The sequence below is a fragment of the Terrabacter aeriphilus genome (genome assembly GCF_039542985.1).
Taxonomy (GTDB): domain Bacteria; phylum Actinomycetota; class Actinomycetes; order Actinomycetales; family Dermatophilaceae; genus Terrabacter; species Terrabacter aeriphilus.
Window position 1 is genome coordinate 56942 of the sequence record NZ_BAABIW010000011.1, and the last position, 57128, is coordinate 114069.

Annotated in this window: 52 protein-coding genes (2 of these 52 running past the window's edge); 34 read left to right on the top strand and 18 right to left on the bottom strand. The window is 72.8% G+C overall.

The window, feature by feature from the left end; genetic code table 11:
• Both gatA and gatB read left to right on the top strand, forming a co-directional pair.
• Positions 1 to 348, top strand: partial view of an Asp-tRNA(Asn)/Glu-tRNA(Gln) amidotransferase subunit GatA gene (gene gatA, locus ABD979_RS08160; protein ID WP_345507138.1) — the final stretch only. Its footprint begins 1182 nt before the window's first position; 348 of the gene's 1530 nt are visible here — the last part of the coding sequence; the start codon falls outside the window, past its left edge; it ends in the stop codon at positions 346 to 348.
• A gap of 1 nt (position 349) precedes the next feature.
• On the top strand, positions 350 to 1897 hold the full coding sequence (gene gatB, locus ABD979_RS08165; protein ID WP_345506968.1) for an Asp-tRNA(Asn)/Glu-tRNA(Gln) amidotransferase subunit GatB: 1548 nt from the start codon (positions 350 to 352) through the stop codon (positions 1895 to 1897).
• A 155-nt stretch (positions 1898 to 2052) separates the two neighbouring features.
• Here the strand turns inward: gatB and ABD979_RS08170 are convergent, their stop codons facing one another.
• Both ABD979_RS08170 and ABD979_RS08175 read right to left on the bottom strand, forming a co-directional pair.
• On the bottom strand, positions 2053 to 3267 hold the full coding sequence (locus ABD979_RS08170) for a PQQ-dependent sugar dehydrogenase (RefSeq protein WP_345506969.1): 1215 nt from the start codon (positions 3265 to 3267) through the stop codon (positions 2053 to 2055).
• A 63-nt stretch (positions 3268 to 3330) separates the two neighbouring features.
• Entirely contained in the window at positions 3331 to 3993 is a 663-nt protein-coding gene (locus ABD979_RS08175) for an MOSC domain-containing protein (protein WP_345506970.1), read from the bottom strand.
• A 91-nt stretch (positions 3994 to 4084) separates the two neighbouring features.
• Here ABD979_RS08175 and ABD979_RS08180 point away from each other — a divergent pair, with 91 nt between their 5' ends.
• Genes ABD979_RS08180 through ABD979_RS08190 form a run of 3 tightly spaced genes read left to right on the top strand, consistent with a single transcriptional unit; the run spans position 4085 to position 6449 of the window.
• Positions 4085 to 5041, top strand: a complete 957-nt coding sequence (locus tag ABD979_RS08180; RefSeq protein ID WP_345506971.1) for a 2-hydroxyacid dehydrogenase — start codon at positions 4085 to 4087, stop codon at positions 5039 to 5041.
• Between the two features lie 14 nt (positions 5042 to 5055).
• A complete protein-coding gene (locus tag ABD979_RS08185) occupies positions 5056 to 6138 on the top strand; it encodes a WD40/YVTN/BNR-like repeat-containing protein (protein ID WP_345506972.1) in 1083 nt (360 codons plus the stop codon).
• A gap of 17 nt (positions 6139 to 6155) precedes the next feature.
• On the top strand, positions 6156 to 6449 hold the full coding sequence (locus tag ABD979_RS08190; protein ID WP_345506973.1) for a MoaD/ThiS family protein: 294 nt from the start codon (positions 6156 to 6158) through the stop codon (positions 6447 to 6449).
• Positions 6450 to 6561: 112 nt separating this feature from the next.
• Here the strand turns inward: ABD979_RS08190 and ABD979_RS08195 are convergent, their stop codons facing one another.
• Positions 6562 to 6930: a VOC family protein gene (locus tag ABD979_RS08195; RefSeq protein WP_345506974.1), complete on the bottom strand. Its 369-nt coding sequence runs from the start codon at positions 6928 to 6930 to the stop codon at positions 6562 to 6564.
• Positions 6931 to 6996: 66 nt separating this feature from the next.
• Here ABD979_RS08195 and ABD979_RS08200 point away from each other — a divergent pair, with 66 nt between their 5' ends.
• Positions 6997 to 7452, top strand: coding sequence for a MarR family winged helix-turn-helix transcriptional regulator (locus ABD979_RS08200; RefSeq protein ID WP_345506975.1), 456 nt, complete (start codon positions 6997 to 6999; stop codon positions 7450 to 7452).
• Positions 7453 to 7504: 52 nt separating this feature from the next.
• On the opposite strand, the gene ABD979_RS08205 is transcribed toward ABD979_RS08200, so the two are convergent.
• Both ABD979_RS08205 and ABD979_RS08210 read right to left on the bottom strand, forming a co-directional pair.
• Positions 7505 to 8839 carry a sensor histidine kinase gene (locus ABD979_RS08205; RefSeq protein ID WP_345506976.1) on the bottom strand — a complete coding sequence of 445 codons (1335 nt, stop codon included), beginning with the start codon at positions 8837 to 8839 and terminating at the stop codon, positions 7505 to 7507.
• Between the two features lie 14 nt (positions 8840 to 8853).
• Complete coding sequence (locus ABD979_RS08210) at positions 8854 to 9507, bottom strand: response regulator transcription factor (RefSeq protein WP_345506977.1); 654 nt, start codon at positions 9505 to 9507, stop codon at positions 8854 to 8856.
• A gap of 179 nt (positions 9508 to 9686) precedes the next feature.
• On the opposite strand from ABD979_RS08210, the gene ABD979_RS08215 reads away from it, so the two are divergent.
• Entirely contained in the window at positions 9687 to 10736 is a 1050-nt protein-coding gene (locus tag ABD979_RS08215) for an AfsR/SARP family transcriptional regulator (protein WP_345506978.1), read from the top strand.
• On the opposite strand, the gene lepB is transcribed toward ABD979_RS08215, so the two are convergent.
• From lepB to ABD979_RS08230, 3 genes are all read right to left on the bottom strand, one after another.
• Positions 10711 to 11223: a signal peptidase I gene (gene lepB, locus ABD979_RS08220; protein ID WP_345506979.1), complete on the bottom strand. Its 513-nt coding sequence runs from the start codon at positions 11221 to 11223 to the stop codon at positions 10711 to 10713. The genes ABD979_RS08215 and lepB overlap by 26 nt on opposite strands.
• Before the next feature lie 86 nt (positions 11224 to 11309).
• Entirely contained in the window at positions 11310 to 11933 is a 624-nt protein-coding gene (locus tag ABD979_RS08225; protein WP_345506980.1) for a hypothetical protein, read from the bottom strand.
• 10 nt (positions 11934 to 11943) lie between these two features.
• Positions 11944 to 13515 carry a multicopper oxidase family protein gene (locus ABD979_RS08230; RefSeq protein ID WP_345506981.1) on the bottom strand — a complete coding sequence of 524 codons (1572 nt, stop codon included), beginning with the start codon at positions 13513 to 13515 and terminating at the stop codon, positions 11944 to 11946.
• A gap of 167 nt (positions 13516 to 13682) precedes the next feature.
• Between ABD979_RS08230 and ABD979_RS08235 the strand changes: the two genes are divergently transcribed.
• Entirely contained in the window at positions 13683 to 15821 is a 2139-nt protein-coding gene (locus ABD979_RS08235) for a PKD domain-containing protein (protein ID WP_345506982.1), read from the top strand.
• Positions 15822 to 15865: 44 nt separating this feature from the next.
• Here ABD979_RS08235 and ABD979_RS08240 read toward each other — a convergent pair whose 3' ends face one another.
• Positions 15866 to 16480 carry a TetR/AcrR family transcriptional regulator gene (locus tag ABD979_RS08240; RefSeq protein ID WP_345506983.1) on the bottom strand — a complete coding sequence of 205 codons (615 nt, stop codon included), beginning with the start codon at positions 16478 to 16480 and terminating at the stop codon, positions 15866 to 15868.
• Positions 16481 to 16538: 58 nt separating this feature from the next.
• Here ABD979_RS08240 and ABD979_RS08245 point away from each other — a divergent pair, with 58 nt between their 5' ends.
• The 4 genes from ABD979_RS08245 to ilvD all read left to right on the top strand — a co-directional run bounded on the left by ABD979_RS08245 (position 16539) and on the right by ilvD (position 21880).
• Positions 16539 to 17447: a hypothetical protein gene (locus ABD979_RS08245; RefSeq protein ID WP_345506984.1), complete on the top strand. Its 909-nt coding sequence runs from the start codon at positions 16539 to 16541 to the stop codon at positions 17445 to 17447.
• Positions 17444 to 19507, top strand: a complete 2064-nt coding sequence (locus ABD979_RS08250; protein WP_345506985.1) for a YhgE/Pip domain-containing protein — start codon at positions 17444 to 17446, stop codon at positions 19505 to 19507. Before ABD979_RS08245 ends, ABD979_RS08250 begins: the two co-directional genes overlap by 4 nt.
• Before the next feature lie 72 nt (positions 19508 to 19579).
• Entirely contained in the window at positions 19580 to 20113 is a 534-nt protein-coding gene (locus tag ABD979_RS08255; RefSeq protein WP_345506986.1) for a SixA phosphatase family protein, read from the top strand.
• A 66-nt stretch (positions 20114 to 20179) separates the two neighbouring features.
• On the top strand, positions 20180 to 21880 hold the full coding sequence (ilvD, locus tag ABD979_RS08260) for a dihydroxy-acid dehydratase (protein WP_345506987.1): 1701 nt from the start codon (positions 20180 to 20182) through the stop codon (positions 21878 to 21880).
• Positions 21881 to 21910: 30 nt separating this feature from the next.
• Here the strand turns inward: ilvD and ABD979_RS08265 are convergent, their stop codons facing one another.
• Entirely contained in the window at positions 21911 to 22732 is an 822-nt protein-coding gene (locus ABD979_RS08265; protein ID WP_345506988.1) for a helix-turn-helix transcriptional regulator, read from the bottom strand.
• Between the two features lie 125 nt (positions 22733 to 22857).
• Here ABD979_RS08265 and ABD979_RS08270 point away from each other — a divergent pair, with 125 nt between their 5' ends.
• On the top strand, positions 22858 to 23700 hold the full coding sequence (locus ABD979_RS08270) for a phytanoyl-CoA dioxygenase family protein (protein WP_345506989.1): 843 nt from the start codon (positions 22858 to 22860) through the stop codon (positions 23698 to 23700).
• Here ABD979_RS08270 and ABD979_RS08275 read toward each other — a convergent pair.
• Both ABD979_RS08275 and ABD979_RS08280 read right to left on the bottom strand, forming a co-directional pair.
• Positions 23666 to 24094 (bottom strand): SRPBCC family protein, encoded by a 429-nt coding sequence (locus tag ABD979_RS08275; RefSeq protein WP_345506990.1) that lies wholly within the window; start codon positions 24092 to 24094, stop codon positions 23666 to 23668. The two genes, ABD979_RS08270 and ABD979_RS08275, sit on opposite strands and share 35 nt — an antisense overlap.
• A gap of 8 nt (positions 24095 to 24102) precedes the next feature.
• A complete protein-coding gene (locus ABD979_RS08280) occupies positions 24103 to 25128 on the bottom strand; it encodes a GNAT family N-acetyltransferase (RefSeq protein WP_345506991.1) in 1026 nt (341 codons plus the stop codon).
• Between the two features lie 287 nt (positions 25129 to 25415).
• Between ABD979_RS08280 and ABD979_RS08285 the strand changes: the two genes are divergently transcribed.
• From ABD979_RS08285 to serA, 4 genes are all read left to right on the top strand, one after another.
• A complete protein-coding gene (locus ABD979_RS08285) occupies positions 25416 to 27284 on the top strand; it encodes an acetolactate synthase large subunit (protein ID WP_345506992.1) in 1869 nt (622 codons plus the stop codon).
• A gap of 2 nt (positions 27285 to 27286) precedes the next feature.
• On the top strand, positions 27287 to 27799 hold the full coding sequence (gene ilvN, locus ABD979_RS08290) for an acetolactate synthase small subunit (RefSeq protein WP_345506993.1): 513 nt from the start codon (positions 27287 to 27289) through the stop codon (positions 27797 to 27799).
• 59 nt (positions 27800 to 27858) lie between these two features.
• Entirely contained in the window at positions 27859 to 28887 is a 1029-nt protein-coding gene (gene ilvC / locus ABD979_RS08295) for a ketol-acid reductoisomerase (RefSeq protein ID WP_345506994.1), read from the top strand.
• A 230-nt stretch (positions 28888 to 29117) separates the two neighbouring features.
• A complete protein-coding gene (gene serA / locus ABD979_RS08300; RefSeq protein ID WP_345506995.1) occupies positions 29118 to 30701 on the top strand; it encodes a phosphoglycerate dehydrogenase in 1584 nt (527 codons plus the stop codon).
• Positions 30702 to 30726: 25 nt separating this feature from the next.
• Here the strand turns inward: serA and ABD979_RS08305 are convergent, their stop codons facing one another.
• Positions 30727 to 32037, bottom strand: a complete 1311-nt coding sequence (locus tag ABD979_RS08305) for an AI-2E family transporter (RefSeq protein WP_345506996.1) — start codon at positions 32035 to 32037, stop codon at positions 30727 to 30729.
• 496 nt (positions 32038 to 32533) lie between these two features.
• Between ABD979_RS08305 and ABD979_RS08310 the strand changes: the two genes are divergently transcribed.
• The 11 genes from ABD979_RS08310 (at position 32534) to cimA (ending at position 47079) form a co-directional block, all read left to right on the top strand.
• The gene (locus tag ABD979_RS08310) at positions 32534 to 33598 is read left to right on the top strand and encodes a 3-isopropylmalate dehydrogenase (RefSeq protein ID WP_345506997.1); all 1065 of its coding nucleotides are present in this window, start codon (positions 32534 to 32536) and stop codon (positions 33596 to 33598) included.
• 111 nt (positions 33599 to 33709) lie between these two features.
• Entirely contained in the window at positions 33710 to 34807 is a 1098-nt protein-coding gene (locus tag ABD979_RS08315) for a branched-chain amino acid aminotransferase (RefSeq protein ID WP_345506998.1), read from the top strand.
• 266 nt (positions 34808 to 35073) lie between these two features.
• On the top strand, positions 35074 to 36666 hold the full coding sequence (locus tag ABD979_RS08320; protein WP_345506999.1) for an amino acid permease: 1593 nt from the start codon (positions 35074 to 35076) through the stop codon (positions 36664 to 36666).
• Positions 36663 to 37619 (top strand): phosphotransferase, encoded by a 957-nt coding sequence (locus ABD979_RS08325; protein ID WP_345507000.1) that lies wholly within the window; start codon positions 36663 to 36665, stop codon positions 37617 to 37619. The genes ABD979_RS08320 and ABD979_RS08325 overlap by 4 nt, the downstream gene beginning before the upstream one ends.
• A complete protein-coding gene (locus tag ABD979_RS08330; RefSeq protein WP_345507001.1) occupies positions 37616 to 40087 on the top strand; it encodes a GcvT family protein in 2472 nt (823 codons plus the stop codon). Before ABD979_RS08325 ends, ABD979_RS08330 begins: the two co-directional genes overlap by 4 nt.
• A 53-nt stretch (positions 40088 to 40140) precedes the next feature.
• Positions 40141 to 40869: a FadR/GntR family transcriptional regulator gene (locus ABD979_RS08335; protein WP_345507002.1), complete on the top strand. Its 729-nt coding sequence runs from the start codon at positions 40141 to 40143 to the stop codon at positions 40867 to 40869.
• A gap of 28 nt (positions 40870 to 40897) precedes the next feature.
• Positions 40898 to 42265 (top strand): glutamine synthetase family protein, encoded by a 1368-nt coding sequence (locus ABD979_RS08340; RefSeq protein WP_345507003.1) that lies wholly within the window; start codon positions 40898 to 40900, stop codon positions 42263 to 42265.
• Positions 42262 to 43647, top strand: coding sequence for an aldehyde dehydrogenase family protein (locus ABD979_RS08345; protein ID WP_345507004.1), 1386 nt, complete (start codon positions 42262 to 42264; stop codon positions 43645 to 43647). Before ABD979_RS08340 ends, ABD979_RS08345 begins: the two co-directional genes overlap by 4 nt.
• A 51-nt stretch (positions 43648 to 43698) precedes the next feature.
• A complete protein-coding gene (locus ABD979_RS08350; protein ID WP_345507005.1) occupies positions 43699 to 44466 on the top strand; it encodes a 3-oxoacyl-ACP reductase in 768 nt (255 codons plus the stop codon).
• Complete coding sequence (locus ABD979_RS08355; RefSeq protein WP_345507006.1) at positions 44463 to 45197, top strand: gamma-glutamyl-gamma-aminobutyrate hydrolase family protein; 735 nt, start codon at positions 44463 to 44465, stop codon at positions 45195 to 45197. The genes ABD979_RS08350 and ABD979_RS08355 overlap by 4 nt, the downstream gene beginning before the upstream one ends.
• Positions 45198 to 45498: 301 nt before the next feature.
• Entirely contained in the window at positions 45499 to 47079 is a 1581-nt protein-coding gene (cimA, locus tag ABD979_RS08360) for a citramalate synthase (protein ID WP_345507007.1), read from the top strand.
• On the opposite strand, the gene bioD is transcribed toward cimA, so the two are convergent.
• Genes bioD through bioB form a run of 4 tightly spaced genes read right to left on the bottom strand, consistent with a single transcriptional unit; the run spans position 47058 to position 51507 of the window.
• A complete protein-coding gene (bioD, locus tag ABD979_RS08365; RefSeq protein WP_345507008.1) occupies positions 47058 to 47762 on the bottom strand; it encodes a dethiobiotin synthase in 705 nt (234 codons plus the stop codon). The two genes, cimA and bioD, sit on opposite strands and share 22 nt — an antisense overlap.
• 1 nt (position 47763) lies before the next feature.
• Entirely contained in the window at positions 47764 to 49101 is a 1338-nt protein-coding gene (locus ABD979_RS08370; protein WP_345507009.1) for an 8-amino-7-oxononanoate synthase, read from the bottom strand.
• Positions 49098 to 50438, bottom strand: coding sequence for an adenosylmethionine--8-amino-7-oxononanoate transaminase (gene bioA, locus ABD979_RS08375; RefSeq protein ID WP_345507010.1), 1341 nt, complete (start codon positions 50436 to 50438; stop codon positions 49098 to 49100). The genes ABD979_RS08370 and bioA overlap by 4 nt, the downstream gene beginning before the upstream one ends.
• Positions 50431 to 51507 carry a biotin synthase BioB gene (gene bioB / locus ABD979_RS08380; protein WP_345507011.1) on the bottom strand — a complete coding sequence of 359 codons (1077 nt, stop codon included), beginning with the start codon at positions 51505 to 51507 and terminating at the stop codon, positions 50431 to 50433. The genes bioA and bioB overlap by 8 nt, the downstream gene beginning before the upstream one ends.
• Before the next feature lie 123 nt (positions 51508 to 51630).
• Between bioB and ABD979_RS08385 the strand changes: the two genes are divergently transcribed.
• On the top strand, positions 51631 to 52197 hold the full coding sequence (locus tag ABD979_RS08385; protein WP_345507012.1) for a TetR family transcriptional regulator: 567 nt from the start codon (positions 51631 to 51633) through the stop codon (positions 52195 to 52197).
• A gap of 199 nt (positions 52198 to 52396) precedes the next feature.
• Complete coding sequence (locus ABD979_RS08390) at positions 52397 to 52786, top strand: VOC family protein (RefSeq protein WP_345507013.1); 390 nt, start codon at positions 52397 to 52399, stop codon at positions 52784 to 52786.
• Positions 52787 to 52842: 56 nt separating this feature from the next.
• Here the strand turns inward: ABD979_RS08390 and ABD979_RS08395 are convergent, their stop codons facing one another.
• Positions 52843 to 53712, bottom strand: a complete 870-nt coding sequence (locus tag ABD979_RS08395) for a 3-methyladenine DNA glycosylase (RefSeq protein ID WP_345507014.1) — start codon at positions 53710 to 53712, stop codon at positions 52843 to 52845.
• 91 nt (positions 53713 to 53803) lie between these two features.
• Here ABD979_RS08395 and ABD979_RS08400 point away from each other — a divergent pair, with 91 nt between their 5' ends.
• The 4 genes in view from ABD979_RS08400 to ABD979_RS08415 are tightly spaced (at most 32 nt apart) and all read left to right on the top strand, a layout consistent with a single transcriptional unit that may run on beyond the window.
• On the top strand, positions 53804 to 54583 hold the full coding sequence (locus tag ABD979_RS08400; protein WP_345507015.1) for a fumarylacetoacetate hydrolase family protein: 780 nt from the start codon (positions 53804 to 53806) through the stop codon (positions 54581 to 54583).
• A gap of 32 nt (positions 54584 to 54615) precedes the next feature.
• Positions 54616 to 56229 carry a glutamate--tRNA ligase gene (gene gltX, locus ABD979_RS08405; protein WP_345507016.1) on the top strand — a complete coding sequence of 538 codons (1614 nt, stop codon included), beginning with the start codon at positions 54616 to 54618 and terminating at the stop codon, positions 56227 to 56229.
• Positions 56230 to 56240: 11 nt separating this feature from the next.
• The gene (locus ABD979_RS08410; RefSeq protein ID WP_345507017.1) at positions 56241 to 56963 is read left to right on the top strand and encodes a GNAT family N-acetyltransferase; all 723 of its coding nucleotides are present in this window, start codon (positions 56241 to 56243) and stop codon (positions 56961 to 56963) included.
• Positions 56960 to 57128 carry the beginning of an HAD family hydrolase gene (locus ABD979_RS08415; RefSeq protein WP_345507018.1) on the top strand. It continues 581 nt past the right edge of the window, so 169 of the gene's 750 nt are visible here — the first part of the coding sequence; it begins with the start codon at positions 56960 to 56962; its stop codon lies beyond the right edge, outside the window. Before ABD979_RS08410 ends, ABD979_RS08415 begins: the two co-directional genes overlap by 4 nt.

Here is a 57128-nt window from a genome sequence, read left to right on the forward strand (position 1 = left end):
GACTTCGACGCGGCATACGCCAAGGTCGACGTGCTCGTGAGCCCGACGGCCCCGACCACGGCCTTCAAGCTCGGCGACAAGCTCGAGGACCCGATGGCCATGTACCTCAACGACATCGCCACGATCCCGGCCAACCTCGCGGGCGTCCCCGGCATGTCCGTGCCGTCCGGCCTCGCCGACGAGGACGGCCTGCCGGCCGGCATCCAGATCCTCGCCCCGGCCACCAAGGACGAGCGCCTCTACTCCGTGGGCGCCGCCCTCGAGAAGGCCCTCGTCGACCGATGGGGCGGTCCGATCCTCGACCGCGCGCCCGAGCTGGGCGGCGCTGCTGCTGCGAAGGGAGCCTGAGATGAGCACGGCCACCGCCGACGCCGTCATGGACTACGACGAGGCCATGGGCAAGTTCGACCCCGTCATGGGCCTCGAGGTGCACGTCGAGCTGCACACCGCCACGAAGATGTTCTGCGGCTGCCCCACGGAGTTCGGCGCGGAGCCGAACTCGCAGGTCTGCCCCGTCTGCCTCGGGCTGCCCGGCGCGCTGCCGGTCGTCAACGAGAAGGCCGTCGAGTCGGCCATCCGCATCGGCCTCGCCCTCAACTGCGAGATCGCGCAGTGGTGCCGCTTCGCGCGGAAGAACTACTTCTACCCGGACATGCCGAAGAACTTCCAGACGTCGCAGTACGACGAGCCGATCGCCTACGAGGGCTACCTCGACGTCGAGCTCGAGGACGGCAGCACCTACCGCGTCGAGATCGAGCGCGCGCACATGGAGGAGGACACCGGCAAGTCGCTGCACATCGGCGGCGCGACCGGCCGCATCCACGGCGCCGACCACTCGCTCGTCGACTACAACCGTGCCGGCATCCCGCTCATCGAGATCGTCACCAAGCCGATGGTCGGGGCGGGGGAGCGCGCGCCCGAGGTCGCCAAGGCCTACGTCTCGGCGCTGCGCGAGCTGCTGCGGGCCCTCGACGTCAGTGACGTCAAGATGGAGCAGGGCTCGATGCGCTGCGACGCCAACGTCTCGCTGCGGCCGCGCGTCGGTGCGCCGCTCGACGAGGCCCAGCTCGCCGTGCCCCTCGGCACCCGCACCGAGACGAAGAACGTCAACTCGCTGCGCTCGGTCGAGCGGGCCGTGCGCTACGAGATCTCACGCCACGCGGCGATCCTCGACGGCGGCGGCTCGATCCTGCAGGAGACGCGTCACTGGCACGAGGACACCGGCATCACCACCTCGGGCCGCGTCAAGTCCGACGCCGAGGACTACCGCTACTTCCCCGAGCCCGACCTCGTGCCCGTCGCGCCCTCGCGCGAGACGGTCGAGGCGCTGCGTGGCACCCTTCCCGAGCCTCCCGGCCTGCGTCGCAAGCGGCTCCAGTCCGACTGGGGCTACAGCGATCTCGAGATGCGCGACGTCGTCAACGCCGGCGCCGTCGAGCTCATCGAGGAGACGGTGGCGGCGGGTGCCAGCCCCGCGGCGGCGCGCAAGTGGTGGCTCGGTGAGCCGTCGCGTCGCGCCAACGCGGAGGGCCAGGACATCGTCACGTACGCCGCCGGGCTGGGTCTGACGCCCGCGCACGTCGCGGAGCTCGACGGGCTCGTGACCGCGGGACGGCTCAACGACTCGATGGCGCGCCAGGTGCTCGACGGCGTCCTCGCCGGCGAGGGCACCCCGACGGCCGTCGCCGACGCGCGCGGCCTCGAGCTCGTGCAGGACGACGGTGCCCTCGAGGCGGCCGTCGACGAGGTCATCGCGGCCAACCCCGACGTCGCGGCGAAGATCCGCGACGGCAAGGTGGCCGCCGCCGGGGCGCTCATCGGGCAGGTCATGAAGGCGATGAAGGGCCAGGCCGACGCCGGGAAGGCCCGCGAGATCATCCTCGCCAAGCTCCAGTAACCGTCGAGAGGCCACTCTTCGTGGGTCCGACCCAGTCGAGGGGCCACGTCGCGTGACGTTCCCGTATGCCGCCCGCCGCGCGCGGCGGCATACGGTGGCCTCTCGACGCGAGAAGGCCCACGCGACGTGGCCTCTCGACGTCAGGGGGTGCTGGGTCAGCGGGCGCCGACGTCGGCGAGCGGGAGCGAGATGAGGCGGTCGGCGCCGTCGTTGTTGCTCGTCGTGACCCACGCGCGGCCCGCGACGAACCGGATGTCGCGGATGCGGCCGTAGGTGCCCTGCAGGTGCCGGGTCGGGGTGCCCGCCGTGCCGTCGGCGTCGACGGGCACGCGCCAGACGGACTGCCCGCGCAGGGCGGCCATGTAGACGGCGCCGTCGGGCCCGACCGCGATGCCGCTCGGCGACATCTCCGACGTCGGCCACTGGGCGACCGGGTCGATGAAGTCGGGTTCGCCGGCCTTGCCCTCGACCTCCGGCCAGCCGTAGTTGCCGCCGGGCGTGATGAGGTTGAGCTCGTCCTCCGTGTTCTGCCCGAACTCGCTGGCCCACAGGCGTTTCCGGCTGTCCCACGCAAGGCCTTGGACGTTGCGGTGGCCGTAGGACCAGATCGGCGATCCGCCGAAGGGGTTGCCGGGGGCGGGATCGCCCTGCCGCGTGATGCGCAGGATCTTGCCCCCGAGCGAGCCGAGGTTCTGCGACAGGGCGGTATCACCCGCCTCACCGGTGCCGGCGTAGAGGTACCCGTCGGGGCCGAAGGCGATGCGGCCGCCGTTGTGGTTGCGACCCCGCGGGATGCCGGAGAAGATCACGTCGGGCTCACCGAGCGCGCCGTCGCGCCACGGCACGGCCGCGATGCGGTTGTCGTCGTCGGTCGAGTAGTACGCGTAGACGGTCGGGTCGGTCGCGAAGTCGGCCGCCACGGCCAGCCCGAGCAGGCCGCCCTCACCCTCCGTGCGGGTGATGGGCAGGCGACCGACGACGGTCGACCGGCCTCCCGACCCGGGCTTCGGCACCAGGTGCACGCGGCCCGTGTTGCGCTCGCTGACGAGGGCGCTGCCGTCGGGCAGCACGGCCACCGACCAGGCGATGTCGAGGCCCCCGAGCAGCGTCACCGGCCCGGTCGGCCGGGGAGTCGTGGTGCTCGTCGGCGCCGTGGACGTCGTCGCGGTGCCGGACTCCGACGTCGCCGTGGCGGCGGGGCCACCCGTGCTGGCGGCGCCACCGCTGCCGGCCCCGGTCGACGTCGAGACGTCGTCGGACGACGGTCCCGGCTGCGTCGTCGAGCAGGCCGACGCGCCGGCCGACACGAGCAGGGCGGCGGCGACACCGCTCACGAGGGCGCGGCGCAGCGGTCGGGACGGGGACGGCATACCCCATTGTGTCCCACGGCAGGACGCTGAACGGCTGGGCGCGGCCGTCGATCCGCGGGGGACTCAGGCCCCGCGGCGCTCGAGGGCCTCGACGAGGCCGCGCTCGACGTCCGGGTGGGTGACGCCTGACGCCACGACGCGGCGTGCGGCGTCGAGGTCCCCGGTGATGGCGCGGAAGAGCACGAGCAGGTCGACGTCGTGCTCCGGCCGCTCCACCACGATCGGCGTGCCGACGGTGAGGACGCCGGGGGTCACGACCGACAGGTAGGCGCCGGTGCGCCCCGCCTCGCTGAAACGGCGCACCCACCGCGGCTCGCCCATGTGCTTCGCGAAGGTGCTGCACGGCATGCGCGGCACCTCGACCCGGAGCACGACCTCGCCGATGCGCCACGTCTCGCCGACGAGGGCGTGGGTGGTGTCCACGCCCAGCGTGGTGAGGTTCTCGCCGAAATCGCCTGCCACGACGGGCCGCCCGATCTGCTCGCCCCACCACAGCTGGTCCTCGCGCGAATAGGCGTAGACCGCCTGCAGCGAGCCGCCGTGGTGCTTGGGGTTGCCGACCTCGTCGCCGACGACACCGCTGCCGAGCCCGCCGTGCTTCGGCCCGGGGTCGCGCACCTCCGCCGAGTCGACGGGCGCCTTGGCGATGGCGGTGGGCCGGCCGCCTCCCGGCGGCGGGGTGCGTCGCCCGGACCGGAGGGACAGGACGTGGGGGAGCGCGCTCACGTCGGTGAGCCTAGCCCGCGCCGCCCGCAGGCCCCGCGGTCCGTCACCTCCCCGTCGCACCCGGGGAGGGAGCGTCGCCTAGCGTGGGTGCATGCCGACCTCCCCGCTCGTCGTGTCCGTGCCCGAAGCCGACTACGCGGAGGCGCTCGCCGACCTCGACGGCGTCGACGCCGTCGTCTGGGACATGGCGGCGCCGCACCCCCGCGGCCCCGAGATCAGGTATGCCGTCATGCCCTACATGACCTCGCTCGACCTCGCGCGGGTGACGCAGGGGCTGACCGCGCTCGAGGTCGTGCAGCTGCAGAGCGCCGGCTACGAGCAGTACGCCGACGTCGTGCCCGACGGCGTGACGCTGTGCAACGCCGCGGGGGTGCACGACGCCTCGACCGCCGAGCTCGCCCTCACCCTGACGCTGGCCTCGATCCGCGACGTGCCGGAGTTCGTGGCCGCGCAGGCGGCCCGCCACTGGGTGCCGCTGCGACTGCGCCCGGCGCTCGCCGACCGGAAGGTGCTCGTCGTCGGCTACGGCCGCATCGGCCGCGCCATCGCGAGCCGGTTCGCGCCGTTCGAGGTGACGGTGACGGCGGTCGCGTCGCGTGCCCGGGCGGGTGACGACCTCGTCGAGCACGTGCACGGCATCGTCGAGCTGCCCGCGCTGCTGCCGGAGCACGACGTCGTCGTCGTCATCGTGCCGCTGACCGAGGCCACCCGCCACCTCCTCGACGCGGACGCCCTCGCCCGGATGCCGGACGGCGCGCTGCTCGTCAACGTGGCCCGGGGGCCCGTCGTCGACACCGACGCGCTCGTCGCGGAGTGTGCGTCGGGTCGGCTGCGTGCGGCCCTCGACGTCACCGACCCAGAACCGCTGCCGGAGGACCACCCGCTCTGGACGACGCCGGGGGTGCTGCTCACGCCGCATGTCGGCGGGGCGACCGACGCGATGCGCCCGCGCGCCAAGGCGCTCGTGCGCGCCCAGGTGGAGGCGCTGCTCGCCGGGCGGCCGGTCGACAACGCCGTCGTCGGACCCTTGTCGGCCCAAGGCGGTTAGTGGACACTGTCAACATGACCGAGACCATCGTCGCCATCGGCACCCGCAAGGGCCTGTGGATCGCCCGCAGCAGCGACCGTGCGGAGTGGACCCTCGAGGGCCCCCACTTCCTCATGAGCGAGGTCGCCTCCGTCGCCGTCGACACCCGGGAGGGCCGCTCGACCGTGCTCGCCGGCGTCAAGTCGTGGCACTGGGGGCCGACCGTGCAGGTCAGCACGGACGCGGGCCGCACGTGGACCGAGAGCGCGGAGCGCGCCCTCGCGTTCCCGACCGACACCGACACCGCCCTCGAGCGGGTGTGGCAGCTGACGCCCGACCCCAACGACGCCGACGTCGTGTGGGCCGGGGTCGAGCCGCACGCGCTCTTCCGCAGCACCGACCGCGGCGACCACTACGAGCTCGTCCGCGGGCTCTGGGACCACCCGCACCGCCCGACGTGGGAGCCGGGCTTCGGCGGAGGCGCCGTCCACACCATCGTCCCCGAGCCCGGGCACCCCGAGAACCTCCTCGTCGCGATGAGCGCGGGTGGCGTCTACCGCTCCGCCGACGGGGGCGGGTCGTGGGAGGCGAGCAACCCCGGCATCCGCGCCTACTTCATGCCCGACGACGAGTACCCCGAGTACGGCCAGTGCGTGCACAAGGTGGCGCGCGGCTCGGCCGAGGGTGAGCTCTACGCGCAGAACCACAAGGGCGTCTACCGCTCCGACGACAACGGGCGCACGTGGAGCTCGATCGCCGACGGGCTGCCCACCGACTTCGGGTTCACCATCCTCGCGCACCCGCGCCGTCCCGGCGTCGTCTGGAACGTGCCCGTCGCCGACGACGGCGAGCGCATCCCGCCCGGTGCCCAGCTGCAGGTGCAGCGGTCCGACGACGGGGGAGCCCACTGGCGTGAGCAGAGCGTCGGACTCCCCGCGCACAGCTTCACCTGCGTGCTGCGTGACGCCGCCGCCCTCGACGAGGCCGACCCCGTCGGGGTCTACCTCGGCACGCGCAACGGCGACGTCTTCGCGTCGTCCGACGAGGGGGAGTCCTTCACCCGCATCGCCACCCAGCTGCCCGACGTGCTCGTCGTCCGCGCGGCTCAGATCGCCTGAGCAGGAAGGGGTTCCGTATGCCGTCCGCCGTCCGTGTCATCCTGCCCGGCATGCTGCGCGACCTCGTCGGCGGGGTGAGCGAGATCGAGGTGGAGTCGCCCGCCGAGTCGCAGACCGTCGCCGAGCTGCTCGACCGCGCGTTCGCCGAGCACCGCATCCTCGACGGCAAGGTGCGCGACGAGCGCGGCCAGATCCGCCGCCACGTCAAGGTGTTCGTCAACGGTGAGGACGCGACGCGCGGGGACGGGGTGGGGGCCGACGTGCCGGCCGGCGCGCGCGTCCACATCATCAACGCCGTCTCGGGCGGCTGACCACCGCACGAGCGCATCGGACTCCTGCCGAGTTGGCTGCCCGGAAGGGGGCGGGTGGCTACGTGCTGCGCGCGGGCGGTCGGCCTTCGCGAGCGTGGGTCCGGTGCAGCGGTCAGGAGCGGTCGTGGAGGGTGACGTGGTAGCCGTCCGGGTCCGCGAAGGTGAAGGTCAGGCCGAACGGGCCGTCGACCGGTGGGGAGACGATGGTGCGACCGTCGGCGACCATCGCGTCGTGGATGGCCTGGACGTCGGTCGCGAGGAGCCAGACCGCGGTGCCGAGGCCGGGCCGGGCCACGGACGCGAGGTCGGTGCCCGGAACGACCTCGCGGAGCGCGAAGGCGACGGGGGACGTTTCGAAGACGACGGCGTGCGGTGGCCCGGCCGGTGAGCGCACCAGGCCGAGGTACTGCTCGTAGAACGCCCGGGAGGCGTCGAGGTCGGTGGCTTGCAGGGAGATGAAGTCGGGTCCGGTGACCGGCATGGCTGGCTCCTGGCGAGAGTGCGAATGTCAGTTTTCTGACACCAACTACTATGTCAGAATGCTGACATGAGTCAAGACGGTGCGGGCATCGATCTCGAGACGTCGCTGGGCTACCTGCTGAAAGAGGCATCGAGCGCGCTGCGGGCCGCGATGGAGGAGGTGCTGCGTCCGCTCGGGATGAGCGTCACCCACTACTCGTGCCTCGAGCTGCTGGCCCAGCGCCCGGGCCTGTCGAACTCCGAGCTGGCCCGGGGGGCCTTCGTGACCCGCCAGTCGATGAACGTGCTCCTGCAGGCCCTCGAACGCGACGGCTACGTGACGAGGCCCACGTCCGCTCCCGTCGGGAGGGCTCTCCCGACCCGACTCACGCCGCGCGGACGACGAAGCCTCGAGGCGGCGACCGCTGCGGTCCGGTCCGTCGAGGTCAGGATGCTGTCCGGTCTGACCGACATCGAGCAGGCCGATGCCCTGCGCATCCTCCGCGGCATGGTCGCCGCTCTGCGCGACACCGGCTCCGGCTGAGCGGCGAGCACCACCCACCGCCCGTGCGTCCGGGCGCGCCCGGCGAGCCGGATCAGTCGGCCTCGGCGCCGAGGGCGAGCGGGAACCTCGCCACGAGGGTCGTGCCGCCTTCGGGGAGCGAGGTGAGCAGCAGGGTGCCGCCGAGCGTGCGCAGGGTGTCCTCGAGGAGGCGCAGCCCGAGGTGTCCCTCGGCGACCGCGGCGTCGAGACCCCCCTCGCCGATCCCGCGGCCGTCGTCGCGCACCTCGACGCAGACGCGCTCGCCCTCGACCGTGCCGACGACCTGCACGGCCTGCGCGTGGGCGTGCTTCGTGACGTTGCGCAGGCCCTCGCGAACGACCCGGTAGGTCAGGCGCGCCACCGCGACGTCACCGTCGATCCCGGGGTCGAGGCGAACGTCGACCCCGGTCCCCGACTGGCGCAGCCGCTCGGCCAGCTCCTCGACCGCGACGGTCAGGCCGCCGCGCTCGAGGTCCGCGGGGTAGAGGTCGGTGAGCAGGTGCCTGACGCCGACCATCCCGCGGGCGAGGTCGGCCTGGGCCCGGTCGAGCACCTCGCGGGCGCCGGTGGCCTCAGCGGGCACGGCCGCGGCGACGGTGGGCAGCGAGTAGCGCAGGCCGATGATGTCCTGCACGATGCCGTCGTGGAGGTCCTCGGCGATCCGCCGGCGCTCGAGGTCCGAGGCCGACAGGGCGTGCCGCACCATCGCCTCGCGCTCGGCGAGCCCGCGGTCGACGCGGCGGGCGAGGGAGAGCGCGAGCGGCAGCAGCGTGGCGGCCAGCACGAGCAGGGCGCCGAGCCCGAGCCCGGTGAACCGCCAACGGATGTCGCCGACGTCCTGCTGGATGCGCTCGGTCGGCCAGTAGGCCTCGAAGACGAGCGGGCTGCCGTCGTCGGCGTGGAAGCCGACGTAGACCTCGATGAGGCGCCCGTCGCCGCGCTCCTGGGCGTTCTCCGCCTTGTCGAGCTCCGACACCTCGGCCGTGACGGACGTCGTGCCGAAGAGGGACGCCACGTCCTCGTCGAGCTCGTAGCTCGAGCCGTTCACTGCCGGCTCGTCGGACCAGACGACGCGGCCCGTCTGGGTCCAGATCTTCATGTGGGTGATGGAGCCGTCGGCCATCCGTGACCGCATGAACCGGGCCAGCGTGGCCGTGGCGTCGGGCTCCTGCCGCAGCACGCGGGCGTCGACGAGCGGAGCCACGACGGCCGTCGCGTATGCCGTGCTGCGCGAGGACGCCTCGCGCACCGCGAGCTGCTCGGCCAGCGGCTGCGACAGCAGCACGGTGGCTGCTGCGGCGAGCGCGAGGGCCGTGAGGCTGGCCACCACGAAGCGGATCGTGGCGTGGCGGAGCACGGATGACGACCGCTCGGTGGCTGTGGTCAAGGTCGGGCTCCAGGTCAGTGGTCGGCGTCGAGTCGGATCAGCCTACGGCGCAAGGCGATCACGACCGCCTCGAGCTGGCTGTGCGCGTCGAGCTTGACGAGCAGGCTCTTGACGTGGCCGCGGGTGGTGGAGACGGAGATGCCGAGGCGACGCGCGATCGCCGTGGGGTCGCGCCCCTGGGCCAGCAGCTCGAGCACCTCCATCTCGCGGGCTGTGAGCAGCGGGTCGGGCTCGCGCCCCGACGGCCCGGCCCCCATCAGCCGGCGGAGCAGCACCGGGTGGACGGCGAACCCGTCGCGCGGCACGCTCCGCACGGTCGTGATGAGCTCGGCGAGCGCCTCGCCCTTCGGCAGGACGGCGCACGCGCCGGCCTCCGCCGCCCGGGCGAGCAGCGCGTGGTCGACGTGGGCGGTGAGCACGACGACGCGCAGCTCGGGCCGGCGCGCCACGAGGCGCTGCGTCAGCTCGATGCCGTCGCCGTCCTCGAGTCGCACGTCCATGACGACGGCGTCCGGCACGAGGGTGGCCACGAGCTGCTCGGCCTCCACGGAGCCGTGCGCCGTGCCGACGCATTCCATGTCCGGCTCGCCCGAGACGGCGAGCGACAGGGCGTCGGCGACCGTGCGGTGGTCGTCGACGACCACCACCCGCAGCAGAGCTGACGACACGAAGCCCCCTCCGTCGTCCGGGCACGCACCCCCTGCGGCCCTCGGCCAGTATCACGTCCCGGCGGTCCACGTGGGCGGAAAACGGCACCGAAAACTGGGTGGTCCCCACCCCCTCGGTGGGACATCCGTCGCGCGGACGCCCGACGGAGCATGGAAGCAGTCTCTGAGGGGGGATCGTCATGGGTGTGTTGTCGCGTCGGGCGCCGTGGATGAGCGTGCGGGTGTGTGGGGGTCTGCAGGTCACGACGGCCCGGGCCGTGCTGGGTCCGCGCGACCTCGGCGGGGGCAAGGCCCGGCAGGTGCTGATCGCCCTGCTCGTCGAGGGCGGCACGCCGGTGTCGAAGACGCGTCTCATCGAGATGCTCTGGGGCGACGAGCCACCCGCGGGCGCGCTCAGCACGCTCGAGGCATACGTCAGCGTGCTGCGGAAGCGGCTCGCGATCGCGGAGCCGGGCCTCCGGCCGGTGCTCACCGTGCCGGGCGGCTACCGCTGGGACGTCGACGTGGTGCCGGTCGACCTCGTGGAGTTCGGCCGGCACGTCGCCGCGGCCCGCGAGGCCGGCGCCGTCGGGTGCTGCCCGCTCACCGACTACCGCACCGCCATCGACCTCGTCGAGGCCCCGCTGCTGCCCGACGACGTCGACCTGCCCTGGCTGCGCGACCGGGCGCACGTGCACGCCGCGCGGGTGCTCCAGGTGCTCGTCGAGGCCGGGCGCGCCGCGATCGCGGCCGGTGACCTCGAGCGGTCGGAGGCGTGGGCACGGCGGGCGCTCGAGCTCGACCCGCTCCTCGAGTCGGCCTGGGTCGTGCTGCTCGAGACGCTCGAACGCCGGGGTCAGGAGGCCGAGGCGCTGCGCGAGTACGACGCGTGCCGCACGCTGCTCGCGGCCGAGCTCGGCTGCGAGCCCGGCCCCCGCCTCCGGGGCGTCTTCGAGCGGCTGCTCGTGGCGACCTCCTGCGCCGCCGACGGCGGGCTCGGCGAGCTCCTCGAGGCCGTCGTCCGGCTGCACCTGGCCCTGCTCGACGGGCGCGGCACACGACCGTATGCCGTCGACGGGGTCGCGGACTCAGGTCGGCGGGGCGGCGCCGAGGACGCGCAGCCGCCCGTCGTGGGTCAGGGGACGAGCCTCAGCGAGGACTGCCGACGGCTCCGCGAGCTGGTGCGCGCCGTGGCGGGGCCCGCGGAGCGCGGGCTGACCCGCTTCACCCCCATGGCCACCAGCGCGTGAGCACGCGGCCCCGCACCGCGTCGAGGGGCACCGGGCCGAGCGTGCGGGAGTCGACGGAGCGGTCCCGGTCGTCACCGAGCACGAAGACCTCACCCTGCGGCACGGTCACGGGGCCGAAGTAGGTGCCGTCGACCGACTCGAGGTCCACCCACGGCTCGTCCACGGGACTGCCGTTGACGACGAGCGACCCGTCCTCGAGGGCCACGGAGTCGCCCGACAGGGCGACCGCACGCTTGACGAGCCACTCGCCCTCGAGGCTCGCGCGCGGGGGCCCCTCGGCGGCCGACGGTTGACGTCGCTCCCACGCCGTGCCGTCGACGACGACGACGTCGCCGCGGTGGACGTCCCCGCTGAACGGGGCCCGCAGCACGAGCACCCGGTCGTCCGGGCGCAGCGTCGGCGTCATCGACTCCGACGTGACCTGCACGGGCTCGACGACGAGGCGGCTCGTGAGCAGGACGGCGCCGAGGAGCCCGATCGCGAGCACCCGTCGACGCCGGGACGGACCCGGCCGTCGGGAGTCCCCGGGGGGAGGGGACCCGACGGCCGGGCCCGCGACCTGGGAGGCCTCGTTCACGAGGCCTGCGCCACGGCCCGCAGCACGACGGCACAGCCGGCGACCGCGAGCAGCAGGTTCGTCAGCACCCGGCGCCGGTCAGCAGGGAGCAGACCGACGAGCACGACGAGCAGTCCGAGCTCGGCGACGAGGCAGAGCAGGTCGAGGGGACCGACCGGCTCCGCGGACGACGACCCAGGTGATCCCGGGATGACAGGCATCCCGTTGCCCACTCCCTGGGGGACGGGGAGTGGCGTGTGGTGGCTCGTGGCGAGCTCGACGTGGCCGGGCACCGGGAGCCCGACGGTGCGGGACACGACGTAGAGGAGCACGAGGCCGGCGGTGCCCAGCACGGCGAGGGGGGCCAGGCGCCGCAGCCGGTCGCGCCAGAGCGCGACGGCGAGGCCGAGCTGGAGGACCCCGGCGCCGAGCAGGAACACCCCGGCCGGGGCCCACCCGGCGAAGTGCTCGGGCGCGACGCCGACGTGGATCGCCCCGGCGACCGCGGCGGCAGCACCAGCCCACCGCAGGGTCGCCCGTCCGTGGAGTCCGTGGCCCGCTCCCGCTCCGGACGGGGTTGCCGGGGCGGGCGCGGGCCCGAGCCCGACGGAGTCGTGGGCGCCGGTCGACAGGGTGTCCATGGGCCGGCCCTCAGATCTCGTCGGTCTCGGGCAGGCTCTTGCACGGGTCGCTCAGGGGGTCCGACTCCTCGTCGGCGCGCACCTCGAACTGGCTCATCATGTCGTGGTCCTCGTGGACGAGGTTGTGGCAGTGGATCATGTACTTGCCGCGGCCCTCGAAGCGCATGACGACGCGCACGAGCTCGTTCTCGCCGACGTAGACGACGTCCTTCGGACCCAGCTCGTGGGGCATCGGCGGCTTGCCGTTGCGGTCGAGCACCCGGAAGTCGACGAGGTGGATGTGCACGGGGTGGAACCAGCCACCCGAGGCGTTGCGGATCTCCCACACCTCCACGTCGCCCTCACGCGGGTCGCCCTCGACGAGCGAGAACCCGCTGCGCACGACGTCGTCCCAGGTGTGCCCGTTGATCGTCCACATGCTGTTCTTGCGCACGAGGTCGAGGCGCCGGGTGCGCACGGCGTCGGCCGCCGTGAGCGCCATGACGGGGTTCGTCGGGTTGAGCTGGTCCGGCACGGTGTTGTCGGCCGGGTCGAAGTCGTCGGCGACGACGTCGAACGCCATGACCTTGTTCGTGTTGGTGTAGTCGACGTTGTTCTTCGGGCTCGTGTTGTTCAGCACCACCCGGCGACCGACGGGGTAGCGGCTGAAGTCGATGACGACCTCGTAGCGCTCGGCCATGCCCTGCCGGAAGGACCTCACCCGCTGCGGCGCCGGCATGAGGCCGCCGTCCGTGCCGATGACGATGAGCGGCTCGCCGGAGTCGAGCGACCACTGGTAGGAGCGTGACACCGACGCGTTGAGCAGCCGGAAGCGGTACTTGCGGCGGGCCACCTTCATCACCGGCCACGGCACCCCGTTGACGAGGATGACGTCGCCGTACATGCCGGACTCGTCGTGGTTGTCCCAGAACAGCGAGCCGTCGGTGGCGAACATCGCGTCGCCCACGACGAGCGGGATGTCGTAGGCGCCGTGGGGGATCGGCAGCGAGGCCTCGAGCGGGTCGCTCAGCAGGTACTGCGCCGCGAGGCCCATCTGGACGTTCTCGGCCGTGTGGTGCAGGCCGTGGTCGTGGTACCAGAGCGTCCGGGCCGTGGGGGTGTTCGGGTAGACGTAGTCCTTGTACTGGCCCGGGTTGGTGATGTCGCTGGCGTAGCCGTCGTACTCGGGCGCCGACGGGGAGCCGTGCAGGTGCACCGAGGTCCACGGCGTGTACGAGAGCACCGGGTGCTTGGCCGGGAGGTTGTTCACCTGGCGCATGACGGTGCGCCGGCCCTGCTCGACCCGGACGGTGGGGCCGGGGACGATCCCGTTGTAGCCCCACAGCGGCGTCTTGAGACCGGGGACGACGTCGGCCATGACCGGCTTCATGTAGACCTTGTAGTAGTCCGTCGTGGCATCGACCCGGGTCGGGGTCAGCACCGGGGGCACGCGGAACGGCAGCGTGAACGGCTTCGGCAGACGGCTCGCGGCGAGTCGCGTCTGCGCCGTCGTGCCGGCGCGCACCGTGCGCTCGAGCGGCAGGGCCAGCGCGGCGCCTCCGACGACGCCCAGCTTCATCAGGTCTCGGCGAGACAGGCTCATGGCTACCTCCTGGTCATGGGCACGGGTCCATGGAAGCCGTCCGACCTTGCAAAGACCTTGGGGTCGCCGCGGACGGGAGCCAAGGTTTCCCCAAGGCCGCCTCGCGACGCTGGCACCCGCGTCCCTCGCAGGCGCACGTCATCCGGCATCAACGTGAGAAGGCAGCCATGAGACGTCCCACTGCTGCGGCACTCGCCGCCGTCGTCCTCCTCCCGGCCGTCGCGGCCGTCACCGCGTCGGCCGCCATCGTGGGCGGCACGCCGGGCCCCGGCCTCGCCCAGGTCGGTCCGGTCAACGCCACCGACGGCTACCCGGTCTGGTACAAGGACAAGAACGGGCTGCGCCTCGAACGGTGCGTGGACCTCGCCGACCCGCGGTGCCCGGCCCGCGGCGCGGTTCCCGACGAGACGGCCCCGCTCAGCTTTCCCGACAACTACCCCGACGAGAGCTTCTACGCGATGGCGGCGGCCAACCTCAACACCGCCAACGCCGGCAAGGCGCTCGTCGACATCGCCCTCGAGGGCGCTTTCGCCGCAGGGCCGCCCGTCGACGGCGACCAGATCGTCTTCGCGCGCCTGCGGATCAAGATCACGAACGCGCGGGACGGCGTCGACTACCGCGTCACCACACCCGTCGGCACCAAGACGGTGCGCACCGACAAGCCCGGCCTCGTCTTCGACACCGAGGACATCGGGATCGGCGGGCAGGGCGACTTCACCGGCGCGCTCGCCGGCCGCATCGGGCCCTTCCTCACGTGGTCGACGTTCGGCGACCGCTCCGACCCCGCGCTGGCGTCCGACGCCTACATCGGCGACGGCGTCACGCCGCACGCGGTGAAGGGAAGTCCCTACGGCACCAACGTCTTCCGGATCGAGGGCCCGGGTATCAACCCGTCCGCGGCAGACGCGTGCCCCACCGTCGGCGGGCCGGTCTCCGACTGCGTCGAGACCGCGCTCTTCACGGTGCAGGGCAAGGTGGCGACGACCGCCGGCGTGACGGCCGAGCGGGCGACGTATGCCCGTTCCTCCGGCAGCGCGGGCGTGATCGACGTCTTCGCGTCCTCCGAGCCCGGTGACGTGCAGGCCATCGAGGTCGCGGACGTGACGCCGGGCGCCGGCGCGGCCTTCGACCCCACCGACCTCCCCGGTGCGGCCGGGCACTACTTCGCGCGGGTCGACGTCGGCTCGGTCCTGCCGCGGCAGCTGCAGGTCTCGAACGTCGGTGACGTGCCACCGTCACGACGCACCGTCCGCGTCGCGGACCGCGTCTCGGGCGAGGCCGTCTACGACACCGACCACCGCCGCCTCACGGTGACGGCCGGGTCGAGCGACACCGCCGACCCGCCCGCCCTCACGGTCGCGGGCTGGGGGGCGATGTCAGCCGGCTCGCTCGTCGTCGATGACCTGCCGGCGCCGCCGCCCAGCGTCACCGTGACGTCGGCCGCCGGCGGTTCGCTCGTGCTGCCCGTCACCGTCGACGGGGGCGCGCGTGCCCCGATCCCGGTCGTGGCGCAGGCCGGCCCCGACCAGGTCGTCCAGGCCGGCCAGACGGTGCGGCTCGACGGGTCGGCCTCGCGCGGACCGGTCGCGACCTACGCGTGGACGTCGCCGGACGGCATCTCGGTCGTCGACCCCGACCGGGCGCAGGCCTCCTTCACGGCGCCCGCGGCCGCGGGCGACTACGTCCTCTCCCTCACGGTCACCGGTCGCAGCGGGTCCTCGACAGCCACGCTCACCGTCACCGTGCTGCCGCCCGCCCCGGAGGTCGTCGCGGACGCCGGCCCCGCGCAGACGGTCCAGCGCGGCACCCGGGTCACCCTCGACGGATCCCGGTCGGTCGGTGCGGCCACGTACGCCTGGCGCCAGGTCGCCGGCCCCGGTGACCCGGTCGTGACGATGGCGGGTGCCGACTCGGCCCGGCCGTCGTTCACCTTCCCGTTCTACGCCTACCCGGCGACCAACGGTCCGCTCACCTTCGAGCTGACGGTGCGGGACGTCTCCGGCGCGAGCACACGCACGGCCCAGGTGGTCGTGACGCCGACGGCGGACGTCGTCCGGATCACGACCGCTCGCTACACCGGCGGCAAGTGGCGCGTGGACGGCACGAGCTCGGTGGCGGGCGGCCAGAACGTCGTGGCCCACCTCGGTTCGCTCGCCGGCCCGGTCGTCGGCCGCTCGGTCGTCGACCCGACGGGGGCCTTCTCCGTGAGGCCCGCGACCGGACCGGTGGCGACGGCGGGATCCGTGGTCGTCGTCGAGTCGCCCCTGGGCGGGGTGACCGCCCCGTTCACCGTGGCGCTCAAGTGACAGCGGGGGTGCCGGGCGGGCTCGACCCGCCCGGCGCCCCTCCGTCAGGCCCCGACGCCGAGCAGGATCGGCAGCACGGTGCGCTCCAGCTCCCCGACGCTGAGCGAACGCGGCTCGACGAGGCGTTGCGTCATCGACCCGTGGGCCAGCGCGATGGCGGCGCGGACGAAGAGCTCGGTCGGGATGGGGAGCGTGAGCCCCTGACCGGCCAGTGCCTCGTCGACGACGAGGACGAGCTCGTCGCGCACCCGCCGCTGCTGCGCCGCCCACGCCCGTCGCGCGTCGGCGTCACGGATCGCGTGCAGGGTGAACTCCGTCGTGAGCACGAGCCAGCGCTCCTTGCTGCGGCTGTCGTCGGCGAGGGCGGCGAGGACGTCGCGCAGCACCTCCTCCGCGCTCGCGTGCTCGCGCTCGCTCGCACGACGGATCCGGTCGACGAGGGCCTCGGAGTGCCGTCGGGAGAGCTCCACCACGAGGTCGTCCTTCGAGGTGAAGTTCGAGTAGAAGGCGCCGCGCGTGAAGCCCGCGCGGTCGCAGATGTCCTCGACCGAGGCACCGTGGAAGCCGCGCTCCGCGAACACCTCGCTCGCGGCGGCGAGGACGCGGTCGCGCGTCGCCTGGCGTCGGGGGGTGATCCGGGGCTCGGCCGTCGTGGTCATGCTCACAGGATACGTCTCCGTATTGAATACACAAGTGCATTGGATGCATACTCGTATCGTGAGTCGAACAGAGGTGGACGCCCACCCGGCACCGAGCCCGCGCACCGTGGTCGCCGACGACGTCAGCGTCGCCGGCACCCATGAGCCCTTCGTCGAGCACGTCTCCTTCACGGCCCCGGCCGGGGAGGTCACGGTCGTGCCGACCGACCCGGGCTTCCCACAGGTCGCCCTGGCGCTCGCCCTCGGTGGCCGGGTCGAGCTGCTCCGCGGCAGGGTCGCGGTCGGCGGTGCCTCCGACCTGCCCGAGCTCCAGGCGCGCACCCGCCTCGTCGACGTCGCCGACGTCACCTCGCCCGAAGACAGCATCGCCGTCACGGCCGTCGTCGAGGAGGAGCTGGCGCTCGCCGAGCGCCCGGCCTCGCGGAAGGCGGTGGCGGCCTTCCTCGCCGAGCACGACCTCACGCACCTGGCCTCGCGGCCCTGGGAGCAGCTGCCGGCCGGTGTCCGCACGAGCCTGCTGCTCGAGCTCGGCGCGCTCCACCCCCAGGTGCGCGTGCTCGTGCTCGCCGGGCCCGAGCGGCACGGCGGCGACCACGCGGCCTGGCTCGCGACGTGCGACCGACTGGCCGCCACGGGCCTCGTCGTCATCGTCCTCACCGCCGCCGCCACGGCGGCCGCCCTGCCGGCGGCCCGGATCGCCACGGCGGCCGCCACCCCCGCGGCCGACCTCGGGCCCGAGCCCGACGCCGAGCCCGAGCCTGCACCCGACACCGAGCCGGCCCCGGTGACCGAGCCCGACGACCAGCCCGATGACGAGCCCGATGACGCGCCCGACGACCGTGCTGACGAGCCCGAGCCAGCACCCGGGACCGAGCCGGCCGTCGAGTCCGCGCCCCCTGCCTCCGACCCGCCGGTCGGCACGCCCGAGGGCGAGCCGTCGAACCCCACGAAGGAGCCCTCGGCATGAACCCCGTGCGTCTCGCGGTCGCCGAGCTGCGCCGCCTCACCTCCACCCGCCTCGCCCGCCTCGCCCTCGCGGCCCTCGTGCTCATCCCGACGCTCTACGGCGGGCTCTACCTCTACGCCAACCACGACCCGTACGGCGCCTTCCCGCAGGTGCCCGCCGCCGTCGTCAGCGACGACGCGGGCACGACCCTCAGCACGGGGGAGAGGCTGCGCGTCGGCGGCGACGTCGCCGACCACCTCGTCGAGTCCAAGTCGTTCGACTGGCACCGCGTCTCGCACGAGGAGGCCCTGCGCGGCGTCGACGACGGCACCTTCGCCTTCGCCGTCATCGTGCCGAAGACCTTCTCGGCCGACCTCGCGTCGACCGCCGAGATGAAGCCGCGCCAGGCCACCGTCGTGCTCGAGACGAACGACGCGAACAACTACATGACCTCGTTGATCGGCAACCAGGTCATCAAGCAGGTCACCGCCTCGGTGGCGAGCGAGGTGAGCCAGACGGCGGCGAGCAAGCTGCTCCTCGGCTTCAGCGAGGTGCACGACCAGCTCGTCACCGCCGTCGACGGCTCGGAGAAGCTGCGCGCCGGCGCGGTCAAGGCCGACGCGGGCGCCGGGCAGCTCGCCACCGGTGCCGCCGGCCTCGCCGACGGCCTGGACGACCTCTCCGCGGGCGCCGCCAAGCTCTCGACCGGCATCGGCCGGGCCGCCTCGGGCGCCGACGAGCTCGAGAAGGGGGCGGGTGCCCTCGCGACCGGCCTCGGCACCCTCGAGTCGCGCACGGCCGGCCTGCCCGCCCAGACCGACCGGCTCGCCGACGGCGCGGAGCAGGTCGCCGCGGGCAACCGCACCATCGCCGGCTACGGCGCGAAGGCCGCGACGGCCTCGAGCGACCTCAAGAAGCGCATCGCCGCCGACCGCACCACCTTCCTCGACGCCCTGCGCGCCGAGGGGCTCACCGATGCGCAGCTCGCCGTCGTGCAGACCCGGCTCGACACGATCGACGGCTACGTCGACGGCGCCGACGAGAAGATCCAGTCAGCCGCCGGCGACCTGACGAAGCTCTCGAAGGGCGCCGACCAGGTGGCGACCGGCGCCCGGGCGCTGGCCTCTGCGACGCCGGCGCTCGCGGACGGCATCGCCTCGGCGCACTCGGGGGCCGTGAAGGTCCGCGACGGTGCGTCCGCCCTCTCCTCGGGGCTCGACACCCTCCGCACCGGGGCGACGAAGCTGACGTCCGGGGCGGACCAGGCCGCCGCCGGCGCCGACAAGCTGACGGCGGGGGCGACGTCGCTGACCTCGGGCCTCGACCAGCTGGCCAAGGGCGCGACCGACCTGCACTCCGGGCTCGTCAAGGGGCGCGACTCGATCCCCGACCCGAGCGACGCCGAGCGCAAGGCCATGGCGCAGACCATCGGCAACCCGGTCGGGGTCTCGACGGGATCGCTGTCCTCGGCCGGCTCCTACGGCGCCGGCCTCGCGCCGCTCTTCATGAGCCTCGCCCTCTGGATCGGCGCCTACGTCCTCTTCCTCTTCGTCCGCCCGCTGTCGCCCCGCGCGCTCGCCACGAGCCAGCGCTCGCTCCGCACGGCGCTCGGCGGCTGGCTCGCCCCGACGCTCGTGGGCCTCGTCCAGGTGGCCGCGCTCGTGCTCGTCGTGGGGCGCGGGGTCGACATCAAGATCGCCCACCCGGTGCTGGCGTTCCTCTTCCTCTGCTTCACCTCCATGACGTTCGTGGCGATCCTGCACGCGCTCGCCGCACGCTTCGGCGCGGTCGGCAAGTTCCTCGGCCTCGTCTTCATGGTCGTCCAGCTCGTCAGCGCGGGTGGCACCTTCCCGTGGCAGACGCTGCCCGCGCCGCTCCAGGCGGTCCACCACGTCGTGCCGATGAGCCACGCCGTCGACGGGCTCCGGCGGCTGCTCTACGGCGCCGACCTCGGTCCGGTGCCCTTCTCGCTCGGGGTGCTGGCGGCATACCTCGTCGCCGCGCTCGTGGTGTCGACGATCGCCGCCCGCCGCTCGCGGATGTGGACCCCGAAGCGCATCAAGCCCGCGCTCCAGCTCTGAGGGCCCGGCGCCCGTGCGCGGGGCGTCGGTCCCGGGCTGACAAGCCCGACGGATGCGGGCATGCTCGGTGCCATGAGCACCGCGGCCCGAGAGAAGACGCTCCTCCTCATGCGCCACGCGAAGGCGGAGGAGGGGTTGGGCAAGCCCGACCACGACCGTGAGCTCGCGCCGCGGGGGCGCCGCGACGCCAAGGCGGCCGGGCGGTGGCTGCACGAGCAGGGGCTCGTGCCCGACCTCGTCATCTGCTCGACCGCGCAGCGCACGCGGCAGACGTGGGAGGAGGTCTGCCGCGGTGGCCTGCACACCGAGTTCGTCGAGTACCGCCGCAGCGTCTACCTCGGCGGCTCGGAGCAGACGCTCGAGACGATCCGCGAGGACGCGGGTGAGACGAGCACGGTGCTGCTCGTCGGGCACAACCCGACGATGGCGCAGCTGACGAGCCTGCTCACCGACGGGGAGGGGTCGCGCGACGCCCACGAGGCGCTCGGGCACGGCTTCGTCACCTCCGGCCTCGCCGTGCTGTCGTATGCCGGCAGCTGGGCCGACCTCGACCTCGGCACCTGCGCGCTCACCCGCTTCCACGTCAGCCGGGGGCAGGGCGGCTGACGGCGCGCGCGTTCAGCGCATGAGATGTGGTGTCCACCCAGCGGACACGGTTCTATGCTGCTGGGCATGACGCAGACGCCTGACATCAAGCCCCGCAGCCGCGACGTCACCGACGGTCTCGAGAAGACCGCCGCGCGGGGGATGCTCCGGGCCGTCGGCCTCGGCGACGACGACTTCGCCAAGCCGCAGATCGGCGTCGCGAGCTCGTGGAACGAGATCACGCCCTGCAACCTCTCGCTCGACCGGCTCGCCAAGGCCGTCAAGGACGGCGTGCACGCCGGCGGCGGCTACCCGCTCGAGTTCGGCACCATCTCGGTCTCCGACGGCATCTCGATGGGTCACGAGGGCATGCACTTCAGCCTCGTCTCCCGCGAGATCATCGCCGACTCGGTCGAGACCGTCATGAACGCCGAGCGCCTCGACGGCTCGGTGCTGCTCGCCGGCTGTGACAAGTCGCTGCCGGGCATGCTGATGGCCGCCGCGCGCCTCGACCTCGCGTCGGTGTTCCTCTACGCCGGCACCATCCTCCCGGGCGTCGCCAAGCTCTCCGACGGCACCGAGAAGGAGGTCACGATCATCGACGCCTTCGAGGCCGTCGGGGCGTGCAACGCCGGCCTCATGTCGCGCGAGGACGTCGACGCCATCGAGCGCGCCATCTGCCCGGGCGAGGGCGCCTGCGGCGGCATGTACACGGCGAACACGATGGCCACCGTCGGTGAGGCGATGGGCATGTCGCTGCCCGGCTCGGCCGCGCCGCCGGCCACCGACCGCCGCCGCGACATGTACGCCCGCAAGTCGGGTGAGGCCGTCGTGGGCCTGCTGCGCAAGGGGATCACGGCGCGCGACATCATGACGAAGGAGGCGTTCGAGAACGCCATCGCCGTCGTCATGGCCTTCGGTGGCTCGACGAACGCCGTGCTGCACCTGCTCGCCATCGCGCACGAGGCCGAGGTCGACCTCACCATCGGCGACTTCCAGCGCATCGGCAAGAAGGTGCCGCACCTGGCCGACGTCAAGCCGTTCGGCGCCTTCGTCATGAAGGACATCGACCACATCGGCGGCATCCCCGTCGTGCTCAAGTCGCTGCTCGACGCCGACCTGCTGCACGGCGACTGCCTCACCGTCACCGGCCGGACGATGGCCGAGAACCTCGAGGAGATCAACCCGCCGCACATCGACGGCCGGGTCATCCGACAGATGTCGCAGCCGATCCACAAGACCGGCGGCCTCACGATCCTCACCGGCTCGCTCGCGCCCGAGGGCGCCGTCGTCAAGACGGCCGGCTTCGACGACGAGGTCTTCGAGGGCACCGCCCGCGTCTTCGACGGCGAGCGCGCCGCCATGGACGCCGTCGAGGCGGGCTCGCTCGCGAAGAAGGACGTCGTCGTCATCCGCTACGAGGGCCCCAAGGGCGGTCCGGGCATGCGCGAGATGCTCGCCGTCACCGGCGCCATCAAGGGTGCCGGCCTCGGCAAGGACGTCCTGCTGCTCACCGACGGCCGGTTCTCCGGCGGCACGACCGGCCTCTGCGTCGGCCACGTCGCGCCCGAGGCCGTCGACGAGGGCCCGATCGCGTTCGTGCGCGACGGCGACACGATCCGCCTCGACGTCGCGAACGCCACGCTCGACGTGCTCGTCGACGACGAGGAGATGGCGCGCCGCCGCGCCGAGGGCGTCACGCACCCCGAGCCGAAGTACACCCGTGGCGTGCTCGCGAAGTACCGCAAGCTCGTCGGCAGCGCCAGCGGCGGGGCCGTCTGCGACTGACGCCCACCCCCGAGCAGGGGGCGTATGCGTTCAGCGCGGGTCGTCGCGGTAGGCGCGGGGCGTGCGGCCGGTGGCCTCGCGGAAGCGGCGGATGAGGTGGCGCTCGTCGCTGAAGCCCGTCGCGGCCGCGACGTCGCGCACCGCGAGCCCCGTGTGCACGAGCAGCTCGGTGGCGGCGTCGAGGCGTCGGGCGGCTCGGTAGGCGTAGGGGCTGGTGCCGGTCTCGGCGCGGAAGCGCCGGCGCCACGTCTCGTAGGGCAGGCCGACCTCGCCGGCCACCTCCCGCAGGTCGAGCGGCTCGGCGAGGTCGCCGGCGAGCAGGTCGGTGGACCGGTCCACCCAGTCGGCGACCCGGAGCGGCGCGCTGGGGGAGCGCGGCGGTCGAACGGTCGCGAGGGCCTCGAGGACCAGGGCGAGCAGCCCGAGCGCCTCGGCGTCGCTCGCGTCGAGGGTCGACGGGCGACGGCGCGCGCCGAGGGCCGCGAGGCGGTGGCTCCACCGGGCGACGGGGAGCCCGTGGACGAGCGGGCGTCCGGGGCCGAGCGCGCCGCGGCGGCGGGCGAGCTCGAAGACCGGCCCGTCGAAGACGACGAAGTGCTCGTCCCACCCGCCGCGGTCGGGGCCGTACCAGTGCGGGTGGCCGGGACGGACGAGCACGAGGCTGCCCGACCGCAGGGCCTCGTCGTGGTCGGCGTCGCGGTAGCGGCCGGTGCCGGCCGTCACGAACGTCAGCCCCCACGTCGGGTGTCGTCGCACGGTGCCCGGCGGCAGCCCGCCGCCACCGGTGATCCGCCCGGCGACGAGCACCTGGCCGAGCCGGGCCGGTCGTGGGTGCGTTCGGTCGACTCCCATGACGGGATCCAACCAGAACGTTCCCCTCTCACCAGCACGTTCCGGGTCACCGACGTCGCCCGGTGATGTGCTCGGACCGCGACGGCCGCACCGGCCGTTCACGATCCACGGAGGACGACCCACGCATGAGCACCGACCTGCTGCCCGAGCTGGCCACGGCATACCCCCTCTCCGCCGACGACGTCGCGGCCTACCGCGATCGCGGCCACGTGCGGCTGCGCGGGGTCGCGTCACCCGACGAGGCGGCGGCCTACCGGAAGCCGGTGGCGGCGGCCGTGGAGCGGCTGACGACGGAGAGCCGGCCGCTGGCCGAGCGCGACACCTACGGCATGGCCTTCCTGCAGGTGATGAACCTCTGGCGCCACGACGAGGCCGTGGCGCGCTTCGTGCAGGCCCGGAGGTTCGCCGGGGTCGCGGCACGGCTGCTCGGCGTGCCGCGCGTGCGGCTCTACCACGACCAGGCGCTCTTCAAGGAGCCCGGCGGCGGCTACACCCCGTGGCACCAGGACGCGATGTACTGGCCGCTCGACGGCGCGAGGTGCCTGACGATGTGGATGCCGCTCGTCGACATCACGCCCGCGCACGGGGGGCTCGCGTTCGCGACGGGCAGCCACGTCGACGGGGCCCTCAGCGACATCGGCATCTCGGACGCCTCGGCCGAGCACTTCGACCGCGTCGTGGCCGAGCGCGGCCTCGCGGTCGACGAGCCCGTCGCGATGCGCGCCGGAGACGCCTCGTTCCACTCCGGCTGGACCGTGCACCGGGCCCTCGGCAACACCGCGGCCCAGATGCGTGAGGTGATGACGGTGATCTGGTTCGCCGACGGCCTCACGGTGCAGGAGCCCGCGAACCCGGCCCAGGGCAACGACCTGGCCTCGTGGCTGCCCGGGCTCGCGCCCGGTGACCTCGCGGCGTCGGACGTGAACCCCGCGCTCAGCCCGCCGGACGGCCCTCCGCACGGGTCTTGATGCCGGCGGACTCGAGCGCGAGGTAGCGCTCGGTGAGCGAGCGGTAGGCCCGCCCGACGATCGAACCGACGGGACCCTCCTGGACGATCGACAGCACGACCCGGCAGGAGCGCGGCCCGGTCGGCTCGACGAGGTGACGCGCCGTCGTGCGCGAGCCGGGCCGGGTCGCCTCCCACGTGAAGTCGTGGCCCTCGGTGAGCGCCGTGACCGTCCACACGGTCGTCGGGATGCGCGGCTGGTCGACGCGCGCCCGCGATCCCGTGCGCAGCCCGCCGTCGAGCAGGGTGACGGACCGCACCGAGGCCGTCCACTCGGGCCAGCGCTCGACGTCGTGCAGCACGGCCCAGACCTGCGCGGCGGGGGCGTCGACGTCGATCTCGACGAGCTGCTCCACGGTCGTGCTCAGCGCGCGCCGGCCGGGGCTGTCGCGGGCGCGGGGTCGCGCGCGGCCCCGGGGGCGGGTGTCACGTCGGCGGCCCAGTGGCGCCACACCGACGTCACCTGCATGCCGACCTTCTCGTAGAGGCCGAGGGCGCCCGTCCGGGAGTCGGTCGAGAGCTCCGAGCGCTCGCCGCCGTGCACCCGTGCCACCTCGAAGGCGTCGACGAGCAGGGCCCGGGCCAGTCCCCGGCCACGCTCGTCGCGCCGCACGGCCAGCTTGTCGACGTAGGCGCAGCCGCTCGAGACGACGACGAACGCCATCCCGACGACGGCGCCCGCCGGGTCGACCATGAGGCGCAGCTGCCACGGCTCGTAGCCCGGTCGGCGTGTGACGGTCGCCGACCACTCCTCGAAGCTCGAGCGCTCGCGCTCCGACCACTCGAGGAAGGCGTCCTCGTTGACGGTCCAGGTCGCCTCGAGGTCGGCCTGGTCGCGCGGCTCCCGGATGCCGTAGCCCTCCGGCACGGGTTGCGGCGCGATCGCCTGCCCGGCCGGCAGCTCGAGCACCCACGAGGTCCAGAGCGTGCGGTAGCCGAGGGCCTCGAGGAGTCGCTCGCCCGCGGAGCCGCCCGGCACCGGCTGGCCGACGATGCTGCCACCGTCGCGGGCGCCGACGCGACGGGTCCAGTGGGACAAGGCGGTCCCGATGCCGCGGCCGCGGTGGTCCGGGTGGACGGCGGCGTCGACCCAGCGGCCCTTGAAGACCTCGGCGTAGGCGACGAGCCGGCCGTCGGCGAGCACCCCGACGCTCTGCGTGGCGAGGTCGAAGCCCGGCCGCTGCCAGTCGCCCACGATGTCGGCCTCCTCGATGAGCACCTCTCCGACGTCGTGGTGCTCGCACGCGGCCATGAGGGCCGTGACGTCGGCCGCGTCTTGCGCGGAGAGGGGGCGCGTCGTGAGTCCGGTCGCGGTGGCCGGCAGGTGGAGCGCCTCGACGGGGACGGGCGAGCCGGTCGGGTCGGCGGGCGCGGGGCTCGGAGCGGTCATGACCTCAGTGTCCTGAGCGGGGCGGGGCCCGACAAGCGACTTTCGAGGGTGACAGTGGGTGAGATCACGAGGTCACATGCTGAGACGGCCCAGAGGGCCGATTGACACCCGTGGGGCCGCGTAGGACGGTTGTCACGTGGCCCGACTCCTCGTACTTGCCTAGCGCGCCGACCAGCCCGAACGGTCAGCGCGCCCCCTTCCGTCCCCACGGGACCGAAGGGTTTTTTTGTGGGTCGAGTCGGCCCGGCCCGGCAGGACAACGCAGTGCTCGAGACAAGGAATCAACCGTGAGCGACACGACGAAGCAGGCTCCTTCGCCCGCCGACGTGGCCTCCCTGGCGCGTCCCCGACCCGCCGCCGAGGCCAAGCCGGCAGAGGTGGTCATCGAGACCCTCGAGGTCACCGGAGCCCAGTCGCTCGTCCTCTCCCTCGAGGCCATCGGCTGCGACACCGTCTTCGGCATCCCCGGTGGCGCGATCCTGCCGGCCTACGACCCCATGCTCGACTCCAAGAAGGTCCGCCACATCCTCGTGCGCCACGAGCAGGGCGCCGGTCACGCGGCCGAGGGCTACGCCGCCGCGACGGGCAAGGTCGGCGTGTGCATGGCCACCTCGGGGCCCGGCGCGACGAACCTCGTGACCCCGCTCGCCGACGCGCACATGGACTCCGTGCCGGTCGTGGCGATCACCGGGCAGGTGGCGAGCGCCGCCATCGGCACGGACGCCTTCCAGGAGGCCGACATCCGCGGCATCACGATGCCGATCACGAAGCACAACTACCTCGTCACCGACCCGGCGCGCATCCCGCAGGCGATCGCCGAGGCCTTCCACGTGGCCAGCACCGGACGCCCCGGGCCGGTCCTCGTCGACATCAGCAAGGACGCGCTGCAGGCGACGACGACGTTCTCGTGGCCCCCGCCCATCGACCTGCCGGGGTACCGACCGGTGCTGCGGCCCCACGGCAAGCAGATCCGCGAGGCCGCGCGCCTCATGGCCGAGGCGAAGCAGCCGATCTTCTACGTCGGCGGCGGCGTCGTGCGCGCCCGGGCGAGCGACCGCCTGCGCCGACTCGTCGAGCTGACCGGCATCCCCGTCGTCACGACCCTGATGGCCCGAGGAACGGTGCCCGACAGCGAACCGCTCAACCTCGGCATGCCCGGCATGCACGGCACCGTCGCGGCCGTGACGGGCCTGCAGAAGTCCGACCTCATCATCGCGCTCGGGGCCCGGTTCGACGACCGCGTCACGGGCCAGCTGTCGACGTTCGCCCCGCACGCCAAGGTGATCCACGCCGACATCGACCCTGCGGAGATCTCGAAGAACCGCATCGCCGACGTGCCGATCGTCGGTGACGTGGGCGAGGTCATCCACGACCTCATCGAGCAGATCACGCTCGACCGTGCGACCGCCGACGAGGCCGACGGGGCCGACGCGCGCTGGGACTACGACGCCTGGCGCGAGCGGGTCGCGGACTGGAAGCGCACCTTCCCGCTGGGTTGGACCGACAGCGAGGACGGCACGCTCTCACCGCAGTACGTCATCGAGCGGATCGGCGCGCTCTCGGGGCCGGAGGCGACCTACGTCGCCGGCGTGGGCCAGCACCAGATGTGGGCGGCGCAGTTCGTGCAGTACGAACGACCCAACGCGTGGATCAACTCCGGGGGACTCGGCACCATGGGCTACTCGGTGCCGGCGGCCATGGGCGCCAAGGTCGCCGAGCCCGACCGCACCGTCTGGGCCATCGACGGCGACGGCTGCTTCCAGATGACGAACCAGGAGCTCGCCACCTGCGTCATCAACAACATCCCGATCAAGGTCGCGATCATCAACAACAGCTCGCTCGGCATGGTGCGCCAGTGGCAGACGCTCTTCTACAACGAGCGCTACTCCAACACCAACCTCCAGCCGCTCGAGCAGCGGGTGCCCGACTTCGTCAAGCTCGCCGACGCCTACGGCGCCCTCGGCCTGCGCGCGGAGACCCCGGAGGAGGTCGACGCCGTCATCCGGCAGGCGCTCGAGACGAACGACCGACCCGTCGTCATCGACTTCATCGTCCACCGCGACGCCATGGTGTGGCCGATGGTGCCGGCCGGCGTCAGCAACGACAAGATCCAGGCTGCGCGCCACGAGGCGCCGGTCTGGGAGCGGGAGGACTGAGCATGAGCAAGCACACCCTGTCGGTGCTCGTGGAGGACAAGCCCGGCGTGCTGACGCGCGTCGCCGCGCTCTTCTCGCGGCGTGGCTTCAACATCAACTCGCTCGCGGTCGGACCGACCGAGCTGCCCGACATCTCCCGCATCACGGTCGTCGTCGAGGTCGAGGGCTCGGCCCTCGAGCAGGTGACCAAGCAGCTGAACAAGCTCATCGAGGTGCTCAAGGTCGTCGAGCTCGACCCGCACGCCTCGGTGCAGCGCGAGATCCTCCTCGTCAAGGTGCGCGCCGACCCGGCGACGCGCAGCCAGGTCATCGACACGATCCAGCTCTTCAAGGCCAAGGTCGTCGACGTGACGACCGACGCGATCGTCATCGAGGCCACCGGCACCACCGACAAGCTGCGCGCCCTCCTCGACGTCCTCGAGCCGTTCGGCATCAAGGAGCTCGTCCAGTCCGGCATGGTCGCCGTCGGGCGCGGATCGCGCTCGATCACCGACCGCAGCCTCCGCAGCGCCTGACCGATCCCCCCGGCCACACACAGACCCACTGCACACCGCAACCGAAGGAGAAGGCCACCATGGCCGAGATGTTCTACGACGACGACGCCGACCTGTCGATCATCCAGGGCAAGAAGGTCGCCGTCATCGGCTACGGCAGCCAGGGCCACGCCCACGCGCTCAACCTGCGCGACTCCGGCGTCGACGTGCGCGTCGGCCTCGCCGAGGGCAGCAAGAGCCGCGCCAAGGCCGAGGCCGAGGGGCTCGCGGTGTCGAGCGTCGCCGACGCGGTCAAGGAGGCCGACCTCGTCGTCATCCTGACGCCCGACCAGGTGCAGCGGACCGTCTACGCGAACGACATCAAGCCGAACCTCAAGGACGGCGCAGCCCTCCTCTTCGGGCACGGCTTCAACATCCGCTTCGGCTACATCCAGCCCGAGTCCGACGCGGACGTCCTCATGGTCGCCCCGAAGGGTCCGGGACACATCGTGCGCCGGGAGTTCGTCGACGGCCGTGGGGTGCCCGTGCTGCTGGCCGTCGAGCAGGATGCCTCGGGCACGGCCTGGGACCTCGCCAAGGCCTATGGCAAGGCGATCGGCGGACTGCGCGCCGGCGGCATCAAGACGACCTTCACGGAGGAGACGGAGACCGACCTCTTCGGCGAGCAGGCCGTGCTCTGCGGTGGCGCGAGCCAGCTCGTCATGTACGGCTTCGAGACGCTCGTCGAGGCGGGCTACCAGCCCGAGGTCGCCTACTTCGAGTGCCTGCACGAGCTCAAGCTCATCGTCGACCTCATGATCGAGGGCGGCATCGCCAAGCAGCGCTGGTCGGTCTCCGACACGGCGGAGTACGGCGACTACGTCTCCGGCCCGCGCGTCATCGACCCGCACGTCAAGGAGAACATGAAGGCGGTGCTCGGCGACATCCAGAACGGCGCCTTCGCCAAGCGTTTCATCGACGACCAGGACGCCGGCGCACCGGAGTTCACCGCCCTGCGCGAGAAGGGTGCCCAGCACCCGATCGAGGGCACGGGCCGCGAGCTGCGCCAGCTGATGGCCTGGGTCAAGCAGACCGACTCCGACTACGTCGAGGGCAGCGCGGCTCGCTGAGCCCGTCCCCCCACGCCGTGGCGGCCGGTGTCCCGATCGGGACACCGGCCGCCCGCGCGTGCGGCGCCGGGCCCGCGACGCGCCCGCGCTGGGCCCGCGACGCGCCCGCCCGGCGACCGGCCCGCCCCGCCGGGGCCGTGGCCCTAGACTCGCCGACGGCGCCCGACGCGCCCCCGGCGAGCCACGCCACCCAGGCGCGGACCGCCCCTCGCGAGGAGGGAGACCCGCCCGTGCGCAAGCCCGTCGTCGTCATCGCCGAGGAGCTCTCCCCGGCAACGCTCGAGGCCCTGGGGCCCGACTTCGAGGTCCGCGCGGTCGACGGCGCTGACCGTGCGGCGCTGCTGCCCGCGCTCGCGGACGCCGATGCGCTCCTCATCCGCTCGGCCACGCAGGTCGACGCCGAGGCGCTCGCCGCCGCACCCCGCCTGCGGGTCGTCGCCCGCGCCGGTGTCGGGCTCGACAACGTCGACGTCGAGGCGGCCACACGGGCCGGCGTCATGGTGGTCAACGCGCCGACGTCGAACATCACCTCGGCGGCCGAGCTCGCGATCGGGCTCATCCTCGCCAGCGCCCGCAACATCGCCGCCGCGAACCAGTCGCTCAAGGCGGGGGAGTGGCGGCGCAGCGCCTACGCCGGCGTCGAGCTGCTCGACAAGACCCTGGGCGTCGTCGGCCTCGGCCGCATCGGTGCCCTCGTCGCCGAGCGCCTCCGGGCCTTCGGCATGACGGTGATCGCCTACGACCCGTATGCGGCGCCGGCCCGGGCGGGCCAGCTCGGTGCCCGGCTCGTCGGCCTCGACGAGCTGCTCGAGCGCTCCGACTTCATCACGGTGCACCTGCCGCGCACCCCGGAGACCGTCGGCCTCATCGGCGAGGAGGCGCTCGCGCGGGTCAAGCCGACGGTGCGCATCGTCAACGCGGCGCGCGGCGGCATCGTCGACGAGGACGCGCTCGAGCGCGCGATCGCCGAGGGGCGCGTGGCGGGCGCGGGCCTCGACGTCTTCGCGACGGAGCCGACGACCCGCTCCCCGCTCTTCGCACACGAGTCCGTCGTCGTCACCCCGCACCTCGGGGCCTCGACCGTGGAGGCGCAGGAGAAGGCCGGCCTCGCGGTGGCGCGCTCGGTGCGGCTCGCGCTGGGTGGCGAGCTGGTGCCGGATGCCGTCAACGTCAGCACCGGGGGCATCGCCGAGGAGGCCCGACCGGGCATCCCGCTCGTCGAGAAGCTCGGCCGGGTCTTCACGGCGCTCGCGGGCGCCGTGCCGGCCCAGCTCGACGTCGACGTCCGGGGTGAGGTCACCGCCCACGACGTCGACGTGTGGAAGCTCGTCGCCCTCAAGGGACTGTTCACCGACGTCGTCGAGGACCCCGTCACCTACGTCAACGCACCGGCGCTGGCCGAGCAGCGCGGCTGCGTCGTGCGACTCGTCACCGACCCCGACGGCGGCGACTTCCGCAGCGTCATCACGCTGCGCGGCACCCTCGCCGACGGCACGGTCGTCTCGGTCTCCGGCACGCTCACCGGGCCCAAGGGCGTCGAGAAGCTCGTGGGGGTCTCGGGCTACGACCTCGAGGTGCCGCTCTCGGAGCACATGCTCGTCTTCGAGTACTCCGACCGGCCCGGCGTCATCGGCGGCGTCGGCCGGCTGCTCGGCGACGCCGACATCAACATCGGGGGCATGCAGGTCTCGCGGCAGCGCGACCGCGCCATCGGCGTCATCAACGTCGACAGTGCGGTGCCGGCGGCCCTCGCGGCCCGGCTCGCGCAGGTCGTCGAGGCCCGCACCTTCTCGGTGGTCGACCTGCGCGACTGAGCCGCCCGCATACGGGCGGGGCTGCTCAGGGGGTCGCGCGGGCCTTCTCGTCGCGTGGGTCGGAGCGCTCGTCCGCGCGCTTGCCGTCGCCCTTCTCGTCGGGCCCCTTCCCGCCGTCACGCTCCTCGTCGTCGTCCGACTCCGGCTCGAGGCGGGCGAGCTCGGGGAGCAGCTCGTGCCGCTTGCTGAACGTGTCGACGATGGCGAGGGCGACGGCCGCGACCGGGATGCCGATGAGCGCCCCGATCGGCCCGAAGAGCGCGGCGCCCGCGATGACCGAACCGAGCGCGACGGCGGGGTGCACGTCCATGGTGCGCCGGCTGATGCGCGGCGTGAAGACGTAGTTCTCGATCTGCTGGTAGACGGTCGCGAAGATCGCGATCCACAGCGCGCTGAGCGGGCGCTCGAGCACGGCGAAGAGCGCGGGCAGCGCCACGCCGATGTAGGTCCCGATCGTCGGGATGAACTGGCCGACGATGCCGGCGAAGATGCCGAGCGGCAGCCAGAAGGGCACGTCGATGAACCAGAAGAACGCGACGTGGAAGACGGCGGAGAGCGCCGCGAGCACGAGCTTGGAGACGACGTAGCCGCCGGTCTTCTCGACCGAGATGGTCCAGACGGTCACGAAGACGCGCTGGTAGCGCTGCGGCAACCACGAGCCGATCGTCTGGCGCAGCCGCGGGCTGTCAGCGGAGAAGTAGTAGGCGAAGACGAGGATCGTCAGGCTGTCGAAGAGGAACGTGACGACCGAGCCGAAGATCCCGATGATGCCGCCGCCGTACTTGCCGGCGAGCTCGCCGAGCTTGTCGGGAGTGAGGCTGAGCGCCTGCTGGATCTGGGAGATGTCGAAGGTCGTGCCGAAGCTCGAGTTGACCCAGTCGATGGCCGAGGTGACGGCTCCGGGCAGCTGCGAGCCGAGCTGCGAGAGCTGCGAGACGAAGACCTGGCCGAAGAGCTCGCCCAGCCCCGCGAACACGAGCAGCATCGCGAGCATGGTGAGGCCGGTGGCGAGCCCGCGCCTGACCCCGTGGCGCACGAGCCAGAGCACGACGGGCTCCATGGCGATGGAGAGCAGCCAGGAGAGCAGCAGGAGGAAGAGGAAGCTGCCCATCGCGTCGAAGGCCCACGACGCGATCGACAGGAGCACGATCGCCGAGACGACGATGAGGGTGACGCGGCGGGCGTTGGCCGGCGTGATCGCGATCCACCGGGCCTGCTCGCCGAACGGCACCCCCGGCATCTCGTGCTGTGCGTGGCGTTCGCGGATGGCCTGGTGCTGGGCGGTGGCGACGTCGGGGGAGGGCTCCGCCGGGTCGCGTCGATCGTCGGCGCTCACCCGACGAGACTACGGCGCGCGCGTCGGGCAGTGGGGGACGCCGGACGGCCGGGTGGCCACGGGGCAGCGGTAGCCACATGGCGGACAGTGCGTCTCACTTCGTGGAAACCCCCTTTACCCAGCAGTAGGCGGGCGTACCGTGAAACGCATGACGCGGCAGGTCGTACTCATTCCGTGCCGCGGCGAGTCCAGGTAGTCAGCGACCTCGCCGCGGAGATCCCGCGCACCTGCTGACCCGGTTCGCCCACCAGGGCTCGAGCCGCCTGAGACCACCATCCGCACGACCGAGAGACGTGATCACCGTGAGCGAAGACGCCAAGGCCGCCCGTCAGGCACTGCAGGAGTCCATGGACCTGCGTGACCAGGGGCACACCGAGGACTGACGCACCGTCCGCCACGACGGCCCCTGCCCGGTCCGGGCGGGGGCCTTCGTCGTCCGCGTTCAGGAAATGAGACACGGATTCCACATCACAAGACGGGTTCTAGGCTGAAACGCATGGCACAGACTGACGTCAAGGACGCGTACTCCATCGCCGTGATCGGTGGTGACGGCATCGGTCCCGAGGTGGTCGCCGAGGGCCTCAAGGTGCTGGATGCGGTGTCGGGCCAGGGCGGCCCGTCGTTCTCGACGACCGACTACGACCTCGGCGCGCGGCGGTGGCACGAGACCGGTGAGACGCTCCCCGACTCGGTGCTCGAGGAGCTGCGCGGGCACGACGCGATCCTGCTCGGTGCCATCGGTGACCCGAGCGTGCCGAGCGGGGTGCTCGAGCGCGGGGTGCTCCTCCCGCTGCGCTTCGCGCTCGACCACTACGTCAACCTCCGCCCGGCCAAGCTCTTCCCCGGCGTCGCCAGCCCGCTCGACGTGGCCCGCGTGGCGCCCGACGGCATCGACTTCGTCGTGGTCCGCGAGGGCACCGAGGGCCCGTACACCGGCAACGGTGGAGCCCTGCGGGTCGGCACGCCCCACGAGATCGCGACCGAGGTCAGCGTCAACACGCGCTTCGGCGTCGAGCGCGTCGTCCGCGACGCCTTCGCCCGCGCCCAGTCGCGCCCGCGCCGGCACCTGACCCTCGTGCACAAGCACAACGTCCTGACGTATGCCGGCCACCTCTGGCGCCGCACGGTCGAGGAGGTCGGGGCCGAGTTTCCCGACGTCGAGACGGCCTACCAGCACGTCGACGCCGCGACGATCTTCCTCGCCACCGACCCCGGCCGGTTCGACGTCATCGTCACCGACAACCTCTTCGGCGACATCGTCACCGACATCGCGGCCGCCATCGCCGGCGGCATCGGGCTCGCGGCCTCGGGCAACATCAACCCCGCGCGCACGACCCCGAGCATGTTCGAGCCGGTGCACGGCTCGGCCCCCGACATCGCCGGTCAGGGCAAGGCGGACCCGACCGCCGCGATCCTCTCGGTGGGCATGCTGCTCGCGCACCTCGGGCTCGACGCCGAGGCGGCCCGCGTGGACGTCGCGGTGGCGGCCGACCTCGCCGCCCGCGGTGACGCGGCACGCAGCACGACGGCCGTCGGCGACGCCGTCGCCGCCCGGCTCTGACCCGCGTCGCGCCGCTCGCCCCCGTCGCCTCCGACGCCCGACTTCGTCGTCTCACGATGTGGGCGATAGCCTGACGTCGGATCACCGCTGACTGCTCCTGGAGGTTTTGTCATGACCCAGCTGTCCTTCGAGGTCACGCGCCGCGACGACGCCACGCCGCCCGAGCGGATCGCCGAGATCCTCGAGAACCCCGGCTTCGGCAAGACCTTCACCGACCACATGGTCGTCGCCACGTGGAACGCCGAGGGCGGCTGGGGCGACGCCCGGGTCGAGCCGTACGGCCCGTTCCAGCTGGACCCCGCCGCGGCGGTGCTGCACTACGCCCAGGAGATCTTCGAGGGCATGAAGGCCTACCGTCACGCCGACGGCTCGATCTGGACCTTCCGCCCCGAGGCCAACGCGGCCCGCTTCGCGCGCTCCGCGCGCCGTCTGGCGCTCCCGGTGCTGCCGGAGGACGACTTCATCGAGTCGCTGCGCCAGCTCGTGGCGGTCGACCAGGCGTGGGTCCCCGCGGGTGACGCGGGGGAGAAGAGCCTGTACCTGCGCCCCTTCATGTTCGCGTCCGAGGCGTTCCTCGGGGTGCGCCCGGCCCAGCAGGTCACCTACTCCGTCATCGCCTCCCCGGCCGGCGCGTACTTCTCCGGCGGCCTCAAGCCGGTGACGCTCTGGATCTCCACCGACTACGCGCGGGCGGGCGAGGGTGGCACCGGCGCGGCGAAGTGCGGCGGCAACTACGCGAGCTCGCTCGCCGGCCAGCTCGAAGGCATCGAGCACGGCTGCGACCAGGCCGTCTTCCTCGACTCCTCGACGCACACGTACATCGAGGAGCTCGGGGGCATGAACCTCTTCCTCGTGACGAAGGACGGGCGCATCATCACGCCCGAGCTGACCGGCACGATCCTCGAGGGCGTGACCCGCAGCTCCATCCTCGAGATCGCCAAGGACCTCGGGCTCGAGCCCGAGGAGCGGCGCATCCCCATCGAGGAGTGGAAGTCGGGCGCGGCGAGCGGCGACATCGTCGAGATCTTCGCCTGCGGCACGGCGGCCGTCGTCACGCCCGTGGGCGAGCTGCGGTGGGAGGGTGGCTCGGTCGACCACCGCCGCGAGGGTCACGAGGACCGCTACGCCGAAGCGATCCGCAACGCGCTCCTCGACATCCAGTACGGTCGCGCCGAGGACACCCGGGGCTGGCTGACCCGCCTCGCCTGACCCGCCTCGCCTGACCCGCCTCGCCTGACCCGCCTCGCCTGACCGGAACCCGAAGACCCCCGGGCGGGAGCCGTCGCGCACGAGCCTCCCCTGACTCCGACGTGTCCGAATGGTCTGAAGTGGCTCCTTTGGGTCCCGATCGTCCGGGGCCGACCCCGGGCGGCGCGCTTCGGCGTGCCCGGAACCCGTTGCCCGAAGGTCTGTTCGGGCAACAGGCCCAGCGCTAGCATCGGTCCAACTTCATACCGAAGATGGGAGTGCAGGGCATGGCTCACGCAACTGATCTCTCCGACGACGAACGCCGCCTCGCGGAGCTCGGCTACAAGCAGGAGCTCGACCGGTCGTGGTCGGGGTTCTCGAACTTCGCGATCTCGTTCTCGATCATCTCGATCCTGGCGGGATGCTTCACGACCTTCGGCCAGGGCTTCAACAACGGCGGGCCGATCGCCATCTCGTGGGGCTGGCCGATCGTGGCGGCCTTCATCCTCGTCATCGGGCTGACGATGTCGGAGCTCGTGTCGGCGTACCCCACCTCGGGCGGCATCTACTGGTGGGCCAACAAGATGGGCGGCGCGCGCGCCGGGTTCTTCACCGGCTGGCTCAACCTCATCGGCCTCGTCGCCGTCACGGCCTCGGTCGCCTACGGCTGCGCCACCTTCATCGACCTCGCCCTCAGCACGTGGTCGTCCGGCTACGCCGAGGGCTACTCGCTCACGCGCGTCTTCTGGATCTTCCTCGTCGTTCTCGTCGCGGCCGCCGTGCTCAACATCTTCAGCGGCCACCTCATGGCCGTCATGAACAACGTCTCGGTGTGGTGGCACGTCGTGGGCGCCGCGGCGATCATCCTCATCCTCGTCGTCGTGCCCGACAACCACCAGAGCTTCTCCTACGTCTTCACCGAGCGGTTCAACAACTCGGGCTACGACGGCGGGTCGACCAGTTCGCCGACGTACTGGCTGCTCATCGTCCCGTTCGGCCTGCTGCTGACGCAGTACACCATCACCGGGTTCGACGCCTCGGCCCACCTCTCGGAGGAGACCTCGGCGGCGTCCAAGGCTGCCGCACAAGGGATCTGGCGCTCGATCTTCTACTCCGCCATCGGCGGCTGGATCCTGCTGCTGTGCTTCCTCTTCGCCGTGCCCGACGGCCCCGACGGCAAGCCCGACAACGCGGGCGTCGGGGCGAACGGCGTCGCATACATCTTCACGCACGCGATGGACTCGAAGTGGGCCGCCATCATCCTCACCATCTCGTGCATCGGCCAGTTCTTCTGCACGACCTCGTGCATGACGAGCGCGTCGCGCATGACGTTCGCCTTCAGTCGGGACGGTGCGGTGCCGGGGTCACGGTGGTGGTCGACGCTCACCGCCGCGCGGGTGCCCGCCAACGCCGTGCTCCTCGTCGCCGTGGTCTCGGCGATCATCACGCTGCCGGCCCTCGTCGAGGTCAACATCGGCACGGAGGCCGAGCCGCTCATCGTGCCGACCGCGTTCTACGCCGTCGTCTCGGTCGCCGTCATCGGGCTCTACCTCGCCTTCCTCATCCCGATCTGGCTGCGCTGGAAGATGGGTGACGCGTTCGTCCCCGGCTCGTGGACCCTCGGCGCGAAGTACCGCTGGATGAACCTCGTGGCCGTCGTCGAGATCGCCATCATCTCGATCTACTTCATCCTGCCCTTCGTGCCCGGCGGCATCCCGTTCACCGACGGCTTCGAGTGGAAGTTCGTCAACTACGCCCCCATCCTCACCCTCGGTTCGCTGCTCGTGCTCGCGGTGTGGTGGAAGGTGTCGGCGCGGCACTGGTTCAAGGGCCCCAAGAGCAACATCGACCCCGAGGTCGTCGACGCGTTCAGCGAGTGACCGAGGAGCAGCGGGCCCGGCCGGCCCCCGCTCCCGGGCCGGCCGACCAGCTCGCCACCGCCCTCGCTCGGCTGTGCCCCGGTGCACGGCCGAGCGAGGTGACGGAGCTGCCCGGGGGACTGACCAACCACAACTACCGCGTGCGGGCGCCCGGGCTCGACGTCGTCGTGCGCGTCTCCTCGCCGAGCAGCGCCCTCCTCGCCGTCGACCACGAGCACGAGTGGCTCAACTCCGTCGCCGCAGCAGAGGCGGGCGTGGGGGCTCCGGTCGTCGACTACGTCCCCGGTGCCGGCATCCTCGTCGTCGAGTTCCTGCCCGGTCGCACGTATGCCGCCGCCGACGTCGGCGCCAACCTGCGCCGGGTCGCGGCGTCGTTGCGGCGCCTGCACGCCGGCCCGGCGTTCGCGTCGCGCTTCGACATGTTCGACATCCGGCGGAGGTATGCCGCCATCGTGCGGGAGCGCGGCCTCGCCGTTCCCGAGGGCTACTGGGATCTCGAGGAGCCGGCTGGGCGCGTCGAGCGCGCGCTGCACGTGCACCCCGACCCGCTCGTCCCCTGCCACAACGACCTGCTCGCCGCGAACTTCCTCGACGACGGCGGCGACGTGCGGATCATCGACTACGAGTACTCCGGCACGAACGAGAGCGCCTTCGAGCTCGGCAACCTCGTGTGCGAGTCGCAGCTCGGCCACGACCACCTCGTCGAGCTCGTCGAGGCCTACCACGGGCGGGTCAGCCACCGGCTGCTCGCCCGTACGCAGCTGTGGGGCCTGGCGGGGCAGTACGCGTGGACGTTGTGGGGAGTCATCCAGCACGGGGTCTCCGACGTCGACGCGGACTTCTGGGCCTTCGCGACCGAGCGGTTCGAGCCCGCCGCCTCGCTCCTGACGAGCACGCGGCTCGACGCGCTCGTCGAGGCGGCCGCCGGCGACGACCCGGGGGAGGGGCGATGAGCGAGATCCCCTCCCGCGCAGAGATCGTCGTCATCGGCGGTGGTGTCATCGGCGCCAGCGTCGCCTACCACCTGGCCCACCTGGGCCGCACCGACGTGCTCCTCGTGGAGCAGGGCAGCCTCTCGTGCGGCACGACGTGGCACGCCGCCGGCCTCGTCGGCCAGCTGCGGGCCAGCGAGGCCGGCACGCGTCTCGTGCAGTACTCGACCGACCTCTACTCGCGCCTCGAGGCCGAGACGGGGCTCGGCACCGGCTACCGGGTGTGCGGAGGGCTCACGGTGGCGCGCACCCCGGAGCGCATGGTCGCGCTGCGGCGCACGGTCGCCAACGCGGCGGCCTACGACCTCGGGTGCGAGCTGCTGACCGCCGAGCAGGCGCACGAGCGCTACCCGCTGATCCGCACCGACGACCTCGTCGGTGCCATCTGGCTGCCCGACGACGGCCGGGCGAACCCGGCGGACCTGACCCAGGCCCTCGCGAAGGGTGCCCGGCGACTCGGCGTCCGCATCGCCGAACGGGTCCGTGTCACAGGCGTGCTCACCCGCGCAGGTCGAGCGGCGGGGGTCCGCACCGACCACGGCGACGTCGAGGCCGACATCGTGGTCAACTGCGCGGGGCAGTGGGCTCGCGCCGTCGGCGTGATGGCGGGCGTCAACGTGCCGCTGCACTCGGCCGAGCACTTCTACGTCGTGACCGAGCCGATCGAGGGCGTGCACCGCGACCTGCCGGTCCTGCGCGACCCCGACGGCTGGACCTACGTCAAGGAGGAGGTCGGCGGCCTGCTCGTCGGCGGCTTCGAGCCGGAGGCCAAGCCGTGGGTGTCGCCGGACCGCATCCCGCACCCCTTCGAGTTCCAGCTGCTCGACGAGGACTGGGAGCACTTCGAGGTGCTCATGGAGAGCGCGATCCACCGCCTGCCGGTGCTGGCCGAGACGGGGATCCGCAAGTTCTACAACGGTCCCGAGAGCTTCACGCCCGACAACCAGTTCATCGTCGGCGAGGCGCCCGAGCTGCCGGGCTTCTTCGTCGGGGCCGGCTTCAACTCCGTCGGCATCGCGAGCGCCGGGGGCGCGGGGCGCGCCCTGGCCGAGTGGGTCGTCGAGGGGCGCCCGACGATCGACCTCGCGAGCGCCGACATCCGTCGTTTCTCGCCGCTCGCCGACGACGACGTCTGGCTGCGCGAGCGCGTCGTCGAGGTGCTCGGGCTGCACTACGCCGTGCCCTGGCCCAACCGGGAGCCCGAGACCGGCCGGGGGCAGCGCCGGTCGCCCCTCGAGTCGCGCCTCGTCGAGCAGGGGGCGGTGCTCGGCACCCGCAACCACTGGGAGCGCGCCAACGTCTTCGCGCCTCCGGGGCAGCCACGCCGGGTCGACTACGGGTGGGACCGACCGGCCTGGGTCGACTGGTGTGCCGAGGAGCAGCGTGCGACGCGTGGCGCCGTCGCGGTCTTCGACCAGACGTCGTTCTCGAAGTACCTCGTGACCGGCGAGGGCGCGGAGCAGGCCCTGCAGTGGCTGTGCACGAACGACGTCGCGGCGCCCGTCGGGCGCACGGTCTACACGGGCCTCCTCGACGAGCGGGGCGGCTACCAGGCCGACGTCACCGTCACCCGAACCGCGCCGGACGAGTTCCTCGTCGTCAGCAGCGCGGCGACGACGGTGCGCGACCTCGACTGGATGCGCCGGCACGCGCCCCGCGGCTGCGCGGCCGAGATCGTCGACGTCACGAGCAGGTATGCCGTCCTCGGCGTCATGGGGCCCCGCTCGGCCGACGTGCTGGGGGCCCTCTCGGACGACGCCTTCGACGACACGACCTTCCCCTTCGGCACGAGCCGCGCGGTGCGCCTCGGCGACGTCGTCGTGCGGGCGACGCGCATCACCTACGTGGGCGAGCTGGGCTGGGAGCTCTACGTGCCCACCGAGCTCGCCACGCGCGTCTACGACGACCTCTTCCGGGTCGGGGCCGACCTCGGCGTCGTGCCCGCCGGGTACTACGCCATCGAGGCGCTGCGACTCGAGAAGGGCTACCGCGCGTTCGGGCGCGAGCTGACGGCCGACGTCGACCCGGTGGCGGCGGGCCTGCTCTTCGCGTGCAAGCTCGCGACCGACGTCGACTTCCTCGGCCGGGCGGCGGTCGAGAAGGCCCGTGGCGTCGTGCCGGCCCGCCGCGTCGTCTCCCTCGTCGTGCAGGACCCGGCCGTCACGGTGTGGGGCGGTGAGCTCGTCCTGCGCGACGGGCGTCCCGTGGGCCAGGTCACGAGCGCTGCCTGGGGAGCGACCGCCGGTTCCGCCGTCGGCCTCGCCCTCGTCGGCGACCGCGGGGCCGGCGGGGCACCGCGCGACTGGGTGCGCTCGGGCGCGTGGGAGGTCGACGTCGCGGGGGAGCGGTCGGCGCTGGCCGTGGGTCTGCGGCCCCCGGTCGACCCGGACGGGCTGCGGCTGCGCCGTTCACGCGACGACACGCGCTAATGGTTCTAAGTCGCACCATTGACGAGGGGACGGTGACGGTATTGGATCGACGGGTGAGTGCAGCCGACCGAGCGCCGTCCCTGCCGGACGTCGTGCTGCGACCCGCGCCGGGCAACGCCTTCGAGGGCACCGTCGAGCAGCTCGCGACGGCCATCCGGCTCGGCGTCTTCGCCCGCGGGGAGCAGCTGCCGCCCGAGCGCGAGCTCGCCGAGCGGCTCGGCGTCAGCCGCAACACGTTGCGCGAGGCGATCGCGGCGCTGCGCGACTCGGGGCTCGTCACGACCCGTCGGGGCCGCGGCGGCGGCACGTGGGTCACAGACGCGGCCGAGCTGCCGCCCCGGGCCACCGGTGCCTTCGTGCGCAGCGGCGCGGCGATGCGCGACGCGCTGACCTTCCGCCGGGTCGTCGAGCCCGGTGCGGCCTGGCTGGCCGCCACGCAGGCACTGGCCGGCGACCAGCGGGCGTGGTTGACCGACAGCCTCGCCGAGGTCGACGAGGCCTCGGACGCCGCAGCGCACCGGGTGGCCGACTCCCGCCTGCACCTCGCCGTCGCCACGCTGTCGGGCTCCCCGATGCTCATCGACGCCGTCACCCGCTCGCAGGCGGCCCTGCACGACATGCTGATGGCCATCCCCGTGCTGCGACCCAACATCGAGCACTCGAACGCCCAGCACCACCAGATCGTCGGGGCCATCCTCGGCGGGAACGCGGAACGGGCCCGAGCGGTCATGGAGGAGCACTGCGACGCGACCTCCGCACTGCTGCGCGGACTCATCGGCTAGCACGCGACGGACGACAGGAAGGCACGCCATGGCGACCAGACCCACACTGACGCTCGACCGGCTCCGCGAGGAGGTCGCCTCGGGCGAGATCGACACCGTGATCGTCGCGTTCACCGACATGCAGGGTCGGCTCCAGGGCAAGCGGCTGCACGGCCACTACTTCCTCGACCACGTGCTCGACGACGGCACCGAGGGGTGCAACTACCTGTTGGCCGTCGACGTCGACATGAACACCGTCGACGGCTATGCCATCAGCTCGTGGGAGCGCGGCTACGGCGACATGTTCTTCGACCTCGACCTCGACACCCTGCGCCGCACGCCGGGCACGCCGCACTCCGCCACGATCCAGTGCGACCTCACCTGGCTCGACGGGAGCGGGCCGGTGCTGCAGTCACCCCGCACGGTCCTCAAGAAGCAGCTGGAGCGGGCCGCCGCCCTCGGCACCGAGGCGCACTGCGGCACCGAGCTCGAGTTCATCGTGTTCCAGCAGTCCTACGAGCAGGCCTGGGACGCCGGCTACACCGGGCTGACCCCGGCCAACCGCTACAACGTCGACTACTCCATCCTCGGCGGCGACCGCGTCGAGCCGCTGCTGCGTGACATCCGCAACGAGATGTACGCCGCCGGCGCCGTCGTCGAGAGCGCGAAGGGCGAGTGCAACTACGGCCAGCACGAGATCGGCTTCCTCTTCGACACCGCCGTGCGCACCTGCGACAACCACGTGGTCTACCGCAACGCGGCCAAGGAGATCGCCTCGCACCACGGCCAGTCGCTCACCTTCATGGCCAAGTTCGACGAGCGCGAGGGCAGCTCCTGCCACATCCACCTCTCGCTCCGCGGGCTCGACGGCGAGGCCGTCTTCGCCGACGACGACGGCGAGCACGGCCACAGCGAGATGTTCGAGCACTTCCTCGCGGGCATCCTCGCGACGCAGCGCGAGCTGACGTACTTCTACGCGCCGAACATCAACTCCTACAAGCGCTTCGCCTCCGCGAGCTTCGCGCCCACCACCGTGGCGTGGGGCCGCGACAACCGCACGTGCGCGCTGCGGGTCGTCGGCCACGGCCCGGCCCTGCGGGTCGAGAACCGGGTCGGCGGCGGCGACCTCAACCCCTACCTCGCCGTGGCGGCGATGCTCGCCGGTGGACTGCACGGCATCGAGGAGAAGCTGCCGCTCGAGCCGGCGCTCGAAGGGAACGCCTACACCTCGGACAAGCCGCACGTGCCCTCGACCCTGCAGGAGGCGCGTGACCTGCTCGCCGCGTCGACGGTCGCGCGCGCCGCCTTCGGCGACGAGGTCGTCGACCACTACGTCAACGCCGCCGACGTCGAGATCACGGCCTTCAACGCGGCCGTCACCGACTGGGAGCGCAGGAGAGGATTCGAGCGACTGTGACCACGACGGACACCCAGAGCCACGACGTCGTCAACCCGGCGACCGAGGAGGTCGTGCGCACGGTCGGGCTGGCCTCGCTCGAGCAGGCCGACGCCGCCATCGCGCGGGCGGTCGCGGCCGGCCCGGCGTGGCGCGCCGTGGCCCCCGCCGACCGCGCCCTGCTGCTGCGCCGCTTCTCCGACCTCGTCGGTGACCACCAGGAGGAGCTGGCCCAGCTCGAGGTCGTCAATGCCGGCCACACCATCGGCAACGCCCGCTGGGAGGCGGGCAACGTGCGCGACGTCCTCGCCTACTACTCGGGAGCCCCGGAGCGCAACGCCGGTCGGCAGATCCCGGTGGCCGGCGGCATCGACGTCACCTTCCGCGAGCCCCTCGGCGTCGTCGGCATCATCGTCCCGTGGAACTTCCCCATGCCGATCGCCGGCTGGGGCTTCGCGCCGGCCCTCGCCGCGGGCAACACCGTCGTGCTCAAGCCCGCCGAGCTGACCCCGCTGACGGCCATGCGGCTCGGTGAGCTCGCCCTCGAGGCGGGCCTGCCAGAGGGGGTCTTCACGGTCGTGCCCGGCAAGGGCTCGGTCGTCGGCGAGCGCTTCGTGACCCACCCCGACGTGCGCAAGGTGTGCTTCACGGGCTCGACGGCCGTCGGCCAGCGGATCATGCGGGGCGCGGCCGACCAGGTGAAGCGGGTCACCCTCGAGCTGGGTGGCAAGAGCGCCAACATCGTGTTCGCCGACTCCGACCTCGAGCTCGCGGCGGCCCGGGCCCCCTACGGCGTCTTCGACAACGCGGGGCAGGACTGCTGCGCGCGCAGCCGGATCCTCGTGCAGCGCAGCGTCTTCGACACCTTCATGGAGCACTTCGAGACCGCGGTGCGCGGTGTCGTCGTCACCGACCCCCGTGACGAGGCGGCCGAGATGGGTCCGCTCATCAGCGCCCAGCAGCGCGAGACCGTGCGGTCCTACGTCGACGCGGCGACCGAGCCTGTCGACGTGGCCTTCCGGGGCGAGGCGCCGGGCGGCCCTGGCTACTGGTACCCCGCCACGGTCGTGCTGCCACGCTCGACGAGCGATCGGGTCTGGCAGGAGGAGGTCTTCGGGCCGGTCGTCGCCGTCATGCCCTTCGACGACGAGGCCGACGCCGTCGCGAAGGCCAACGACACGGCATACGGGCTCTCGGGGTCGATCTGGACCCGCGACATCGGGCGAGGGCTCCGGGTGGCGCGTGCCGTCGAGGCCGGCAACCTCTCGGTGAACTCGCACAGCAGCGTGCGCTACTCCACCCCCTTCGGCGGGTTCAAGCAGAGCGGGATCGGGCGCGAGCTCGGCCCCGACGCGCTGGAGGCGTTCACCGAGGTCAAGAACGTGTTCATCTCCACCGACTGACGTCGCACCGGCGACGCACCACGAGAAACCACTGGGCTGAAAGGAATCCACATGGCAGGCAGGCTCGACGGCAAGGTCGCGGTCATCACGGGCGGGTGCTCCGGCATCGGGCTGGCGACCGCGCGGCGCTTCGCCGAGGAGGGCGCGAAGGTCGTCATCGGCGACCTCGACGAGACCAACGGTCCCCGGGTGGCCGAGGAGCTGGGTGGCACCTTCGTGCGCGTCGACGTCGTGAGCAAGGAGGACGTCGACGCGCTCTTCCGCACCGCGAAGGAGACCTACGGCTCGGTCGACATCGCCTTCAACAACGCCGGCATCAGCCCGCCGGAGGACGACTCGATCCTCGACACCGACCTCGAGGCGTGGCGCAGGGTGCAGGAGGTCAACCTCACGTCGGTCTACCTCTGCTGCAAGGCCGCGCTGCCCTACATGCTCGAGCAGGGCAAGGGCTCGATCATCAACACCGCCTCGTTCGTGGCCGTCATGGGCGCCGCCACGTCGCAGATCTCCTACAGCGCCAGCAAGGGCGGCGTGCTGTCGATGTCGCGGGAGCTGGGCGTGCAGTTCGCCAGGCAGGGCGTGCGGGTCAACGCGCTGTGCCCCGGTCCGGTCAACACGCCGCTGCTCCAGGAGCTCTTCGCCAAGGACGAGGAGCGTGCGGCGCGGCGCCTCGTGCACGTGCCGATGGGCCGCTTCGGAGAGCCGGAGGAGATGGCGAACGCCGTGCTCTTCCTCGCCTCCGACGAGTCGAGCTTCATGACGGCCTCGACGTTCCTCGTCGACGGCGGCATCTCGGGCGCCTACGTCACACCGCTGTGAGCCTCCGCCCCGTCATCGGCGTTACGGCCTACGTGGAGCGGGCCTCGTGGGGCCGTTGGGTCGATGTGCCGGGGGCCCTCGTGCCGCACCGCTACGTGCAGCACGTCGAGGACGCCGGTGGCATCGCCGTCGTCATCCCACCCCGCCCGGACACGGACCACGCCACCGCCCGGGCCCTGCTCGAGCGGCTCGACGGCCTCATCCTGGCGGGCGGGGTGGACGTCGCGCCCGAGCTCTACGCGGACGAGCGCCACGCCACCGTGCAGGACTCGCGCCCCGACCGCGACACGACCGAGCTCGCGCTCGCTCGTGCGAGCGCGGAGGTCGACCTGCCGGTGCTCGGGATCTGCCGGGGCATGCAGGTCATGGCGGTGGCCGCCGGCGGGCTGCTCGAGCAGCACGTGCCCGACCGGGTGGGCCACGACGAGCACTCGCCCGCACCGGCCACCTACGGCGAGCACCCGGTGCGGGTCGTCGCGGGCACGCGCCTGCACGCCGTCATCGGCGGGGTGGCGGACGTGCCGAGCTACCACCACCAGTCGGTGCTCACCCACCCCGGCTACCAGGCGTCCGCCTGGGCCGACGACGGCACGCTCGAGGCGATGGAGGACCCCGTCGCCGGCTTCCGGCTCGCCGTCCAGTGGCACCCCGAGGTCGACACCGACCCGCGCCTCTTCCGGGCCCTCGTGGAGGCGGCCGCCGAGCGGGCGTCTCGCCCCTCGGGACCGTAGTCCACGATCCGGACCACGTGTTCCGCGCGCGTCACGGCCGTCCTACGGTGAGCGGGTGATGACGCGGACCGTGCCCACCGGCACCCTCATTATCGACTAGCGCGACGAGCAACCCTCGTCGCGCAGACCTCCCAACCCTTGGGGGGTCTTTTTGTTTCCCCGACCACCCCTGCGGGAGACACCGCGCCAGGCCACCACCCCGGCCACGCGCACCGAGAAGAGACCGGCCGCCACCCACACCGCTGGCCGACCACCGCTCCGGTGGTCGGCAGGGCCCCCGAGACCGAGGACAATGAAGGCCATGGAAGCGCTCCACGTCTACGACACCACCCTGCGCGACGGCGCCCAGCAGGAGGGGCTCAACCTCTCGGTGTCGGACAAGCTCGCCATCGCCGCGCTCCTCGACGACCTCGGCGTCGACTTCATCGAGGGCGGTTGGCCGGGGGCCAACCCCAAGGACACCGAGTTCTTCGACCGGGCCCGCCGCGAGCTCTCGCTGCGCCGCGCGACGCTGGCCGCGTTCGGGGCCACCCGTCGGGCCGGTGGGGACGCCGCCACCGACCCGCTCGTGCAGGCCCTCGTGGACTCCGAGGCCTCGGTGGTCTGCCTCGTCGCCAAGTCGCACACCGGCCACGTCGAGCGCGCGCTGCGCACGACCCTCGAGGAGAACCTCGAGATGGTGCGCGACACCGTGAGCCACCTCGTCGGCCGGGGCCGGCGGGTCTTCCTCGACTGCGAGCACTTCTTCGACGGCTGGCACCTCGACCGCGACTACGCGCTCTCGGTCGTGCGCACCGCGCACGAGGCCGGGGCCGAGGTCGTCGTGCTCTGCGACACGAACGGCGGCATGCTGCCCCACCAGGTCGAGGAGGTCGTCGCCGACGTCATCGCCTCCACGGGCGCCCGGGTGGGTGCGCACTGCCACAACGACACCGGCTGCGCGGCCGCCAACTCGGTCGCCGCCGTGCGGGCCGGCGCGACCCACGTGCAGGGCACGGTCAACGGCTACGGCGAGCGCACCGGCAACGCCGACCTGCTCACGGTCGCGGCCAACCTGCAGTTCAAGCTCGGCCTCGACGCCATGGAGCACGACTCGTTCGCGCGTGCCATGCACGTCGCGCACGCCATCAGCGAGGTGACGAACGTGCCGGCCTACAGCCGCCAGCCCTACGTCGGGGCGAGCGCGTTCGCGCACAAGGCCGGCCTGCACGCCAGCGCCCTCAAGGTCGACCCCGACCTCTACCAGCACATGGACCCCGCCCTCGTCGGCAACGGCATGCGCACGCTCGTCTCCGACATGGCGGGCCGCGCGAGCATCGAGCTCAAGGCGCGCGAGGCCGGCCTCGACCTGTCCGACCGGCCCGACGTCGTGGCCGCGGTGCTCGCCGAGGTCAAGGACCTCGAGCTGCGCGGCTGGACGTTCGACGCGGCGGACGCGACGGTCGAGCTGATGCTCCGGGAGGCGCTCGAGCCCGGCTGCACCGACTACTTCGAGGTCGAGTCGTGGCGGGTCATCACCGACTCGAGCGGCTCCGGCGACGCGACCTCCGAGGCCACGGTGAAGTTGCGGGCCGACGGCTCGCGGCTCATCGCGACTGGGGAGGGCAACGGCCCCGTCAACGCCCTCGACCACGCCCTCCGCGAGGCCCTCACGCGGGCCTACCCCGAGATCGAGAAGATCGAGCTCATCGACTTCAAGGTGCGCATCCTCGATGCGTCGCACGGCACGGATGCCGTTACCCGCGTGCTCATCGAGACCTCGGACGGCGAGACGTCGTGGGACACCATCGGGGTGGCCGGCTCGATCCTCGCGGCGTCGTGGCGTGCGCTCACCGACGGCATCGTGCACGGCCTGCTCCGTCAGGGTGTGCCGAGGCGCTGAGCCAGGCCCGGCAGCCACGCTGCCGCGGACGTGCGGAAGACCTCCGCACCGAGCCCGGGCGCACCCCGGGGCACGGCCCCGAGCAGACCTTCGGGAAGGGTCGCGAGGTGCTCGCGGTTGGAGGACTCGATGACGTCGGGCAGCCGCGGCGGCCCCGGCCACGAGCCGATGACGATGCCGAGCTGCCGGATCCCCCTGCGTGACAGGGCCTCTCGAGTCAGCATCGTGTGGTTGAGCGTGCCGAGCCCACTGCGCACGACGAGCACGACGCCGCAGTCGGGCAGCGCTCCGGCCAGGTCGGCGAGGGTCTCGCCCTCGTCGGTCAGCTCCACGAGGAGGCCTCCGGCGCCCTCGACCACGACGACGTCGTGCGCGTCGAGGAGCGCGGCCACGGCTCGCCGGTGGTGCGCCAGCGTGGGCAGTCGGGCACCCTCGAGGGCAGCAGCGGGTCGGGGGGCCATCGGTGCGAGGAGGCGGACGCCCTCGGCCGTGCGGGCGCCGGTCAGGGCCGTCACGAGCGCCATGTCGCCCTCGTCGGCGGGTCCCACACCGGTCTGCGTGGGTTTGTAGGCCGCGACGCTCCGGCCGGAGGCGAGCAGCGTGGCGGTCACGGCCGCCGACACGACGGTCTTTCCGACGTCGGTGTCGGTGCCCGTGACGACGACGACGCGGGGGAGCGGCACCTCAGGCATGGTCGTCGCCCGGTGACAGGCTCTCGAGCGGCGTCGCCGGCACCGGGGTGGTCACGCCCTCGACGGCCGCCGCCGACGGGAGGCCACGGGCCGGCGAGGGAGCGTCCCCGGTCCGTGGCCCCTCGTCGACGGCGTCGTCCACGGCGTCGCCGACGGCCTCGAGCGCCCGGGGCCCGGCCCCGAGGCGGTCCGCCGCGGCGAGCCGCGCCACGAGGCGGGACGCCTCGAGCACGTCGGCGTCCGAGAGGTCGGCCCGCGCGGTGATCCGCAGGCGCGGGACGCCGTCCGGGACGCTCGGGGGCCGGAAGCAGCCGACGAGGACTCCTCGGCGTCGAAGCTCGAGCGCCACGGCTACGGCGGCCGCCGGGTCGGCCATCGGCAGGGACTGCACGGCACCGGCGGCCGGTTCGATGCCGCACGTGCTCGAGATCGTACGGGCGTGGGCGCGCACCCGCTCGGCGAGCGAGGGGTCGGCGAGGACGACGTCGGCGGCCGCCGCTGCCGCCGCAGCCGCGGCGGGTGCGAGGCCGGTGTCGAAGATGAAGCTGCGGGCGGTGTTGACGAGGTGGCTGCGCACGGCGGCGGGGGCCAGCACCACGCCACCCTGCGACCCGAGCGCCTTGGAGAGCGTGACGGTGACGACGACGTCGGGCTCGCCGGCCAGGCCCAGCTCGTGGACGAGACCGCGCCCCGCTCCGGCCACCCCGATCCCGTGGGCCTCGTCGACGACGAGGAGCGCGTCGTGGCGGCGGCAGGTGCGCAGGAGGTCGCGCAGCGGTGCGCGGTCGCCGAGCACGGAGTAGATCGACTCGACGGCGACGACGACGCGGCTCCCCTCGCGAGCAGCGAGCTGGCGGTCGAGGTCGTCGACGTCGTTGTGCGCGAAGGTGGCGTAGGGCCCTCGGGACAGCCTGGCGCCGTCGTGGAGCGAGGCGTGCGCGTGTGCGTCGAGGAGGATCTCGGCCCCGCGGCCACTGAGCGCGGTGAGCGCACCGAGGTTGGCGGCATACCCCGTCGAGAACGCCAGCGCGCTGGGCTGGCCGGTGAGCCGGCAGAGGGCTGCCTCGAGGTCGCGGTGCACGGGCAGGGTGCCGGTGACGAGGCGGCTGGCGGTGGCCCCGGCGCCGAAGCGGTCGAGCGCGGCGTGCGCGGCGCCGACGACGCGCTCGTCGCGAGAGAGCCCGAGGTAGTCGTTGGAGGCGAGGTCGAGCGGCTCGCGCAGCCGCCCCTCGGGGTGGGCGAGGCGCAGGACGGCGTCGAAGCGCTCGGTGCCGCGCTCGGCCCGGAGCGCCGCCCGCTCGGCCAGCCAGTCGTCCCAGACGCCGCTCACGGGTGCACCTCTCCCACCGCGCCGACGAGGGCGTCCGCGACGAGGCGCACGTCGGCGTCGGAGGTGACGTAGGGCGGCATCGTGTAGACGAGGTCGCGGAAGGGGCGCACCCAGACGCCTCGCCGCAGCGCGGCCAGGGTCACGGCGGGCACGTCGACGGGCTCGTCGAGCTGGACGACACCGACCGCACCGAGCACCCGCACGTCGACTACGCGGGGCAGGTGGGTCGCGGGGGCGAGGTGGGTCGTGAGCAGGCGGCCGATGCGCGGCACGTCGTCCTTCCAGCCCGCCTCGACGAGGGTGAGGGAGGCGCCGGCGACCGCGCAGGCCAGGGGGTTCGCCATGAAGGTCGGCCCGTGCAGCAGGGCGCGGAACTGCGACCGGGTGATCGCCTCGCCGACGAGCGACGTCGTGAGCACGGCCGCCAGCGAGAGGTAGCCGCCCGTGAGCGCCTTGCCGACGCACAGGACGTCGGGGCGCACGTCGGCCCACTCGGACGCGAAGAGGCGGCCGGTGCGGCCGAAACCGGTCGCGATCTCGTCGACGACGAGGAGCAGCCCGTGCTCGTCGGCCACCTGCCGGAGCAGGCGCAGGCAGTCGGGGTGGTGCACGCGCATCCCGCCGGCCCCTTGGAGCACCGGCTCGACCACGATCGCGGCGAGCTCGTCGGTGTGCGCGCGAGCGAGTGCGCGCACCTGCCCGGCCCACTCCTCGACGGCGAGTTCATCGGTCTCCCAGTGCTCCTCGCCACTCTCGCCGACGACGAGGCGCGCCGACGGAGGGCGTGGCGCGAAGACCTGGCTCGCCAGAACGCCGGGGAACGCCGCATGCATCCCGTCGACGGGGTCGCAGACGCTCATGGCCGCGAACGTGTCGCCGTGGTAGCCCCCGCGGACGGTGAGGAACCGCTGGCGGCGCGGCCGCGACCGGGCCGCCTGGTACTGCAGGGCCAGCTTGAGGGCGACCTCGACCGACACCGACCCGGAGTCGGCGTAGAAGACGTGCGCCATGGGGCCGGGCGCGATCGCGGTGAGCCGCTCGGCGAGCTCGACGGCGGGCGCGTGCGTCAGGCCGCCGAACATGACGTGGCTGAACCGCTCGAGCTGGGCCCGGGCGGCGTCGTCCAGCGCCGGGTGGCGGTAGCCGTGCACCGCGCACCACCAGCTGGCCATCGCGTCGACGGCCTCGAACCGCTCGCCGTCCGGGGCGGTCAGGGTGAGCCGAGCACCCTCGGCGCCCTCGACGGCATACGGCTCGGGCCCGTCGAGCGGCGCGTACGGGTGCCACACGAGACCTCGGTCGCGCGACGCGAGCGACGACCCGGCCGGCTCAGGCATTGGCGGGCACGTCCGTCCCCGCACCCCGACGGCGCGTGGCCGGCGAGCCCGCCCGGGTGGACGGCTGCGTGCCGGGGGAGTCGGGCCGGTCGGCGCCGAGCACGACGAAGCCGTTGTCGCGGATGAGCTCGAGGTCGGCCTCGGCGGCCTGCCCCTCCGACGTCAGGTAGTCGCCGAGGAAGATTGAGTTGGCGACGTGGAGCGCGAGGCCCTGCAGCGAGCGAAGGTGCATCTCCCGCCCACCGGCGATACGGATCTCCTTGTCGGGGCACACGATCCGCGCCATGGCGAGGATGCGCAGGCACCGTCCGGGGGTGAGGTCCCACGTGCCCTCGAGGGGGGTGCCGTCGAAGGGCATGAGGAAGTTGACGGGGATCGAGTCCGAGCCGAGGTCGCGGAGCGCGACGAGAGCCTCGACGAGCTGCTCGTCGCTCTCGCCGAGCCCTGCGATGAGGCCCGAGCACGGTGACAGCCCGGCGTCCTTGGCCTTCGTCACGGTGTCGACGCGGTCGGCATACGTGTGGCTCGTGACGATCGAGTGGTGGTGCGACTCGGCCGTGTTGAGGTTGTGGTTGTAGGCGTCGACGCCCGCCTCGCGGAGGCGCTCGGCCTGGCCGTCCTTGAGCAGGCCGAGGCATGCGCAGACCTCGACGTCGGGGTGCTCGCCCTTGAGGGTGCCGACGAGCCCCGCGACCCGCTCGACGTCACGGTCGGTGGGCCCGCGACCGCTCGAGACCATGCAGATCCGGGTGGCGCCACCGCGCAGCCCCGCCGTGGCCTGCTCGAGCGCCTCGGTGGGCCCGAGCCAGGTGTAGCGCAGGATGTCGGCCTTCGAGCCGAGGCGCTGCGAGCAGTAGTGGCAGTCCTCCGGGCACAGCCCGCTCTTGAGGTTGACGAGGTAGTTGACCTTGACGGTGTCGCCGAAGTGGTTGCGTCGCAGTCTCGCTGCCGCGGCGACGAGGGTGAGCAGCTCGTCGTCGGGAGTGCGCAGGACGTCGAGCGCGTCTGCGGCGGTGGCCGGCGTGCCGGCCAGGACGGCATCCACGAGGTCGTCGAAGCGGGGGGTCATGCGGGCTCCCTTGCGCGGCGCGGTGAACGGTGTTCAACTTGAACGGTGTTCAGTATGCCGAGTCGCTAGGCTCGGCTGTCAACGCAGGTCCGCGAGCGGCCGGCGCGACGGTCAGGGGAGCGCGTGGCACTGAGTCGGGAGCAGGTCGTCGAGACGGCCGTCGACCTGCTGCGCCGATACGGCCTGGCGGACCTCACGATGCGCCGGCTCGGGCGCGAGCTCGGCGTGGCGCCGGGCGCGCTCTACTGGCACGTCGCGAGCAAGCAGGAGCTGCTCGTCGAGGTGGCAGCCGCGCTGCTCGAGCAGCTGCCCGAGCCGCCTGCCGACCAGCCGCCCGCGGAGGCGCTCGTCGGTCTGGCCGTGGCGCTCCGCGAGGCGCTCGTCCAGGTGCCCGACGGGGCCGGGGTGGTGGGCCTGGCCTATGCCGTCGACCCCGGTTCAGTGCGCCCCCTGGGGTCGCTCGCCCGCCTCGTCCAGGCAGCCGGCGCCCCACCGACCGAGCGCGACGCCGTGGCTGCGCTCGTGCTCCACCACGTGCTGGGTTCGGTTGCAGCGCAACAGGATCGCGAGCTCGCTGGTACGTTGCAGCCGACATCGGCATCGGCGTCCGTGGGCCACCTGGACGCCGAGGCGAAGGCGTTCGAGGTGGGCCTGTCGGTGCTCGTGCGCGGGCTGGTCGCCTCGCGCTGAGCCCGTCGGGCCGGGTGCGGCAGAGGGCTGGGCGGCCCGAGGCGCCGCCCAGCACCACTCCCCGAAGAGGGTGGACGTGGTCGGCGCGCGTGCCTGGACCTTCGCCGACAACCCCTCAGTGCAGCAGGGGTCGGTGGTGATACACGGGAGCCCCCCTTCTTCGAGCCTGTTCTGGCGTCGGCCCCGGCATGCTGGGGCGATGCCCCTACGAACGACGAAGCACTGGTTCGGCGTCGTGCTCGACGCACCGGACGCATCCGCCCTCGCGCACTTCTACGAGCGGCTGCTGGGCTGGACCCTCTACACGGACACCCCCGGCTGGGCCACGCTCGCGCCGTCGGAGACGCACGGGTACAACCTGTCGTTCCAGACCGAGCCGAACTACGTGCGACCGGTGTGGCCGAGCGAGCCGGGCCGCCCGATCATGATGCTCCACCTCGACCTCGAGGTCGACGACCTGGAGGCGGCGGTGGCCTTCGCCGTCGAGGTGGGGGCCGAGCTCGCGGCGTTCCAGCCGCAGGACGGCGTCAGGGTCCTGCTCGACCCCGCCGGCCACCCCTTCTGCCTCTACGTCGACGGCTCCGACTGACCCCACCCGCACCGGCTCGGCAGGGTCGGTCCGCGCGGCCGCGCCGGAGCCGGGGGTCAGGCGGGGACGAGCACCCGGTCGACGGCCTCGACGAGGCGGGCTCGCAGCGCCTGGCCCCGCGCCGAGAACCCGCGCTGCGCGGCGGCGTACTCCGCCTTGCCCTCGGGGGTCTCGATGCGGACAGGGTCGTAGCCCAGCTCGCGCAGGTCGTAGGGCGCGGCCCGCATGTCGAGCGCCCGGATGTCGCGGGCCAGCTCGAAGGCGTCCATGACGAGGTCGCTCGAGACCGCGGGCACGAGCTTGTGGGCCCACTTGTAGAGGTCCATGCCGGCGTGCAGGCAGCCCGGCTGCTCGAGGGCGGTCTGGCTCTCGCGGGTCGGCGTCACGGCGTTGAGCGGGGCCGCCTCGGGCGTGAAGAAGCGGTAGGCGTCGAAGTGCGAGCAGGCCACCCGGTGGCTCTCGACGACGGCGTCGGTGCCGGCGCCACCGAGCCGCAGCGGCCATCCCGAGTGCCGCACGTCGGACGGGTCGAGCCGGTAGACCATGGCCCACTCGTGCAGCCCGAAGCAGCCGAAGCGCCCCGGCCGCTCCGCCGTGCGCACGAGCAGCTCCCGGACGAAGCGCAGCGTGTCGCCGCGGGCGGCCGTGAAGGCATCGACGTCCACGCCGACGAGGTCGCCGTCGACGGCGTAGAAGCGCCAGTCGGTGTGCGGCGCACGCGCCGCAGCCGCCAGGGAGGTGCCGGCGCCGGGGTGGAAGCGGCGCAGCTGCGCGGGCTTGAAGCTGTAGTAGGTGAAGAGGAAGTCCTCGACCGGGTGCGCGCGGTGGTCGCGCCGGCGCGCCAGGTGCCCGGCGGTGACGACGTCGACCCGCGCCTCGTGCGCCGCCGCCCGCTCGCGCCACTCGGCCTCGCTCATCACCTGCACCCCACGAGGGTAGGCGAGGGCCGGGGCGTCGCCGCACGGCCGCCCCTGACCGCCCTCCGCGCGCGAGCGCCGCCCGTCGTAGGGTGGGCGCGTGCGCATCGCGAGGTACACGACCGGGGACGACCCGGCATACGGCATCGTCCAGGGCGACCCCGGCAGCGAGGTGATCACGCCGCTCGCCGGCGACCCCCTCTACATCGGGCTCCAGCCGGGCGGGCAGCCGCCCGTCATGCTCGAGGACGTGCGCCTCCTCGCGCCCGTCATCCCGCGCTCCAAGGTCGTCGCCATCGGCAAGAACTACGCCGACCACGCCAAGGAGATGGGCGGCGAGGCCCCGGCCGAGCCGATGATGTTCTTCAAGCCGAACACCGCCGTCGTCGGGCCGTTCGACCCCGTCGTGCTGCCGGCCGGCAGCGACGAGGTCTCCTACGAGGGCGAGCTCGCCGTCGTCATCAAGACGATCACGCGGGGTGTCAAGGCCGCGAACGCGGCCGAGTGCATCTACGGCTACACCATCGCCAACGACGTGACGGCGCGCGACTGGCAGCGCTCCGACGGCCAGTGGGCGCGCGCCAAGGGCTTCGACACGAGCTGCCCGCTGGGCCCGTGGATCGAGACCGAGCTCGACCCGAGCGACCTCTCGATCGTCACGACCCTCGACGGCGAGGTGCGCCAGGACGGCACCACGGCCGACATGATCCACGGCATCGCCTCGATCATCGAGTACGCGTCGGCGGCCTTCACGCTGCTGCCGGGCGACGTCATCCTCACCGGCACGCCGGCCGGGGTGGGGCTCGTGGAGGCGGGCCAGCAGGTGTCGATCGAGATCGAGGGCATCGGCTCGCTCACCAACACCTTCGTGCGTCGCTGAGCGTTTCGGGCGCCCACTAGGCTGGTCGCACCATGAGCGACAACAGCAACACCACAGGTATGCCGTCCGCCAGCGTCCCCGACGCCGACCTCGTGGAGGTGCGGGGTGCCGACGCGCCGCGCGTCTCGACGTCCGACGGGTCGGGCCCGGTCCGCACCCGCGTCGCGCCGTCGCCGACCGGCGACCCGCACGTCGGCACGGCGTACATGTCGCTCTTCAACCTCGCCTTCGTGCGCCAGCAGGGCGGGCAGTTCGTGCTGCGCGTCGAGGACACCGACCGCGCGCGCTTCCGCGAGGACAGCGAGGCGCAGCTCTACGACATGCTCGCCTGGCTCGGACTGCACTGGGACGAGGGCCCCGACATCGGCGGGCCGTTCGCGCCGTACCGCCAGTCGGAGCGGCTCGACACCTACCGCCCGTACGTCGACCGGCTCGTCGAGGAGGGCCACGCCTACCTCTGCTGGTGCTCCACCGAGCGGCTCGCGCAGATGCGCGAGGTGCAGCAGAAGACGAAGCAGCCCACCGGCTACGACCGGCTGTGCGTCGGCAAGACGCGCGAGGAGCGGGCCGCGCTCCCCGGCTTCAGCGAGACGCCCGTCGTGCGCATGCTCGTGCCCGACGACGTGCCGCTCGTCTTCGACGACGTCATCCGCGGCAAGGTGTCGGCGCCCCGGCCGGACGACCAGGTCATCCTCAAGGCCGACGGGTTCCCCACGTACCACATGGCCGTCGTCGTCGACGACCACCTGATGGGCATCACGCACGTCGTGCGCGGCGAGGAGTGGATCAGCTCGACGCCGAAGCACATCCTGCTCTACACGTGGCTCGGTCTGGAGCCGCCGAAGTTCGCGCACATGCCGCTGCTGCGCAACACCGACAAGTCGAAGATCTCCAAGCGGAAGAACCCGGCGGCCCGTCTCACGTGGTTCCGCGAGCAGGGCTACCTTCCCGAGGCGCTCGTGAACTTCCTTGCGCTGCTGGCCTATCCGCCGCAGCAGGATGCCGACGGCGCCGACGTCGAGGTCTTCTCCTTCGACGACTTCAGCCGCACCTTCGACTGGGCCAAGGTCAACCCCATCGGGCCGATCTTCGACCTCAAGAAGCTCGACTGGCTCAACGGCGTCTACATCCGGTCGCTCGAGGTCGGCGAGTTCGCGAGCCGGCTGCTGCCCTACCTCGTCGAGGACGGGATCCTCGGGGAGACCCAGTCGCTGGGCGAGCTCGCACGGCTCAAGGCGATCGCCGAGCTCATCCAGACCCGCATGGTCCTGCTCACCGAGGCCCCTGCGCTGGTGCGGCCCTTCTTCGTGGCCGACGACCAGCTCGCGATCGACGACGACGCGCGGGCCCAGCTCAAGGACGACGCGCCCGCCGTCCTCGAGGCGGCGCTGACGGCCCTCGGCGACATCGACGACCACGGCGACGGCGTGCTCGGCACGGGGAGCCCGTGGAACGCCGCGACCATCGAGGCCGCTCTTCGCGAGGCCGTGGTCGAGGGCCTGGGGATCAAGCCGCGCTTCGCCTTCGGCCCGCTGCGCACGGCCGTCTCCGGCGCGCGCATCTCGCCGCCGCTCTTCGAGTCGATGGAGATCCTCGGCAAGACCTCGACGCTGGCGCGGCTGCAGTCCTTGCGCGACACGCTCTGAGAGGAGGCCGCGTGCAGCCGGACGACCGAACGGCCTGGCCCCTGCACGGGATCCGGCTGACGACGACGGACCTCGACCTCCGGGTCATGACCGAGGCCGACCTGCCGACGCTGTGGCCCCTCGTGCCGGACGACCTCGAGATGAACCCCTCCGCCACGCGCTACGCGGGGCTCGACGAGGGCGCCAACCGGCGCGCGATCCTCGCCCAGTCCTACTGGCGTGCCCTCGGCCTGTGGTCGCCCGAGGACTGGGCGCTGCCCTTCGTCGTGCGCGCCGGTGACGCCGTTGTCGGCGTGCAGTGGCTCGAGGGCCCGGACTGGCGGGCGGAGCGCACGGTGGACTCGTCGTCGTGGCTCGTCGTAGGGGCGCGGGGCCGGGGCTGGGGACAGCAGATGCGTGCGGCCGTGCTGGCGCTCGCCTTCGGTCGGCTCGGCGCGCAGGCGGCCGTGAGCTCGGCGACGACGGGAAACGGCGCGTCGCTCGGCGTCTCGCGCGCCCTCGGCTACCGCGACACCCACCGGTCGGTGCTCGAGCACTCGGGGGAGACGCTGCAGCACGTGCGCCTCGAGCGGGCGGACTGGGTGCGCCGCACCGGGGGCGACGTCGGCGGCACCGGCGACACCGGCGGCACCGGCGGCACCGGCGGGACGACCCGGCCGGTCGTCGAGGTCGTCGTCGAGGGGGTCGGGCCCGCCCTGCCCCTCTTCGGCGTGGACGGGCAGGACCGGCCGTGACCCGCTCGACGGCGGAGGCCGTCCGCGGGGCTCGCGGCCTGCTCCTCGACGTCGACGACACCATCGTCGACACCCGGGCCGCGATGGTCGAGGCCGGCGCCCGCGCGGCAGCCGCCGTATGGCCCGGACCGGCCGATCGGCACCACGCCCTCGCGCAGCGCTACT

Bases quoted from the DNA above. Each gene is read 5' to 3' on its own strand.
- gatB (WP_345506968.1), top strand. From the start codon at position 350: ATGAGCACGGCCACCGCCGACGCCGTCATGGACTACGACGAGGCCATG.
- ABD979_RS08170 (WP_345506969.1), bottom strand. From the start codon at position 3,267: ATGCCGTCCCCGTCCCGACCGCTGCGCCGCGCCCTCGTGAGCGGTGTC.
- ABD979_RS08180 (WP_345506971.1), top strand. From the start codon at position 4,085: ATGCCGACCTCCCCGCTCGTCGTGTCCGTGCCCGAAGCCGACTACGCG.
- ABD979_RS08185 (WP_345506972.1), top strand. From the start codon at position 5,056: ATGACCGAGACCATCGTCGCCATCGGCACCCGCAAGGGCCTGTGGATC.
- ABD979_RS08190 (WP_345506973.1), top strand. From the start codon at position 6,156: ATGCCGTCCGCCGTCCGTGTCATCCTGCCCGGCATGCTGCGCGACCTC.
- ABD979_RS08195 (WP_345506974.1), bottom strand. From the start codon at position 6,930: ATGCCGGTCACCGGACCCGACTTCATCTCCCTGCAAGCCACCGACCTC.
- ABD979_RS08200 (WP_345506975.1), top strand. From the start codon at position 6,997: ATGAGTCAAGACGGTGCGGGCATCGATCTCGAGACGTCGCTGGGCTAC.
- ABD979_RS08215 (WP_345506978.1), top strand. From the start codon at position 9,687: ATGGGTGTGTTGTCGCGTCGGGCGCCGTGGATGAGCGTGCGGGTGTGT.
- ABD979_RS08225 (WP_345506980.1), bottom strand. From the start codon at position 11,933: ATGGACACCCTGTCGACCGGCGCCCACGACTCCGTCGGGCTCGGGCCC.
- ABD979_RS08230 (WP_345506981.1), bottom strand. From the start codon at position 13,515: ATGAGCCTGTCTCGCCGAGACCTGATGAAGCTGGGCGTCGTCGGAGGC.
- ABD979_RS08235 (WP_345506982.1), top strand. From the start codon at position 13,683: ATGAGACGTCCCACTGCTGCGGCACTCGCCGCCGTCGTCCTCCTCCCG.
- ABD979_RS08240 (WP_345506983.1), bottom strand. From the start codon at position 16,480: ATGACCACGACGGCCGAGCCCCGGATCACCCCCCGACGCCAGGCGACG.
- ABD979_RS08250 (WP_345506985.1), top strand. From the start codon at position 17,444: ATGAACCCCGTGCGTCTCGCGGTCGCCGAGCTGCGCCGCCTCACCTCC.
- ABD979_RS08255 (WP_345506986.1), top strand. From the start codon at position 19,580: ATGAGCACCGCGGCCCGAGAGAAGACGCTCCTCCTCATGCGCCACGCG.
- ilvD (WP_345506987.1), top strand. From the start codon at position 20,180: ATGACGCAGACGCCTGACATCAAGCCCCGCAGCCGCGACGTCACCGAC.
- ABD979_RS08265 (WP_345506988.1), bottom strand. From the start codon at position 22,732: ATGGGAGTCGACCGAACGCACCCACGACCGGCCCGGCTCGGCCAGGTG.
- ABD979_RS08270 (WP_345506989.1), top strand. From the start codon at position 22,858: ATGAGCACCGACCTGCTGCCCGAGCTGGCCACGGCATACCCCCTCTCC.
- ABD979_RS08280 (WP_345506991.1), bottom strand. From the start codon at position 25,128: ATGACCGCTCCGAGCCCCGCGCCCGCCGACCCGACCGGCTCGCCCGTC.
- ilvN (WP_345506993.1), top strand. From the start codon at position 27,287: ATGAGCAAGCACACCCTGTCGGTGCTCGTGGAGGACAAGCCCGGCGTG.
- ilvC (WP_345506994.1), top strand. From the start codon at position 27,859: ATGGCCGAGATGTTCTACGACGACGACGCCGACCTGTCGATCATCCAG.
- ABD979_RS08310 (WP_345506997.1), top strand. From the start codon at position 32,534: ATGGCACAGACTGACGTCAAGGACGCGTACTCCATCGCCGTGATCGGT.
- ABD979_RS08315 (WP_345506998.1), top strand. From the start codon at position 33,710: ATGACCCAGCTGTCCTTCGAGGTCACGCGCCGCGACGACGCCACGCCG.
- ABD979_RS08320 (WP_345506999.1), top strand. From the start codon at position 35,074: ATGGCTCACGCAACTGATCTCTCCGACGACGAACGCCGCCTCGCGGAG.
- ABD979_RS08330 (WP_345507001.1), top strand. From the start codon at position 37,616: ATGAGCGAGATCCCCTCCCGCGCAGAGATCGTCGTCATCGGCGGTGGT.
- ABD979_RS08340 (WP_345507003.1), top strand. From the start codon at position 40,898: ATGGCGACCAGACCCACACTGACGCTCGACCGGCTCCGCGAGGAGGTC.
- ABD979_RS08350 (WP_345507005.1), top strand. From the start codon at position 43,699: ATGGCAGGCAGGCTCGACGGCAAGGTCGCGGTCATCACGGGCGGGTGC.
- cimA (WP_345507007.1), top strand. From the start codon at position 45,499: ATGGAAGCGCTCCACGTCTACGACACCACCCTGCGCGACGGCGCCCAG.
- bioA (WP_345507010.1), bottom strand. From the start codon at position 50,438: ATGCCTGAGCCGGCCGGGTCGTCGCTCGCGTCGCGCGACCGAGGTCTC.
- bioB (WP_345507011.1), bottom strand. From the start codon at position 51,507: ATGACCCCCCGCTTCGACGACCTCGTGGATGCCGTCCTGGCCGGCACG.
- ABD979_RS08390 (WP_345507013.1), top strand. From the start codon at position 52,397: ATGCCCCTACGAACGACGAAGCACTGGTTCGGCGTCGTGCTCGACGCA.
- gltX (WP_345507016.1), top strand. From the start codon at position 54,616: ATGAGCGACAACAGCAACACCACAGGTATGCCGTCCGCCAGCGTCCCC.